This is a genomic window from Arthrobacter sp. NPDC056493 (assembly GCF_042795115.1).
GTDB lineage: Bacteria > Actinomycetota > Actinomycetes > Actinomycetales > Micrococcaceae > Arthrobacter.
Window position 1 is genome coordinate 1 of record NZ_JBHTSL010000015.1, and the last position, 55958, is coordinate 55958.

Annotated in this window: 53 protein-coding genes (1 of these 53 running past the window's edge); 15 read left to right on the top strand and 38 right to left on the bottom strand. The window is 67.5% G+C overall.

All coding sequences use genetic code 11. The features are described 5' to 3' along the window. Positions 1-171: 171 nt before the first annotated feature. Together ACFQ50_RS08700 and ACFQ50_RS08705 are read left to right on the top strand one after the other, a co-directional pair. On the top strand, positions 172-1353 hold the full coding sequence (locus ACFQ50_RS08700; RefSeq protein ID WP_377995125.1) for an LLM class flavin-dependent oxidoreductase: 1182 nt from the start codon (positions 172-174) through the stop codon (positions 1351-1353). A gap of 35 nt (positions 1354-1388) precedes the next feature. Then, a complete protein-coding gene (locus ACFQ50_RS08705) occupies positions 1389-1832 on the top strand; it encodes a MarR family winged helix-turn-helix transcriptional regulator (RefSeq protein ID WP_377995191.1) in 444 nt (147 codons plus the stop codon). Between the two features lie 116 nt (positions 1833-1948). On the opposite strand, the gene ACFQ50_RS08710 is transcribed toward ACFQ50_RS08705, so the two are convergent. Together ACFQ50_RS08710 and ACFQ50_RS08715 are read right to left on the bottom strand one after the other, a co-directional pair. Beyond that, positions 1949-2755, bottom strand: a complete 807-nt coding sequence (locus ACFQ50_RS08710) for a transglutaminase family protein (RefSeq protein WP_377995126.1) — start codon at positions 2753-2755, stop codon at positions 1949-1951. Positions 2756-2830: 75 nt separating this feature from the next. Then, a complete protein-coding gene (locus tag ACFQ50_RS08715; RefSeq protein ID WP_377995127.1) occupies positions 2831-3619 on the bottom strand; it encodes a hypothetical protein in 789 nt (262 codons plus the stop codon). Positions 3620-3701: 82 nt separating this feature from the next. Between ACFQ50_RS08715 and ACFQ50_RS08720 the strand changes: the two genes are divergently transcribed. Beyond that, positions 3702-4367 (top strand): DUF1684 domain-containing protein, encoded by a 666-nt coding sequence (locus ACFQ50_RS08720; RefSeq protein WP_377995128.1) that lies wholly within the window; start codon positions 3702-3704, stop codon positions 4365-4367. Between the two features lie 46 nt (positions 4368-4413). Beyond that, positions 4414-5313, top strand: a complete 900-nt coding sequence (locus tag ACFQ50_RS08725; protein WP_377995129.1) for a fumarylacetoacetate hydrolase family protein — start codon at positions 4414-4416, stop codon at positions 5311-5313. A gap of 6 nt (positions 5314-5319) precedes the next feature. On the opposite strand, the gene ACFQ50_RS08730 is transcribed toward ACFQ50_RS08725, so the two are convergent. From ACFQ50_RS08730 to ACFQ50_RS08750, 5 genes are read right to left on the bottom strand one after another with little or no spacing between them, the layout of a single operon-like run. Next, a complete protein-coding gene (locus ACFQ50_RS08730) occupies positions 5320-6483 on the bottom strand; it encodes a cysteine desulfurase family protein (RefSeq protein ID WP_377995130.1) in 1164 nt (387 codons plus the stop codon). Between the two features lie 7 nt (positions 6484-6490). After that, entirely contained in the window at positions 6491-7363 is an 873-nt protein-coding gene (nadC, locus tag ACFQ50_RS08735; RefSeq protein ID WP_377995131.1) for a carboxylating nicotinate-nucleotide diphosphorylase, read from the bottom strand. Next, positions 7356-9161, bottom strand: a complete 1806-nt coding sequence (gene nadB / locus ACFQ50_RS08740; protein ID WP_377995132.1) for an L-aspartate oxidase — start codon at positions 9159-9161, stop codon at positions 7356-7358. Before nadB ends, nadC begins: the two co-directional genes overlap by 8 nt. A gap of 13 nt (positions 9162-9174) precedes the next feature. Continuing rightward, complete coding sequence (nadA, locus tag ACFQ50_RS08745) at positions 9175-10482, bottom strand: quinolinate synthase NadA (protein WP_377995133.1); 1308 nt, start codon at positions 10480-10482, stop codon at positions 9175-9177. Beyond that, entirely contained in the window at positions 10479-11189 is a 711-nt protein-coding gene (locus ACFQ50_RS08750) for an NUDIX domain-containing protein (RefSeq protein WP_377995134.1), read from the bottom strand. Before ACFQ50_RS08750 ends, nadA begins: the two co-directional genes overlap by 4 nt. A 183-nt stretch (positions 11190-11372) precedes the next feature. On the opposite strand from ACFQ50_RS08750, the gene ACFQ50_RS08755 reads away from it, so the two are divergent. From ACFQ50_RS08755 to ACFQ50_RS08765, 3 genes are all read left to right on the top strand, one after another. Beyond that, positions 11373-12773: an amino acid permease gene (locus ACFQ50_RS08755; protein WP_377995135.1), complete on the top strand. Its 1401-nt coding sequence runs from the start codon at positions 11373-11375 to the stop codon at positions 12771-12773. Positions 12774-12972: 199 nt separating this feature from the next. Continuing rightward, positions 12973-13800, top strand: a complete 828-nt coding sequence (locus ACFQ50_RS08760) for an alpha/beta fold hydrolase (RefSeq protein ID WP_377995136.1) — start codon at positions 12973-12975, stop codon at positions 13798-13800. Between the two features lie 148 nt (positions 13801-13948). Continuing rightward, on the top strand, positions 13949-14602 hold the full coding sequence (locus ACFQ50_RS08765; RefSeq protein ID WP_377995137.1) for a phosphoribosyltransferase: 654 nt from the start codon (positions 13949-13951) through the stop codon (positions 14600-14602). A gap of 30 nt (positions 14603-14632) precedes the next feature. Here the strand turns inward: ACFQ50_RS08765 and ACFQ50_RS08770 are convergent, their stop codons facing one another. From ACFQ50_RS08770 to ACFQ50_RS08780, 3 genes are all read right to left on the bottom strand, one after another. Beyond that, positions 14633-15964: an MFS transporter gene (locus tag ACFQ50_RS08770; protein ID WP_377995138.1), complete on the bottom strand. Its 1332-nt coding sequence runs from the start codon at positions 15962-15964 to the stop codon at positions 14633-14635. 113 nt (positions 15965-16077) lie between these two features. Beyond that, positions 16078-17532 (bottom strand): 4-hydroxyphenylacetate 3-monooxygenase, oxygenase component, encoded by a 1455-nt coding sequence (hpaB, locus tag ACFQ50_RS08775; protein ID WP_377995139.1) that lies wholly within the window; start codon positions 17530-17532, stop codon positions 16078-16080. A gap of 51 nt (positions 17533-17583) precedes the next feature. Further along, positions 17584-18114 (bottom strand): flavin reductase family protein, encoded by a 531-nt coding sequence (locus ACFQ50_RS08780; RefSeq protein WP_377995140.1) that lies wholly within the window; start codon positions 18112-18114, stop codon positions 17584-17586. 185 nt (positions 18115-18299) lie between these two features. Here ACFQ50_RS08780 and ACFQ50_RS08785 point away from each other — a divergent pair, with 185 nt between their 5' ends. Then, positions 18300-19034, top strand: coding sequence for an IclR family transcriptional regulator (locus tag ACFQ50_RS08785; RefSeq protein WP_377995141.1), 735 nt, complete (start codon positions 18300-18302; stop codon positions 19032-19034). On the opposite strand, the gene ACFQ50_RS08790 is transcribed toward ACFQ50_RS08785, so the two are convergent. The 4 genes from ACFQ50_RS08790 to ACFQ50_RS08805 form a co-directional block, all read right to left on the bottom strand. Then, positions 19022-20392: an MFS transporter gene (locus tag ACFQ50_RS08790; RefSeq protein ID WP_377995142.1), complete on the bottom strand. Its 1371-nt coding sequence runs from the start codon at positions 20390-20392 to the stop codon at positions 19022-19024. The two genes, ACFQ50_RS08785 and ACFQ50_RS08790, sit on opposite strands and share 13 nt — an antisense overlap. A gap of 157 nt (positions 20393-20549) precedes the next feature. Beyond that, positions 20550-23765 (bottom strand): AAA family ATPase, encoded by a 3216-nt coding sequence (locus ACFQ50_RS08795; protein WP_377995143.1) that lies wholly within the window; start codon positions 23763-23765, stop codon positions 20550-20552. Next, the gene (locus tag ACFQ50_RS08800; RefSeq protein ID WP_377995144.1) at positions 23762-24949 is read right to left on the bottom strand and encodes an exonuclease SbcCD subunit D; all 1188 of its coding nucleotides are present in this window, start codon (positions 24947-24949) and stop codon (positions 23762-23764) included. The genes ACFQ50_RS08795 and ACFQ50_RS08800 overlap by 4 nt, the downstream gene beginning before the upstream one ends. A gap of 55 nt (positions 24950-25004) precedes the next feature. Next, the gene (locus tag ACFQ50_RS08805) at positions 25005-25982 is read right to left on the bottom strand and encodes an MIP/aquaporin family protein (protein WP_377995145.1); all 978 of its coding nucleotides are present in this window, start codon (positions 25980-25982) and stop codon (positions 25005-25007) included. Between the two features lie 238 nt (positions 25983-26220). On the opposite strand from ACFQ50_RS08805, the gene ACFQ50_RS08810 reads away from it, so the two are divergent. Then, positions 26221-27321: an ADP-ribosylglycohydrolase family protein gene (locus ACFQ50_RS08810; protein ID WP_377995146.1), complete on the top strand. Its 1101-nt coding sequence runs from the start codon at positions 26221-26223 to the stop codon at positions 27319-27321. Here ACFQ50_RS08810 and ACFQ50_RS08815 read toward each other — a convergent pair. Both ACFQ50_RS08815 and ACFQ50_RS08820 read right to left on the bottom strand, forming a co-directional pair. After that, positions 27308-27823 carry a DUF4395 domain-containing protein gene (locus ACFQ50_RS08815; protein WP_377995147.1) on the bottom strand — a complete coding sequence of 172 codons (516 nt, stop codon included), beginning with the start codon at positions 27821-27823 and terminating at the stop codon, positions 27308-27310. The genes ACFQ50_RS08810 and ACFQ50_RS08815 overlap by 14 nt on opposite strands. 245 nt (positions 27824-28068) lie before the next feature. Then, the gene (locus ACFQ50_RS08820) at positions 28069-29106 is read right to left on the bottom strand and encodes an exonuclease domain-containing protein (RefSeq protein WP_377995148.1); all 1038 of its coding nucleotides are present in this window, start codon (positions 29104-29106) and stop codon (positions 28069-28071) included. A 68-nt stretch (positions 29107-29174) separates the two neighbouring features. On the opposite strand from ACFQ50_RS08820, the gene ACFQ50_RS08825 reads away from it, so the two are divergent. Next, positions 29175-29948: a VTT domain-containing protein gene (locus tag ACFQ50_RS08825; protein WP_377995192.1), complete on the top strand. Its 774-nt coding sequence runs from the start codon at positions 29175-29177 to the stop codon at positions 29946-29948. An 89-nt stretch (positions 29949-30037) separates the two neighbouring features. On the opposite strand, the gene rdgB is transcribed toward ACFQ50_RS08825, so the two are convergent. From rdgB to clpS, 6 genes are all read right to left on the bottom strand, one after another. After that, positions 30038-30715: an RdgB/HAM1 family non-canonical purine NTP pyrophosphatase gene (gene rdgB / locus ACFQ50_RS08830; protein WP_377995149.1), complete on the bottom strand. Its 678-nt coding sequence runs from the start codon at positions 30713-30715 to the stop codon at positions 30038-30040. A gap of 14 nt (positions 30716-30729) precedes the next feature. Continuing rightward, positions 30730-31488, bottom strand: coding sequence for a ribonuclease PH (gene rph, locus ACFQ50_RS08835; RefSeq protein ID WP_003805875.1), 759 nt, complete (start codon positions 31486-31488; stop codon positions 30730-30732). Between the two features lie 69 nt (positions 31489-31557). Then, the gene (locus ACFQ50_RS08840) at positions 31558-32355 is read right to left on the bottom strand and encodes an MBL fold metallo-hydrolase (RefSeq protein ID WP_377995150.1); all 798 of its coding nucleotides are present in this window, start codon (positions 32353-32355) and stop codon (positions 31558-31560) included. After that, positions 32352-33377 carry a glutamate racemase gene (gene murI, locus ACFQ50_RS08845; protein ID WP_377995151.1) on the bottom strand — a complete coding sequence of 342 codons (1026 nt, stop codon included), beginning with the start codon at positions 33375-33377 and terminating at the stop codon, positions 32352-32354. Before murI ends, ACFQ50_RS08840 begins: the two co-directional genes overlap by 4 nt. A gap of 130 nt (positions 33378-33507) precedes the next feature. After that, positions 33508-34074 (bottom strand): DUF2017 domain-containing protein, encoded by a 567-nt coding sequence (locus tag ACFQ50_RS08850; protein ID WP_377995152.1) that lies wholly within the window; start codon positions 34072-34074, stop codon positions 33508-33510. Beyond that, positions 34067-34447, bottom strand: a complete 381-nt coding sequence (gene clpS / locus ACFQ50_RS08855) for an ATP-dependent Clp protease adapter ClpS (protein ID WP_214848029.1) — start codon at positions 34445-34447, stop codon at positions 34067-34069. Before clpS ends, ACFQ50_RS08850 begins: the two co-directional genes overlap by 8 nt. 155 nt (positions 34448-34602) lie before the next feature. On the opposite strand from clpS, the gene ACFQ50_RS08860 reads away from it, so the two are divergent. After that, positions 34603-35931, top strand: coding sequence for a nicotinate phosphoribosyltransferase (locus tag ACFQ50_RS08860; protein ID WP_377995153.1), 1329 nt, complete (start codon positions 34603-34605; stop codon positions 35929-35931). A 9-nt stretch (positions 35932-35940) separates the two neighbouring features. Further along, the gene (locus ACFQ50_RS08865) at positions 35941-36576 is read left to right on the top strand and encodes an isochorismatase family protein (RefSeq protein ID WP_377995154.1); all 636 of its coding nucleotides are present in this window, start codon (positions 35941-35943) and stop codon (positions 36574-36576) included. A 29-nt stretch (positions 36577-36605) separates the two neighbouring features. On the opposite strand, the gene ACFQ50_RS08870 is transcribed toward ACFQ50_RS08865, so the two are convergent. The 8 genes from ACFQ50_RS08870 to ACFQ50_RS08905 all read right to left on the bottom strand — a co-directional run bounded on the left by ACFQ50_RS08870 (position 36606) and on the right by ACFQ50_RS08905 (position 46002). Then, positions 36606-38384 (bottom strand): DEAD/DEAH box helicase, encoded by a 1779-nt coding sequence (locus ACFQ50_RS08870; RefSeq protein WP_377995155.1) that lies wholly within the window; start codon positions 38382-38384, stop codon positions 36606-36608. Continuing rightward, a complete protein-coding gene (locus ACFQ50_RS08875; protein ID WP_377995156.1) occupies positions 38384-38725 on the bottom strand; it encodes a DUF3039 domain-containing protein in 342 nt (113 codons plus the stop codon). The genes ACFQ50_RS08870 and ACFQ50_RS08875 overlap by 1 nt, the downstream gene beginning before the upstream one ends. Before the next feature lie 64 nt (positions 38726-38789). Beyond that, positions 38790-39572, bottom strand: coding sequence for a glucosamine-6-phosphate deaminase (gene nagB / locus ACFQ50_RS08880; protein ID WP_377995157.1), 783 nt, complete (start codon positions 39570-39572; stop codon positions 38790-38792). An 80-nt stretch (positions 39573-39652) separates the two neighbouring features. Beyond that, positions 39653-41224 (bottom strand): transporter, encoded by a 1572-nt coding sequence (locus ACFQ50_RS08885; protein ID WP_377995158.1) that lies wholly within the window; start codon positions 41222-41224, stop codon positions 39653-39655. Next, positions 41206-41970 carry an ABC transporter ATP-binding protein gene (locus ACFQ50_RS08890; protein ID WP_377995159.1) on the bottom strand — a complete coding sequence of 255 codons (765 nt, stop codon included), beginning with the start codon at positions 41968-41970 and terminating at the stop codon, positions 41206-41208. The genes ACFQ50_RS08885 and ACFQ50_RS08890 overlap by 19 nt, the downstream gene beginning before the upstream one ends. Positions 41971-42053: 83 nt before the next feature. After that, on the bottom strand, positions 42054-43151 hold the full coding sequence (locus ACFQ50_RS08895) for an NADH:flavin oxidoreductase/NADH oxidase (RefSeq protein WP_377995193.1): 1098 nt from the start codon (positions 43149-43151) through the stop codon (positions 42054-42056). 5 nt (positions 43152-43156) lie between these two features. Next, positions 43157-44149, bottom strand: a complete 993-nt coding sequence (locus ACFQ50_RS08900) for a co-chaperone YbbN (protein ID WP_377995160.1) — start codon at positions 44147-44149, stop codon at positions 43157-43159. Between the two features lie 80 nt (positions 44150-44229). Next, a complete protein-coding gene (locus tag ACFQ50_RS08905; protein ID WP_377995161.1) occupies positions 44230-46002 on the bottom strand; it encodes a hypothetical protein in 1773 nt (590 codons plus the stop codon). A gap of 193 nt (positions 46003-46195) precedes the next feature. Here ACFQ50_RS08905 and ACFQ50_RS08910 point away from each other — a divergent pair, with 193 nt between their 5' ends. Then, on the top strand, positions 46196-47563 hold the full coding sequence (locus tag ACFQ50_RS08910; RefSeq protein ID WP_377995162.1) for an AI-2E family transporter: 1368 nt from the start codon (positions 46196-46198) through the stop codon (positions 47561-47563). On the opposite strand, the gene ACFQ50_RS08915 is transcribed toward ACFQ50_RS08910, so the two are convergent. After that, positions 47560-48360 (bottom strand): alpha/beta hydrolase, encoded by an 801-nt coding sequence (locus ACFQ50_RS08915; RefSeq protein ID WP_377995163.1) that lies wholly within the window; start codon positions 48358-48360, stop codon positions 47560-47562. The genes ACFQ50_RS08910 and ACFQ50_RS08915 overlap by 4 nt on opposite strands. A 52-nt stretch (positions 48361-48412) precedes the next feature. Further along, entirely contained in the window at positions 48413-48769 is a 357-nt protein-coding gene (locus tag ACFQ50_RS08920) for an ATP/GTP-binding protein (protein WP_377995164.1), read from the bottom strand. Between the two features lie 153 nt (positions 48770-48922). Here ACFQ50_RS08920 and nucS point away from each other — a divergent pair, with 153 nt between their 5' ends. Then, the gene (nucS, locus tag ACFQ50_RS08925; RefSeq protein ID WP_377995165.1) at positions 48923-49618 is read left to right on the top strand and encodes an endonuclease NucS; all 696 of its coding nucleotides are present in this window, start codon (positions 48923-48925) and stop codon (positions 49616-49618) included. Positions 49619-49912: 294 nt separating this feature from the next. Continuing rightward, a complete protein-coding gene (locus ACFQ50_RS08930; protein ID WP_003804766.1) occupies positions 49913-50116 on the top strand; it encodes a cold-shock protein in 204 nt (67 codons plus the stop codon). A gap of 133 nt (positions 50117-50249) precedes the next feature. Here the strand turns inward: ACFQ50_RS08930 and ACFQ50_RS08935 are convergent, their stop codons facing one another. The 6 genes from ACFQ50_RS08935 to ACFQ50_RS08960 form a co-directional block, all read right to left on the bottom strand. Further along, positions 50250-50681, bottom strand: coding sequence for a DUF2550 domain-containing protein (locus ACFQ50_RS08935; RefSeq protein WP_377995166.1), 432 nt, complete (start codon positions 50679-50681; stop codon positions 50250-50252). A gap of 10 nt (positions 50682-50691) precedes the next feature. Further along, positions 50692-50976 (bottom strand): F0F1 ATP synthase subunit epsilon, encoded by a 285-nt coding sequence (locus tag ACFQ50_RS08940; RefSeq protein ID WP_306924356.1) that lies wholly within the window; start codon positions 50974-50976, stop codon positions 50692-50694. 1 nt (position 50977) lies between these two features. After that, positions 50978-52432 (bottom strand): F0F1 ATP synthase subunit beta, encoded by a 1455-nt coding sequence (gene atpD, locus ACFQ50_RS08945; RefSeq protein WP_377995167.1) that lies wholly within the window; start codon positions 52430-52432, stop codon positions 50978-50980. Positions 52433-52512: 80 nt separating this feature from the next. Beyond that, a complete protein-coding gene (locus ACFQ50_RS08950) occupies positions 52513-53403 on the bottom strand; it encodes a F0F1 ATP synthase subunit gamma (protein WP_377995168.1) in 891 nt (296 codons plus the stop codon). A gap of 76 nt (positions 53404-53479) precedes the next feature. Next, a complete protein-coding gene (gene atpA / locus ACFQ50_RS08955) occupies positions 53480-55117 on the bottom strand; it encodes a F0F1 ATP synthase subunit alpha (RefSeq protein WP_377995194.1) in 1638 nt (545 codons plus the stop codon). An 83-nt stretch (positions 55118-55200) separates the two neighbouring features. Further along, positions 55201-55958: the 3' portion of a F0F1 ATP synthase subunit delta gene (locus tag ACFQ50_RS08960; RefSeq protein ID WP_377995169.1), read on the bottom strand. It continues 70 nt past the right edge of the window; the window shows 758 of its 828 coding nt (coding positions 71-828); its start codon lies off the right edge, out of view — the gene reads right to left on this strand; it ends in the stop codon at positions 55201-55203.

The window sequence follows — 55958 nt, forward strand, 5'->3', positions numbered from 1 at the left end:
TAGCTGTTCAGGGCGTTCCCGGCGCTGGGAACGCCCTGAACTGCTACCCAGTTGGGAGGGGCGGGAATATCCCGGCGCCGGGGACGTTGAGGGCAGTACATGCAAATGCATGTAAATCAGGTACACTGTTTAGTGCAGGCCCGAACAACTTCGGCGAACGGAAGGCTCATCATGCAGATCGGCGTATTCAGCGTCAGCGACATCACCCAGGACCCCACCACGGGCCGGACCCCCACCGAGCACGAGCGCATCAAGGCCTCCGTGGCGATCGCCAAGAAGGTCGAAGAGATCGGCATGGACGTCTACGCCATCGGTGAGCACCACAACCGGCCGTTCTTCTCCTCCTCCCCCACCACCACGCTCGCGTACATCGCCGCCCAGACCGAGCGCATCACGCTGTCCACGGCCACCACACTGATCACCACGAACGATCCGGTCAAGATCGCCGAGGACTTCGCCATGCTGCAGCACCTCGCCGACGGCCGCGTGGACCTGGTGCTGGGACGCGGCAACACTGCTCCGGTCTACCCCTGGTTCGGCAAGAACATCCAGGACGGGATCGAGCTCGCCATCGAGAACTACAGCCTGCTGCGCAAGCTGTGGGATGAGGACACCGTCAACTGGTCAGGTAAGTTCCGCACGCCGCTGCAGAACTTCACCTCAACCCCGCGCCCGCTCGACGGCGTGGCCCCCTTTGTATGGCACGGCTCCATCCGCACGCCTCAGATCGCCGAGGTGGCGGCGTACTACGGCGACGGTTTCTTCGCAAACAACATCTTCTGGCCGAAGGAGCACTATCAGCAGCTGATCAGCCTGTACCGCGAGCGCTACGAGCACTACGGCCACGGCAAGGCCGACCAGGCGATAGTGGGGCTGGGCGGACAGTTCTTCATGCGGAAGAACTCCCAGGATGCCGTCAGGGAATTCCGGCCGTACTTCGACAACGCCCCCGTCTACGGCCACGGCCCGTCGCTGGAGGACTTCACGTCCCAGACCCCGCTGACCGTCGGCAGCCCGCAGGAGGTCATCGAGAAGACCCTCACGTTCCGCGAGTTCTTCGGCGACTACCAGCGCCAGCTGTTCCTGATCGACCACGCAGGCCTGCCGCTGAAGACCGTCCTGGAGCAGCTGGACCTGTTCGGCGAGGAGGTCCTGCCGGTGTTGCGCAAGGAGTACGCGGACCGCACGCCCGCCCACATCCCGGCTCCGCCCACGCACGCCGGACGCGTTGCCGCACGGATCGCGGCCGACGGCGCCGCAGGTGAGGGCGCTGCCTCAGGTGCGGCGATCGGTCAGGACACTGCAGGCCAGGACACAGCCGCTGCCGAGTCCTCCCCGGCGGAGTCGCGGTGACACCCCGGGCCGCCCCGGCGGCGTCCGGGCCGTCGATGTCTACAGTCCGGCTGGCGGCCGAAACCTGGGAGTCCCTGTTCCGCGCCCAGGTGGCAGTGATGCGCAGGCTGCAGTCCGGCCCCGCTTTCCGGAACCTGGCGGTCAACGAGTACGACGTGCTGTTCACCCTGTCGCGGTGCCCGTCCGGGTGGCTGCGCCTGAACGAACTGAACGACAACGTGCTCCTGAGCCAGTCCAGCCTGAGCAGGCTGGTGGACCGGCTGGAGAAACGCGGCCTCGTGGAGCGCATGCCGTCCCCGGACGACGGCCGGGGCGTGCTGCTGAAGCTGACGGAAGAGGGCGCGGCACTGCAGAAGGAAATCGGCCGGGAGCACGTGCGGGACATCGCCGAGCTTGTTGCCCCGGCCCTGACGGCGGCGGAGCAGCGGGAACTGCTGCGGCTTACGGAGAAGCTGCGCGCGTCCCTGCCGTCCCGTTAGCGGGAAGTCCCGTTAGTCGCTGCCGTCCCCTTAGCGGACGGCGGTGACGGCACCGCCGTCGGACGACCGACGGCGGGAGGCCGGGGCCGCCGTCGTTCGCGCCGCCCGCGCTGCGCTCAGCGGATGACGGCCGGCTTGTCCGGATCCTCCACCGGCAGCTCGCCGTCGACCGTGGCGGAGACCCGGATCTCCCGGAGGGACAGGCTGCCGCCCACGGTGGACAGGAAGGCTGTATCCGAAGAGTCGCGGCCGGCGGTGATGCGCAGCATGGCGTCCCTGGGCGCCAGGCCGGTGGGGTCGATCACGTGCCATGCCCCGTTGACATGGGCCTCGGCCACGGCATGGAAGTCCATCGGGGAAAGGCCGGGCGCATACACGGCCGCCAGCCGTGCCGGCACGTTCTTGGCACGCAGCAGCGAGATCGCCAGGTGCGCATAGTCCCGGCACACGCCCCGCCGGTTCAGGAGGGTTTCCACAGCGCCGTCCGTTCCGCGGGAGGAACCGCTGACATAGCGCAGTTCGTTGAAGACCCACTTCCGCACGGCCTGCAGGAGCTCCCCGCCCTGTAGCCCGCCAAACTCCGCATAGGACGTGGGAAGCAGCCGGTCCGACTCCGCGTAGCGGCTGGGCCGGACGTAGCGGATCAGCTCCATCAGCGAGGCATCCTCGGGTTCGGCACGGCCGCCGACGGTCGCGGAGTAGTCAACCGTCACCTCCGTGGGGTCGGCAAACTCCATGTAGTGGAACCTGCCGCCATGATGGTCCGAAAGCTCGGTCAGCGGAACCTGTTCCCCTCCCGCCGTCACGCTGAGGTCCTCCTCAAAGGACGTGTAACCGGCGTTCCTCGCCACGGAGATGGCCATCGCCACCTTGGTGTCGGCCACAGTCTTGAATACCAGGCGGGCAGCAACAGTTCGTTCCATGGGTCTCCGGGGTGTGAGGCGGCGGCGTCGGTCAGTCGCGGCTGCGGGCTGGGGTGTGCCGGAGACGCAGCGGGACTAGCTCTTGATCTCCAGAGACATTAGCATCCGCTGGACGTTGGCGAACTCGGAGCCCTTGTTGACGTAGCCGGCGGCCTGGTCCAGGGTGTCGAAGGCTTTGGCCGGAGCCACTTTTTCATCCGGCGCGAACGCCTTGAGCGAGCGCACGTCGCTGAACGAGTAGTTCCCCTTGCCCGCGAGGCCCTGCACCACGTTCTGCAGCTGGCACGCCTTGGAGTCGGCGCCGCCTACCAGATTGGTGATGCCGTAGGAGCCAAAGTAGCGGTAGCCCTGGATCACCCTGAACACCACGTGCGGATCGATGGTCCCCTGCCCGCCGCTGTGCGGCAGCTCCACGGGGACACTGCTGACGACGACGTAGGGCTTGCGGGCGGATGCGGCGCAGGTCGCCGCGTTGGTGTTGGGAAGGCCCGTCTGGAGGGTGGCCAGATACGTGCCTTCCTTGTCCTTGACTTCGATCTTCACGGCGCCGGGAAGGGTTCCCTTCTCAGGTTCCACCGACTGGGCAATCCAGTCCTGCGGAAGCTCGAAACTCACGGTCTTGGCAGGATCGGTGAAGATCTTCCATGCCGCTGCCGTGGCACCGGGCGAGGCTGTGGCACCGTCCGGCGCGGTGGAGGAGGGGTTCGCGGTCCCGGAGCCCGCACCGCTCGCCGGGCTGGTGCCCGGCTCCGCCGTCCAGGCCGGCGCACCTTTGCCGTCGCTGCTGCAGCCGGCCAACAGTCCCGCCGTCAGCAGCATGACGGCGGCGATGCCCGTACGTCCAGAGGCCGTGATCCCTGTCATGGCTCCAGCCTAGCCGGGACCCCGGACACCACCGGGTTGCCGGTCAGCGTTTCGACCATGAATTAGCAACTAGGCTGAGGTCATGGACGAACATGAGCTGGATGCAGCCGAGCAGACCCTGGCGAACATGTCCGCCCTCGACATTGCCGACTGGCGGTTGCGCACCTTCGCCCTCTACGACACGGTGCGCAAGATCGCCGCGGACAGCCCTGCCGAAGCCCACGCCTACTGGCGCCAGGAGCGCGACCGCATGTTCGGAACACACGCAGCGTCGGCACTGACGGCCGAGGCCAAAGCGTCCTTCTACGGACTCAAGACGGCAGACTACGATCCCATCTACCGCTTCTACGTCCCCCTGACCAAGGAGGGCGCCGGGCGGGAAATGACCGTGGAAACTGGAACAGACGGCCAGGTGCGGTTTGTCCGGCTGGGTACGTTCGACCTTCCAGAGATGGGTCAGCTGGCGGTGTGGAAGCTGGCGGGCTACGGCGGCGGGATCTTCGTTCCGTTCCGCGACGCCACCGCCGGGAAGCCTGACGGAAGCTATGGTGCCGGCCGCTACCTCCTGGACACCATCAAGGGCGCATTCCATGGCATCATCCGCGGTCCGGGACAGGAGACCCAATACGTGCTGGATTTCAACTTCGCGTACAACCCCTCCTGCGCCTACAACGAGGCCTGGGCCTGTCCGCTCGCCGGACCCGCCAACCGGCTGGCCGTGGAGATCCCCGTCGGCGAGCTGTACTGACGCCAGGCGGTTCGTGGCAGCTTCGGCCGGCACATACGATGGCTGAATGACCACCCCACCTGCCCAGCGGATCGCCCGGGTCCGCCCCCGCACTCCTGCCCCGTCGTCCTCGGCCCGGTCCTGGGCCCCGGACTGGGCCCCGGACTCAAACCCAAACTCAGGCACAGCACAGCTTCCCGAGCAGTTCTTCGTGGCGAACGGCGCCGCGGACTTCGCGAGCCCGGCGGGACGGACCTGGACCGTGGTGGAGTCCCCGTTCCCGGGCTCGAGGGCGAACGCCGCCAGTAACCACCGTCAGGGGTGGGAACCCGGGGCCGAGGTTTCGGAGGACAGCTTCACCTTCCTGGCGCCGAGCGTGCCGGCCAATGTCCTGGGGATGGCCCACAACACCGGGCAAGCCGGCCGGGACCTTCCCGCGCAGGCCTTCCACAAGGCGGCCACCAGCGTGATCGGGCCGGGTGAGGCGATTGAACTGCCGGCCGGCATCGGACTGGTGGAGCCGGAGGCGGAACTGGCCGTCGTCGTCGGCCGGACAGCGAAAAACCTGACCCTCGACAACGCACGGACGGCGGTTCTGGGGTACACCATCGGCAATGACGTGACTGCCCGCAGGCTGCAAAAGTCCGATGAGCTGTGGCTGAGCGCCAAGAGCCAGGACACGTTCACGCCGGCGGGCCCGTGGATCGTCACCGGTCTGGATCCCGCGGACCTGCCGGTCGGCGTCGTCCACAACGGGACCGAACTGGCGGCGGCCAGCACCGCGGACCTGGGCTGGAAGGTGGACGAGGTCCTCGTCTACCTGACGTCGTTCATGACCCTGCACCCCGGCGATCTGGTGCTCACCGGGTTTCCGGCGGCGAGCGCCGGCATCCGTCCGGGCGACACCGTCACCTGCCGGGTGGGCGGAATCGGCGAGCTCTCCAATCCCGTCGCAGCCGCTGGCTGACCGGCCCTAACCCGGGATCAGGCCCAGGTTCCGGACGCTTCCGACGGCGGCCGTCACCGCGGCCGCGGCAGCCTCCAGATCGGTGGCGGTCACCGACGAATCAACGCTGAACCGCACGGCGGTCTGCGCCACCTCCGCTTCGATGCCGAGCGCCACCAGCACCGGTGACGGCGCATCGGATCCGGCCGCGCAGGCCGAGCCGCTGGAGCAGACCACGCCCTGGCGTTCGAGTTCCAGGAGCACGGACTCCCCGCTGGTGCCCGGGAAGCAGAACGACGCCACGGAGGGCAGCCGTTCGGAGGGATGGCCGGTCAGCAATGCCCCGGGAACGCTTCCCAATACCGCGGCGACAAAGCGGTCGCGGAGGTCCGTGACGCGGGCCGCGAGCGCGGGCTGGTCGGCGTGCGCCAGGGTGAGTGCCGTGGCCAGGGCCACGGCGCCCGCAACGTTTTCGGTGCCGGAACGCCGGCCCCGTTCCTGGCCGCCGCCGTGCACCAGTGGCTCGACGCGGGTCCGGCCGCGGACGAACAGAACCCCGTTGCCCTTGGGCGCCCCGAGCTTGTGCCCGGAGATGCTCAGTGCGTCCACGCCGAGCGTCCTCACGTCCAGCGGCAGCCAGCCGGCTGCCTGCACGGCGTCGGTGTGGAAGGGGATTCCCCGCCCCTTCGCCAGTGCCGCCAGTTCGGCCACCGGCTGGACGGTCCCTACCTCGTTGTTGGCGTACATGATGCTGACCAGCGCGGTTTCATTCCGCAGCAGCGTGGCGAGTGCCTCCGGGGTTACCCTACCGTTCCGGTCCACCGGCACCACGTCAACGCTGAAGCCGTGGAAGCGCTCAAGGTACCGTGCGGACTCCTCAACGGCGGGATGCTCGACGGCGCTGATCACCACCCGGTTCAGCGCCGGGTCCGCGGCCTGCCGCGCCAGGGCAACCCCCTTGACGGCGAGGTTGTCCGCCTCCGTGCCGCCCGACGTGAACGTGATCTCCCCCGGCCGGCAGCCCAGCACCGCGGCCACGGTCTTGCGGGCATCCGTGAGCGCCCGCGCGGCGGAGTCACCGAGCGAGTGGTGGCTTGACGGGTTGCCGAATTCGCCGGTGAGGTAAGGCCACATGGCCTCCAGCACCTCCCGCCGGACCGGTGTTGTGGCTGCTGCGTCCAGGAAGATCATCGTGTGTTCACCCCACTGTCAGTTCGACGTCCAGGCCGAGGTCCAGGGCCGTGACGCTGTGCGTCAGGGATCCGACGGAGATGACGTCCACGCCGGCGGCCGCGATATCCGCCACCGTGCGCAGGTTGACGTTGCCGCTGGCCTCCACCACGGCCCGCCCGGCGACCTGGCGGACACCGGCACGCAGGTCCTCAAGGCTGAAGTTGTCCAGCATGATGGTGTCCACCCCGGCGGCCAGGACGGGCTCGATCTGGTCGGCGCTGTCCACCTCCACTTCGAAGTGCGTGGTGTGCCCCAGCTGGGCCTTCGCGCCGGCGAGCAGCGCGGTCAGCCGCGCCGGGTCTCCCCCGGTCATGACGGCAAGGTGGTTGTCCTTGGCCAGCACGGCATCCGACAGGCTGTAGCGGTGGTTGGCGCCGCCGCCGCAGCGGACGGCGTAGCGTTCCAGGACGCGCAGGCCGGGGGTGGTTTTGCGGGTGTCCGTGATGCGCGCCTTGGTGCCGGCAGCCAGCGCCACGAATTCCGCCGTCCTGGTTGCGATCGCGCTCATCCGCTGGGCCAGGTTCAGGCCGACCCGCTCGGCAAGCAGCACGCTGCGCGCCCGGCCCGTGACCCGCGCGAGCTTTGTTCCGGCCGCGAACGTCTCGCCGTCGGCCACGAGCAGCTCCACCTGCGTGTCCGGGTCCACCATCAGCATCGCGTCGCGGAACACGCTGCCGCCGCTGAAGACCCCCGGGACGCGGGCATTGAGCACGGCGGTGGCGCGGGCTTCGGCGGGGATCAGCAGCTGTGAGGTGATGTCCCCGCTGGGCGCATCCTCCGCGAAGGCCCGCTCCAGGATGTCGCGGACGGGTGCTGCAGGGAGGGTCAGGCTAGTCATGGACAAGGCTCGCTTTCGGGCTCATTCTGAATTCTTCGTCTAGGGCGTCAGCCATCGCGATCTCCGGCAGGCTGTCGTCCCGGCAGTGCGCGCCAAGGGAACCGGTTCGTTCGCGGGCGGCGTGGACCAGCAGCTGCGCGGCAAGCAGCAGGTTGGCGTCCTCGTGGGTCCGCGGGTCCGCCGAATGCGGCGCGACTTCCGGACACACGTCTTCGAACCACCGGGCAATCTCAGCCCCCGCCTCCCGCAACAGCTCGCCGCTGCGAAGCACCCCGGCCTTGGCAGTCATCAGCCGCCGCAAAGCTTCCCGAGAGAACGCCCCGGGTGCGCTGCAATCCCCGAAAACATCCTCGGCGCGGGTCCCAGCATTGTCCGCCGACCTCTCCTCGGAGTCGACTAACGGTGCCCCGGAAGCGTGCGTCAAGGGGAGGCCGCTCGCGGCCGAGGGCCCACGCGATCCGGGTTCCCTGGCCGAGCTTGCGAGGTTAGGGAGGTCGTGGGGACGCGGAGTAGTGCTGTCTTGCGACGGTTCAGGCGACAGATCCAGAAACGCTTCAACAGCCCGCCGCCCGAACACCAGTCCTTCGAGGAGCGAGTTGCTGGCCAGCCGGTTGGCGCCCTGGACTCCGGTGCAGGCGACTTCGCCGGCCGCGAAGAGCCCGGGGACCGTGGTGCGGCCGTGCAGGTCGGTGGAAACGCCGCCCATCCAGTAATGCGCGGCCGGCGCGACGGGGACGAGTTCCCGCGTCCAGTCAATTCCGGCTTCGCGGGTACGGCGGGTGATGGTGGGGAAGCGGCGCTCCAGGTACCCCGCTCCCCGGGACTCCTCGAGGCTCCGGGCGTCGAGGAAGACGTGGCCGTTGGGGTCGCCGAGCGCGGACAGGTGCAGGGCAATGCTGCGGGAAACGACGTCGCGCGGGGCCAGTTCGGCGTCGGGGTGGTAGCCGTGCAGGAAGCGGCTGCCCCGGGCGTCAACGAGGATGGCACCCTCGCCCCGCACTGCCTCGGAGATCAGCAGCGGGTCCTGGCCGCCGTCGGACTTCGCTCCCGCGTCCTGGCGGACCAGGCACGTGGGGTGGAACTGGAAGAATTCCAGGTCCGCGACGGCGGCACCGGCGCGCCAGGCGAGGGCCAGGCCGTCGGCGGTGGCAACGGAAGGGTTGGTGGTCTGCGCGAACAGCTGCCCTGCCCCGCCGGTGGCCAGCAGCACGGCGTCGGCCTGGATGCTGCCCGGCCGGCCGTCCTGCAGGAACTGAACGCCCGTGACCCGCCGGCCCTGCTGCACGAGGGCTGTGACGCTGGTGTGGCCCAGCAGCCGGATCCTGCCCGTGGCCTGGGCGGCCAGCACGGCGCAGATCAGGGCGTTGGCGATGCCGGCGCCGGTGGCGTCGCCGCCGGCGTGCAGGATCCGCGGCGCGGAGTGGGCGGCTTCGAGACCCAGGGCGGGATCGCCGTCGTCGTCCAGGTCAAAGCGGACGCCGAAGCGGCCGAGCCCGGCGATGTCCCGGCGCGCCTCGGTGCACAGCACCCGGACGGCCGCAGGGTTGCAGTGCCCGGCGCCGGCCTTCAGGGTGTCGGCGATGTGGGCGGCCACGGTGTCGCCGGGCGACGGCTCGTCGAGGACGGCGGAAATGCCGCCCTGGGCAAAGTACGTGTTGCTGTCCGCGAGCGCGCCCTTGGTCAGCAGCACCACATCGGCGCCTGCCTCCGCCGCGAGCAGCGCGGCGTAGAGGCCGGCGATGCCGCTGCCGACGACGGCGAGCCGCCCGCGGCCGGCCGTTCCGTTTTCGCTGGTCATGGTGGGCTCTCTATTAGGGCTTGGCGGCGAGCATGCGCTCGAGTGCTGTCCTGGCGTCCTGCTGCACGTCGTCGTCCACGGTGATGCGGTTGACCACGCGGCCGGCGACGAGCTCTTCGAGCACCCACGCCAGGTAGCCGGGGTGGATGCGGTACATGGTGCTGCAGGGGCAGATGACCGGGTCCAGGCAGAAGATGGTGTGCTGCGGGTACTGGGCCGCTAGCCGGTTCACCATGTTGATCTCGGTGCCGATCGCGAAGACCGTGGGCTCGGCGGCCGCGGCGATGGCCTTCTGGATGAAGTCCGTGGACCCGGCGGAGTCAGCCGCGTCCACCACTTCCATGGGGCATTCGGGGTGCACAATGACGTTGACCCCCGGGAAGTCGGCGCGGGCCTTCTCGATCTGGGCCACGCTGAAGCGCTTGTGGACCGAGCAGAAGCCGTGCCAGAGGATGACGCGCGAGTCCAGCAGGGCCTGTTCGTCGTTGCCGCCAAGTTCTTTGCGCGGGTTCCACATGGGCATCTGCTCGAGCGGGACGCCGAGCGCCTTGGCCGTGTTCCGGCCGAGGTGCTGGTCCGGGAAGAACAGGACGCGCTGGCCGCGCTCGAAGGCCCACTCGAGGACCGTCTTGGCGTTCGAGGAGGTGCACACGATGCCGCCGTTCCGGCCGCAGAAGGCCTTCAGCGCCGCGGAGGAATTCATGTAGGTGACGGGGATGACCGGAACACGGCCTTCGGCGTCGGGCCCGGTGCCGAAGATCTCCTCGAGCTGCTCCCAGCAGTCCTCCACGGAATCGGCGTCGGCCATGTCCGCCATCGAGCATCCGGCAGCGAGGTTGGGCAGGATGACAGCCTGCTCCGGCGTGGAGAGGGTGTCGGCGGTTTCGGCCATGAAGTGCACGCCGCAGAACACGATCGCTTCGGCGTCGGGCCGGGTCAGGGCGGCGTTGGCCAGCTGGAAGGAGTCACCGACAAAGTCGGCGTACTGGACAACCTCGTCACGCTGGTAGAAGTGGCCCAGGATGACGGCACGGTTGCCCAGGACCGCCTTGGCAGCACGGATCCGGGCATCGAGTTCCGCTTCGCCGGCACGCTTGTACTCCTCGGGAAGCTGGCCCTGGCGCGGCGTCGAGGCGGGTGCGGTGTCCGCGCTGGAAGCCCCGGGACCGTAGGCCGGAACACCGGCGAGCGTTTCCGCGAGGTCGTACTCCCAGGGCCCCTTGGCGAGCGCAGGGCTGCAGGTGGCGCCGGTGCCGGCTGCCGTGGCCTTCTCGGCCTGTTCACGCGTGATCAGCTGGATGGCAGTGTTGACGCTGCTCATGGGGTGCTCCTGTTATCTGGGTCGAGGCCGGGGCGGCCGGTAAATCGGTAAAGACGCGGCGGGCGGTGCTTGCCGCCCTGAAGGTATTCACCGGTTTCTTCGATTTCCGGCGTCGACTTGATCTGCCGGCGGAAGTTGGCGGGATCCAGTTGCGTGTCCAGCACGGCTTCGTAGACCTCGCGGACCTGGGCGAGGGTGAAGTACTCCCCCAGGAAGTGGTAAGCGATGGCGCCGTAGGCCAGCTTGTTCCGCAGGCGCCAGAGGGCGTAGTCCACAATCGCGTCGTGGTCGAAGGCCAGGCTGCCGAGCTTGTCGGCGCGGAACCACCGGACATTCTCGGATTCGTCAGCGAGGGCAGCTTCGGTGGGCTGGACCAGCGCCCAGTAGACGATGGACACCACGCGTTGGGTGGGTGAGCGGTGCAGGCCGCCGAAGGCGTAGAGCTGCTCCAGGTAGCTCGGTGCCAGCCCCGTGGTTTCCCGCAGGTTCCGCGAGGCGGCATCCTGCAGGGATTCAACGTGTGTCAGCGGGCCGCCGGGCAGGGCCCACTGGCCTTTGAACGGTTCCCGGATCCGCCGGACCAGCGGGATCCAAAGCGTGGGGCGGCCGGATGACTCGCTGGGCCGGAGCGCGAAAATCACCGTGGAAATGGCGAGCGACGGCGGCGCGGACTGCCGCTCGGCCACGTTGGCTGAGGTGGTGTACACGGTAATCACCCGCTTCGCTGCGATCGGCCGGCCCTGCGGGCCCGCCTGGATTAGTTATAGTCAAATTGACCTGAACTGATTCTAAGGGCAGCGGCCCGGGATGCAAAATGTTTCGCGAAAGTTGGGTGTAAATTCGAAAGGTCCCAAAAGGACCAGTTCCCCAACCCCAAGAAGGTACGCAGCATGACGATGAAGTCCACGGCAGAGCGACCCGCTGTGCAGCTCCGCCACACTATGAAGCCTCGCCAGCTCACCATGATGGGCCTGGGCAGCGCCATTGGCGCCGGGCTCTTCCTCGGCTCCGGCGCCGGCGTCCAGGCGGCCGGCCCCGCAGTCCTGGTTTCCTACCTTGTGGCGGGCACGCTCATCATCCTGGTCATGTGGGCTCTCGGCGAAATGGCAGCAGCCAACCCCAACAGCGGCGCCTTCTCCGTGTACGCCGAACGCGCCATGGGCAGGACCGCCGGGGCAACCGTGGGCTGGCTCTGGTGGCTGCAGCTGGTGGTGGTCATCGCCGCCGAAGCACTCGGCGCCGCGGGGCTGCTGTTTTCAGTCTGGCCCGTGATTCCGGTGTGGGCGCTCTCCCTGGTGTTCATGGTGGTGTTCACTGGCATCAACCTCGCCGGCGTGAAGAACTTCGGCGAGTTCGAATTCTGGTTTGCCATCCTCAAGGTGACCGCCATCGTCCTGTTCCTCGGCATCGGCGCCGCCCTGATCCTCGGGCTCCTGCCGGATGCGGCGTCCCCGGGATTGGCCAACATCACAGGAGACTTCGCGCCCTCGGGCCTCGGCGGTGTTGCCACGGCCCTCTTCGTGGTGATTTTCGCGTTTGGCGGCACGGAGATCGTGAGCGTCGCAGCCGCTGAGACCGAAGACCCCGAGCACAGTGTCACCAAGGCCATCCGCACCGTGGTGTGGCGGATCCTGGTCTTCTACATCGGCTCCGTCTTCGTGATCGCCGCCGTTCTCCCTGCCACCTCAGAGGCGCTCTCCTCGCCGTTCGCGGGCGTCCTGGATGCAGCCCGCATCCCGGGTGCCGCCACCGCCATCACCCTCGTGGCCGTCGTCGCCCTGCTGTCCGCCCTGAACGCCAACCTCTACGGGGCCTCCCGCATGGTGTTCTCGCTCGCAGAGCGCGGCGAGGCTCCCGGCTTCCTGTCCCGGCTCAGCGGCGCCGGGGTGCCGGTGGTCGCCGTCGGCGTCTCCGTCGCGTTCGGTTTCATCGCCACGGTCCTGGAACTGCTGTTCCCCGGGCGCATCCTGCCTGCCCTGTTCCAGCTGGTCGGGTCCACGTGCCTCGTGGTGTGGGGTTCGGCCCTGGTCTCCCAGCTCATCCTGCGCCGGCGGGCGGACCGCGACGGCACTCCCCTGCCGCTGCGGATGAAGGGCTTCCCCGGGCTCACAGTGTTCGGCCTCGTGCTGCTTGCGATGGTGTTTGCCGTGGGCTTCAGCGCCGAGAGCAGCCGCGTCCAGCTGATCAGCACGCTGCTTCTGATTGCCGGTATCGCCGCGGCCTGCTGGGCGGGGGCCCGGTTCGCGGCATCCCGGCGCGCCCGCGGACACCGGACCGCACCGCCCAAGTAAGCTGCGCCGCCCAAGTAAGTAGCACCTGAGGGGCTTCGCGGGGCTGGGAACCCCCTCAGCTGCTGTCCAGTTGGGAAGCAGTCGATTTGCCCGGTCCGCAGGCAGGTAGAGTGGTGCCCATCCACGGCGGACCGGCGACGAAGCAGTCCCGGCCAGCCCTGCACCTGACAAGGATTGAGACTTGACGAGGACTGAGGCGATGAGCGGCAGACACACCGGCGAACAGCACTCCCACACGGTCGAGGGCACCGACCCGCAGCTCTACGTCGAGGTGCATGACCCCAAGAACGACGCCGGCCTCCGCCCCATCCTCCTCATTCACGGTTTCTCCGCGTCCAGCAAGCTGAATTGGGAGGACACCGGCTGGATTCCGGCGCTCCTGGAGGCCGGCCGCCGCGTCATCGCCGTCGATCTTCCCGGCCACGGCCGGAGCGGCGCGCCGGAGGACATGGACTCCTACTCCCCCAGCAGGATCAGGGCGGACCTCCTGCAGGTCGCGTTCGACGCCGGCGCCCGGCCTCTGCGCGACGGTGACCCCGCCAGCGGGCTGGATGTGATCGGTTATTCCCTCGGCTCCCGGCTCGCCTGGGAATTCGGCGCAACCCAGCCGGAGCTGGTCCACCGGCTGGTGCTGGGCGGCCCGAACGTGGCCGACCCCCTGGCAGCTTTCGACCTTGTGGCCGCCCAGCGGTACCTGGCAGATGGCACGCCCATTGCGGACGCGTCCACGGCCGGGCTCCTGAGCATGGCGCAGTCGCTGCCGAGCAACAACATCTTCGCCCTGCTGTCCCTGATTGAAGCGATCAAGGGTGAACCGTACGACCCTGCGGAGGCCGTGCCCCACATGCCCGTGCTGCTGGTGGCCGGCGAAAACGATGAACGCGCCGCATCCATGCCCCAGCTGGCCGAACTGGCACAGAGCGCCGGCTCGATGGCCGAGCAGCTGGTGCTTCCCGGACGCACGCACACCAACGCCATCACCAGCCGAGCCTTCAAGCAGGCGGCAGTCGCGTTCCTCGGCAGTTAGATAGCCCGGCTCCCGCCCTGCTCCTGGACCTGAACCTCCTGGACCCGAACGCCGTCGACCCGAACGCCGTCGTCGAATACCCCGGCTCCCGCCGGAGCCGACCGGCGTAGGCTGGACCTTGGGGGCGGAGACACCGGAAGAGGAACCCATGGCCATGGTTTTTGAGGACCGGGAAGACGCAGGACGGCAGCTTGCGGCCGCCCTTCCGCAATTCCGCGAGCGCCCGGATACCGTTGTGCTGGGCCTGGCCCGCGGCGGTATCCCGGTGGCGGCCGCCGCGGCTGAGGTACTGCACCTGCCGTTCGGCGCCCTGCTGGTCCGCAAACTCGGCATCCCTGGCCATGACGAGACCGCATTCGGCGCGCTGGCATATTCGGGCGGCAGAATCGTCCGCCTCCTCAACAGGCCGCTCGTGGAGCGGATTCTTGGGGACAGCGTGCGGCAGGAGTGGCTCGACCAGGTGGAGCGCCGGGAGCGGAACGAACTGATGCGCCGCGCCGACAGCTACCCGGCCGTGGACCCCGACGTCCACGGCAAGACGGCCCTGCTCGTGGACGACGGCCTGGCGACGGGGGCCACCATGCGGGCAGCCGTCGAAGCGGTACGCACGGCCGGCGCAGCAACCGTGGTGGCTGCCGCGCCCGTCGGTTCGATCGAGGCGGAGAAGTCACTGTCCCGCGTCTGCAACGTCCTGTGCCTCCACTTGCCGGGAAGGTTCCGGGCCGTCGGAGCTTTTTACCGGCACTTCGACCAGCTCAGCGACGAAGACGCCATAGCCCTGCTGCACGGCGCCCGCATTTAGTGCCGGCTGACCGCTCTAGTGCCGGCTGATTTAGTGCCGGCTGACGCCGAGCGGGCGGCCCCGCGTCTCCTTCGCCAGGATGACGCCGATGGCCGAGATGACGCACAGGATCATGATGTAGATGCCGATGGAACCGGTCCACTTGGTGCTCTGCAGGAGCGACTCGGCGATGGTGGCGGCGAACGCACCGCCCAGGATGGCGCCGAAGGCATAGCCGATCGAGATGCCCGAGTAGCGCACGTTGGCCGGGAACATCTCCGCGTACATGGCGGACATGGGGCCGTAGGACAGCCCCAGGCCCACCGTGAGGACGAACAGCGCCACGCCGTAGAGCATGATGTCCTTCGTGTCGATGAGGGCGAACATGGGGATCATCCAGGCGAAGACGATCGCGTAGCCGGTCAGGAAGGTCTTGACCCGGCCGATCCGGTCCGAGAGCCAGCCGCCCACCAGGGTGAAGATCAGCCAGCCGAAGGATGCCAGCGTGGTGGCCAGCAGGATCTGCGGGGTGGGCATCTTCAGGGTCCTGGTGGCGTAGGCGATGAAGAAGGCAATCAGGAGGTAGCCGGCGGCGTTGTTGCCGATGAAGATCATGGTGGAGTAGAGGACGGCCTTCTTGTGGCTGCGAATGAGCTCACCGAGCGGGGCCTTGCTTTCTTCCTTGCGGGCAGTCATTTCCTTGAAGACGGGGCTTTCACCCACGGCGCGGCGGATCAGGTAGCCCACCACGATCAGCACGATGGAGAGCAGGAACGGAACGCGCCAGCCCCACGAGGCGAAGTCTTCCTTGGACATGCCCGTGTTGAGGAAGAACAGCAGCCCGGTGGCCAGGATCATGCCCACCGGGACGCCGATCTGCGGGTAGGCTCCGAACAGGCCGCGCCTGCTCTTGGGTGCGTGCTCCACCGCCATCAGCGCCGCACCGCCCCATTCACCGCCGGCGGAGAAACCCTGGATGACTCGGAGGGTGATCAGCAGCACCGGCGCCCAGAAGCCGATCTGGCCATAGGTGGGCAGCATGCCGATCAGCGCCGTGGCCGCACCCATCATGATGAGGGTGAACACCAGCATGGCCTTGCGTCCCAGGCGGTCACCCAGATGCCCGGCAACGATGGCGCCAAGAGGCCGGAACAGGAAGCTGATGCCGATCAGGGCGAAGGAGAGGATCTGCGCCAGGCCCGGGTTGGACTCGTTCAGCGGGGCCAGGAACAGCGGTGACAGCAGCGTTGCCGTCAGCTGGGCGAAGATGAAGAAGTCGTACCACTCGATGGTTGTGCCCACCAGCGTGCCGGCAAGGACTTTGCGTTCCTCACGCTTGCTGCTGGGACCAGTCTCTGAATCGACGTGTGAAGTTGCGGTCATTGAAACTCCGTGGGTGGGGGCAGAGCTACTGCCGAAGGTGAGAGCTGTCCGATTTACTGATCGAACGGTCAGTTAGTGTGAGGATACTACGAAAGTGTGATCTGGCGCACCCCTCAGTCCGTCCGGTGCAGGAACTCACGAAGCCGCGCCCTGGCCGGCCCGCGGTCATAGGTGTTGACCAGCGCCCCGGCCATCCGGACCGGATCCCCGAAGAAGAAGTACTCGTACAGGGACTGCCGGCCGGAGAAACCTGAGATCGAGGCGTCGAACGCAAGCTTGAACAGCCGGACCCGCTCGGGCCCGGTCAGCGTCTTCCCCTGCAGGTAGAGGTCGATGTCCGCCCTGGCATCACTCTTGACGTCCGCTTCGCCGGGCAGGGCCATCAGTCCCGACGCGGAGAACTTCCGGATGATCTGCGGGAAGCGCTGGGCCACCTTCGGATACCAGTTGCGGGCCGCGTTGAGGGTGGTCCACTTGGGCAGCATCATGCCGGCCTCGTTGAGTCCGGCGTCGGCCTCCGACGCGCGGACCAGCGCCTTGCCGATTTCGACGTCGATGATTAGCTCGGCGATGTCCTCCTGGATGTGCTGGAACCCGTCGATGCCGATCGAGTCGGCGAGTTCGGAGGCCAGGCCCAGGAAGAACTCGCTCTTGGCGATGGTCCGCGTGACCACCTGGTGGGTCATGAGGGCGCCGGCGCCGGTCTCGGCGTAGAACGAGTTGCAGAGCTGGGGATTGCCGAGCATGAAGATGCGGTCACTTGGAACAAAGACGTCGTCAAAGACGGCCACGGCATCCATTTCCTCATAGCGGGACGCCAGCGGTTCATCATGGATGCTGCCGCCGTTGTACAGCGAGGTCCGGCAGAGGTACCGGAGCCCCGGCGTGTCATTCGGGATGGCGAAGGCAAAGGAATAAGGGGCATCTTCCGGGGTCCCGCGGAGCACAGTGGACGGGAAAACCAGCAGCTCATCGGCGATGGGTGCGATCGTGGCGAGCATGCGCGCGCCGCGGACCACAATGCCATCGCTGCGCTCCGCCACGATGTGGGCCGTGAGCTGTCCGCCCAGCTGCTCGGAGCCGGACACCGAGCGGTTCACCTGCGGCGGGATCAGCGTATGGGTTGCCAGCATGTCGTTTTCGCGCGCCCACTCGTAGTACTTGCCGATGTTCTCGGCAAACTTGGGATCCGCCTGGGCGAACCACTTCCCCGCCGTGCCCAGGGCAGTGAGGGCGGAATTCATGTAGTCTCCCGTGCGGCCGAGGAATCCGTTGGTGGCCTCGGCCCATGTGGAGGTCGCCCGGCGCCGGTGCTGCAGGTCCTCGATGGTCCGGGGCACCAGGAAGGATGCGCCGACAAGGTCGCCCGTGGTGGGTGACTCATAGGTCAGCGCCTCCTGGTACCGCTGGTCGTGCTGCATGTCGAACAGCTTCGCGTACTGCCGGGCAACGCTACGGAAGGCCGGGTGATCGGCAACTTTTTCACTGACCACCTCACCGTCGATCATGATGTGCGGGGTCATCGCATTGAGTTTGTCCAGATACTGCTGGCCGGTCCTGATGCCCATCGCTGCCTCCAGTCGTCGTTGAACTGTCATTTCGTAGTGAAGGTGTGGCGCCTACAGCAGGTCCTCTATCCCCAACTGGCTCTCGGGGATGGTGGTGAAGGCGCTGTTGGCGAATGCCAGGGCGTCGCCGCTGCGGTGGTCGAAGTCAACCACCTCGCCGAGATACAGGGTGTGGTCGCCGCCGTCGTACGCCGCCCACGGCCGGCACTCGAAATAGGCAAGCACGCCGGCGAGGCGGGGCGCCGTTGCACCTTCCACCCACCTCGGCTCCGGCCCAGGACGCCCCGCGAAGTGCGTGGCCAGCTGCCGCTGCTCGGCCCCCAGGATGTTGACGGTGAAGGGCCGGCCGGCCAGCTCATCGTGGGCTCTGGCGGGGCGGGCGATGCTGGCCAGGACCAGCGGCGGGTCCATGGAGACGGCGGTGAAGGAGTTGACGGTGATGCCGTGCCGCTTGGTGACGCCGTCGAAAGTGACGATGGCAACCCCGGTGGCGAACCGGCCCAGGCTGCCGCGGAAGCGATGGGCACGGGGAACCGAGGTCCTGCCCGGAACCCCGGGGCCCGCTGCTGGATTGGCCGTCATCATTGATCCCCTGGGTGCGCGGTTTCCCGTCTCTGGCGCACCGTGCCGCAGTCGTTCTAAACTGTTCCCTAGTGAATTGTTCTATAGTTGAACAGGCAATTCCTATATGGAACGGTAGCCCAACGTGACGGGCCACACAAGCCCTTTTGGCTGGCGGTCCCGTTTACATGCCTAGGATGGACAGCATGACTCCCAACGCCGGTGCCGCAGCGCAGGTTGCGCCCGCCCAGGCTTCCCCATCGCAGACTCTTTCGCGGGGCATCCGCGCATTGGAAATCCTTGCCGAAGCCGACCGTCCGCTGACCATCGCCGAGCTTTCGGAGGCCATGGGCGTCCACCGCTCCGTCGCCTACCGGATTCTGCGGACCCTCGAGGACCATTCCCTGTTGGTGCGTGACGACGCCGGCCGGGTCCAGCCCGGCCCCGGCCTCGCGGTGCTGGCGCGCGGCGTATCGCGGAACCTGCAGACCGCTGCCCTTCCGGAACTGACCCAGCTGGCCAACACACTCAACATGACGGCCTTCGTGGCTGTGTGGGACCATCAGGACTGCGTAACGCTTGTGACGGTGGAGCCGCGGCATTCGGCGGCCACCGTCGTGCAGCATCCGGGGTCCCGCCATCCGATCAGCTCCGGCGCGCCCGGCATCGCCATCCAGTCAGCACTGACGGAGCATGAGTGGAGCCAGCTGGCTCCCGCGGTGCCCTACCGCCCGGAAGCTGCCGAGGCACGGACGCGCGGTTACGCGGCAAGCCATGACGAGGTTATCGCCGGGGTTTCTTCACTTGCCGCACCTGTCCGTGTGCCCGGCGGGCGCCCGGCAGCGGTCGCCGTCGTCTATATCCGCTCGTCGCAGGATCCGGCAGAGGTGGCCGCGGCCCTTAAGGCCAGCGCGGCGCGGATCGAAGGTCAGCTCGCCTGAGCTGTTCGTTTCCGGGAACGGACGACGACGGCGGCCACGGCCCCGAGAGCGAACAGTCCCGCCGCGGCGGCCGCCGTGACGAGGAAGGCGGCCTGGTGGCCCCCTTCCTGCGCCAATTGGCCGCCCATGGACGATCCAATCGCGGTGCCCGCGACGATGCCGCTGGCGAGCGCCGTCATCACTGTGGCCAGCCGGCCCGGTGGTGCCACCAGCCCGCCGATGGCAAAGACCGTGACCATGACCGGACCCACCGGAAGGCCCAGCGCCAGCAGTACCAGCACCATGCCCCAGCCGTCGGTTGGCAGGAACAGCAGGGCAGACAGCCCGGCCATGGCCGCCGCCCCGGTTACCCAGCGGGCAGCCACCGGGAAACCGGCCGGCCAGTAGGCCACAGAGATCGCGGCGGCAGCCGAGCTGATTCCCATGACGGCGTAAAGCAGTCCGGCCACCTCTGACGTCGCGAACCCGGCGGCAAACGCACTCAAAGCTGCCTGCGTGGAGCCGAAAAACGTGCCCATGCAGACCATCGCCAGGACAGGAAGTGCCACAGTGGCCACGCCGGCAAGCCGGCCGCCGGACCTGGCTTGTCCCGCACTGCTCTGTCCCGTACTGCCGTCTCCCGCGCGGGTGCCGATGGGGGCCCGCCGCGGAACAGCGGCGTGGGTACGGTGAACGGCGAAGGCGGGAACGAGCGTCAGCGTGAGCGCCGCGGCCAGCGCCAGCGGCAGCCATGGTGCAACCAGGCTGGCCAGGACGCCCACGAGGGCCGGACCGAGCACGAAGGTCAGTTCGTCGGCCGTGCTCTCATAGGACAGCGCGACATCCAGATCGGTGCTGCCCCCTGCGCTCCGGCCGTCGGCCGTGAGGGCCATCCACCGGACACGGGCCAGCGGCCCGACCTGGGGGCAGCTGATGCCCGCCGCCAGCGCGGCCGCTATGACGCCCCACGCCGCGCCGGCGTCGTGCACGCCGGGAATCAAGTACGCGGTGGCGATGACGGCAAGCACGGCCACAGCATTCAAGACGGCCGAGACCAGGAGTACCGGGCGCTGGCCGAACCGGTCGGCGAGCCAGCCGAGGATGGGCGCGCCGACGGCCGAGCCGATACCGACGGCACCGGCAGCCGCCCCGCCAACGGCATACGAGCCGGTGACCGACGTGGCGAGGGTAAGGGTTCCCAGGGTCAGCATCGCAAGGGGCAGCCTGGCAAACAGGCCGACGGGCAGGAATCCCCAGCCCGCCAGCGCCGGCAGGCGCGCGAAACGGCCGCCCAGCTGCGGGGCTGGCGCGTCAGTTCTGGCGGAGGGGATGAGAGGACGGGGGTCGGCGGGTGGCTGGGGCGCCGTTGAAGTGCTCATGTATGCGGGCTCGTTCAGTCGTGCGCATCGTCCCTCCTCCCGATGCGCTGAACCCGGTAACAGTCCCATGATAGTGGCCCGAGGTACCGGACGCGTAAGTCCCCGTGGCGGGCTGCCGCCCGGCGGGATGCCCGACCTGCGGCGGGCATCGCCGGATTCAGGCCGTTACGAGTGCATCAACGATGTGCACCGTGGAGCCGTTGCGCTGCTTCACCACCTGAAGCTGGCTGCCGATGCGCTGCTTCATCTCCCCCACGTGGCTCACCAGGCCGACCACGCGGCCGCCGTCCCGCAGGCCCTCCAGCGCGTCCATGACCTGTTCCAGTGCCTGATCGTCGAGGCTGCCGAAGCCCTCGTCGACGAACAGCGTCTCAATGTCGACGCCGCCGGCCTCCTGCTGCACAACGTCCGCGAGGCCCAGGGCCAGGGCCAGCGAGGCCATGAAGGACTCCCCGCCGGAAAGTGTCGAGGTGTCGCGGCGGCGGCCGGTCCATTCGTCCACGACTTCCAGCCCCAGCCCGGACTTCGCGTTCCGGGCTGCCCTCGCGTCCGAGTGCTGGAGGGTGTAGCGGCCATCGCTCATGGCCACCAGCCTTTCGGACGCGGCGATGGCAACCTGCTCGAGCCGTGCCGCCAGGACGTACGCGTTCAGGCTCATGCGGTAGCTGTTGTCGCCGGAACCGCGGGCAGCCTCGGCCAGGCCCTTCAGGACTTCAGCGCGTTCCCGGGGCTCCCGGCCGGACTCAGCGAGTTCCCCGTACTCGGCTTGCAGGCACCCCAGGGCCTTGGCGGCCTGCCGGGCAAGGCCAGCCGCCAGCTCCGCGTTCTTTGCGACCTGGGCAGCCCGTCCGGCTTCGGTACGCAGCGCGTTCAGGTCCACCGCGGTCGCCGCCGAGCCGGCACCGTGTTCGCCGGCGCCGTGGTCTCCGGCACCGTGTTCGCCGGCTGCCTGTTCCTGTGCCGCCTGTTCTTGCGCCGCGACAACGAGTTCCTCGCTGGCGAACAGCTCCTGGAGCCGCATCTCCTCGTCCCGTCCGGCTTGGACGGCCGACTCCAGCCTCGCCGCGTCGGGCCCCGGCAGCAAGGCATCGCGGGCCTCATCGGCCGCTGCAAATCCGGCCTCGGGAAGAGCGTGGTCTAGCTGGGTCCGCGCGTCCGTCAGGCGGGCCGCAGCCTGGTCCCGCTGAGTCCGGGCAGCGTCAGCCTGTTCAAGAACGCTGACAACCTGGCCGATGGCGTCGCTTCGAAGTCCGAGGCTGGCGTGGCCGGCACGAAGCGTTTCGAGCGAGGATTCCAGATCGGCGGACTGCCCTTCAATTTCGGCCAGGGCGGATTCCGTCTGGGCCAGCTGCGACAGCCCGTCCACCCGCACATTTTCCGTGGCGTCGATGCGTTCGGCCAGTTCCTCCTGCCGGCTCCTGCTGATTGCCAGCTCCGCTGCGGCGGCGGCTGCCTCGGCAGCGGCTTCCCGGGCTGTCCGGGCGGCTTCCTCCGCTTCAGCAGGATCGGTGTCGCCACCCTGGCCGGCGAGAACGGCGACTTGCTGCCTCGCCTCGGAGAGCTCGGCTTCCAGTGCGGACAGCGCGCGCTCGGCCGCCTCGCTGCGCTCCCTGGCGCGTTCCTCTTTCTCGGCGAGTCCAAGGACGGAGTCCCCGGCCGGAACCGGTTCGGGGTGCTCCGGGCTGCCGCAGACAGGGCAGGGCGCGCCGTGTTCCAGGCGCGAAGCCAATTCAGCCGCCGCGTTGGCCAGGCGTTCCTCCCGGATGTCCAGCCACTGCCCGCGCAGTTCCTGGTGGCGTTCCCTGCCTTTGAGATGCCGTTCGGTGACGGCGGCACGCTCTGCTGCCGCGGTTCCATAGCGCCTGACAACGTCCACCAGCTCGTCGGCGGCTGCCGCCTCCTTGGTGCGCAACACGGATTCCCCTGCCAGCTGCTCGAGCGGCTGCAGGGCAGAACGCAGAGCCTCCATCTCGGCGCGGAGGGAAAGCAGCCGGGCGGCGTGGTCGTCGCCGGCACGGGTGAGTTCCTGCCGCCGCTGGACAAGCCCGGCGGCCCGTGCGTGCAGGCCACCCAGCCGGTTCTCATCGGCCAGACGTTCGCCGATCACGGCGGCCAGCGACCGCAGGCGCGACAGCTCCGCGGCGACGTCGACGACACCGTGCCTTGTGATGGCAGCGTGCTGTGTGATGGCAGCGTGTTCCACAACGCCGCTGTGTTTCATAGCGCCGCCGTCATCCACAACGCCGCTGTGTTCCATAGCGCCGCCGTGATCCACAACGACGCTGTGTTCCATGCCGGCCAGTTCGGAGCTGGACCTCGCTGCCTCCTGCACACTGGCGGAGGCAAGGTCCAAGGCCCTTTCGGCCCGGGCAAACAAGGCCTCGGCGGCGGACACGGCCTTGAGCTGTCCACCGAGGAGCCCTGCCTTCCGGTGCAGGTCCAGCGCGGCCCCGGCGCTGCTCAGTCCGGGAGCGGCGGCCTCTGCCTCTGCCCTCCGGCGCAGGGCGGCCGCAAGCTTGACTCGTCTCCCCTCCCTGGCCAGCTCCGTTTCGAGCCGCTCCGCGCACCCGCGGCGCTGCTCCTCACAGGATTCTGCCTCCCCGGCCAGTGCCGAGGCGCGCTCCGAGGCTGCAGCCTCCAGCCAAGACAGCAGTTCCAGACCGCCGGCGGATTCCGGTGCTGCGGCGGAATCCACTTCGAGGGCCGCAGCCTCCGTCCTGGCCCTCGCCACGAGCAGGCCCAGGCTGCCTTCAAGATCGACCACCTCCCGGGCGGCCACGGCGGCCTGCAACGCCAGTTCCCGTTCCACTGCCTCGAAACGCTCGGTTCCGAAGAGCTTTTGCAGCAGTTCGAGGCGGTCAGAGGCCTTGGACCGGAGGAACGCGGCGAAGTCCCCCTGGGGCAGCAGGACAACGCGGGTGAACTGCTCGCGGTCCATGCCAAGGAGCGCGGTGATCTCCGCCCCGGCTTCGTCGTTCCGGCCGGACTTTTCCACCCACGCACCCGCGACCCGTTCACGCAGGAGGGTCTTGGCCTGCTGGGTGGTGAACCCGTTCCGTCCACGGGCACTGGGCTTGTCCCAGGCCGGTGACCGGGAGACTTCAAAACGCCTGCCACGGGCGGTGAATTCGCAGGTCACGCTGGGTTCGGCAGCCGTGTCGGCGTGGTCGCTTCGTAGCCTCTTGCCGTCCTGCCGTGCACCGGGCACGGAGCCGTAGAGGGCGTAGCAGATGGCGTCCAGCACGCTGGTCTTGCCGGCGCCGGTAGGGCCATTGAGCAGGAACAGGCCGTGGGCGCTCAGCCGGTCAAAATCGATTTCTTCGGTTCCGGCAAACGGCCCGAACGCGGAGATTTCCAGACGGTGGATCCTCACAGTGATGCCTCCTGCAGACGCACGTTCTCCAACGCTTCGGTGAGGGCGGCCTGTTCCGCCGTATCCGGTTCCCGGCCGCGGACGTGTTCCAGGAATCCGCAGCAGACGGCGAGGTCGTCCTCTGCGTTCGCCAGCCGGCTGCTGTAGCTCGCCGCCGCGGCGGCGGGTGCGCCCTCCGGCTCGAAACCGAGGACGAGCGTGTCCGGGAACCTGGCGCGCAGCCGCTCCATGGCCTGGGACGGCCGCTGGGCGTCCGTCAGGGTCACCTGGCAGTAGGCGTGCTCGGCCCAGGCGTGCTCGCGTGACTCCAGCAGGCCGTCGAGCGTGCCCCGGAGGACGGCAAGTTTCCGCGGGGCGTGCCAGAGGATTTCCTCGACTGCGGTGATGCCGGACCCGTCAACGTCCACGAGCCAGCCGCCCTTCCGATGTTTCGCTTCCGAGAACGAGTAGGCAAGCGGCGAGCCCGAGTACCGCACCTCCGTGGAGAGGGACTGCCGGCCGTGCAGATGGCCGAGCGCCGTATAACTGAAGCCATCAAACAGGTCCAGCGGGACGGCCCCCACTCCCCCGATGCTCAGGTCGCGTTCGCTGTCCGAGCTGATGCCCCCGCTGGCGAAGGTGTGTGCCAGCACAACGGAATGGACCGTCCGGGATTCGCTGCGCGCGGCGACGTCGGCCCTGATGAGTTCCGTGGCAGCACGGGTGACCTCGAAGTGGCTGGCAGTGTCCACGCCGAGCTGCTCGGCGACCAGCCGGGGTTCGAGCCACGGGATGCCATAGATCGCCAGCACCGGACCCTTTTCACCCTGTTCGGTGCCCGCGCCGCCGAACGGCAGCAGGACCGGGACATCCAGTTCCTGAAGGCGGGTGCGCAGGTGAACGCCGCCCTTCTCCAGCAGCCGGGAGGCGAATCCGAGCCGGATGGCGGAGTCGTGGTTTCCGCTGGTGAGCACCACTTGGGCGCCTGCCCCGGTGATCCGGACCAGGGCATCATCCAGGAGGTCGACGACGTCGACGCCCGGCAGTGCCCTGTCGTAGACGTCGCCGGCGATCAGCACCACGTCAATGGAGAGGTCCGTGACCCGGGCAACCAGCTGGTCGACAAAGGAGCGCTGGGCGTCCAGCATGCCGACGCCGTGGAAAGACCGGCCCAAATGCCAGTCGGAAGTGTGCAATAACCGCATATTCATAAGCTAGACGCGGGCACTGACAAAATAGCCGACCCCGCGCTTCGGCGCGTCAGGACTGCTTGCTGCGCGGCCCGTCGAAGAAGTCGCGCGCCTCGTCGCTGCCTGCCTCAGGCGCTGCGGCCCTGCCATCAGCCACGTGTTCGTCTGCCACGCGCGTTTCTGCGGCGGGTTGTTCGTCCACGTCGTCGTCAATGTCATCCACGAGGTCAGACTTGGCGTCCGCCTCGTCGTCGGTGTGGTCAGTGTCCAAGGCGGCGGCACTGCGGTCCCGGGCATCGGCGAACCCACGGAAAACAAGGCCTGCAATGCCGGCACCGACGAGCGGGGCCACCCAGAACAGCCACAGCTGCTCCAGCGCCCAGCTGCTGCTGAAGAGCGCAGAGGCGGTGGCCCGGGCGGGGTTGAAGGGTGCGTTGCCAAGGGCCTGGCCCAGCTGAAGCAGCACGGCAAATGCCAGCCCGACGGCGAACGGGGCGGCGGCCGCATGGATGTTGCGGCGGGCCGTCATGCCGAGGAACACTGCGACCAGGAGGGCTGCCCCCAGAACTTCCACGAGCAGCACGCCGGCCATCGACGTCTGGATCACGGAGTGCTCGCCGAAGCCGGCGGTGACGGTGTCAAACGCCGTGCGGGCGTCCGGAATGTTAGGCACCGTGCGGAGGATGCCGAACAGGGCGAGCGCGCCCGCCGCCGCGCCGACCAGCTGCGCGCCGATGTAGGCCGCGGCTGTGGCGATGCCGATCCTCCCCGCAACGAGGTTGCCCAGCGTGATGGCCGGGTTAAAGTGGCCGCCCGAGATGTACGCAAAGGCCAGCATCGCCGCAGTCACGGCGAGGCCGCCGGCGAGGGCGCCTGGCAGCGGGTTGGACTGCGGCAGGGTGAAGAGCGGCACGCCCAGCCCGGCGACCACCAGAAAGAGCGTTCCGAAGGCCTCCGCTCCGAGCCTGGACAGGAGTCCTGGCCGGAATCCGTTGTCACCGGCGGATTGCCGGTGGTCGGTCGGGGGAACGGACACAGGGGTGGTCATGGCGGGGGGAATCCTTTGTTTCGGTCAGCGGGGGAACGCCGCTCACGTCGGGAGCCGGCCCCAGCAGTCTGGCAGCAAAGTCTGGACGGTTGCTGAATCCGAGCTTATCGTCCGGTGGCTGGCGGCCCGGCATTGAGAGGGCGACATCACAGCGCGGTCCGGGATCGCAGCGGTCCACATCACTGAGTCCGGAACCAGAGGGCCGGGAGAGATCCCGCGGGCAGGTAAATTTGCCTGCATGAGCAATGATCCCGGCACCATTCCGTCCTCCGAGTCCCGCATCCACGGCTGCCTGCTGGGCGGCGCCCTGGGCGACTCGCTCGGCTACGCCGTCGAGTTCGCTCCGATAGACGAGATCCGGGGCCGTTTTGGCGCCGGAGGCCTCCGGGATTTTTCCATGCTCGACGGCGGGACGCATTTCTCGGACGACACGCAGATGACGCTCTACACGGTGGACGGGATCGTCGAGGCCCTGGAGTGGGCCAACTCCGGTGTCGGCGCCGATGCCAACGCCTGCGTGTGGCTTGCGTACCTGCGCTGGCTGGACACGCAGGGCGTGCCCCTTCCCGAATCCGCGCCGCGGCCGCAGTCCCGCTGGATTGACGGCCAGGAGGTGCTGCGGCACCGCCGGGCACCGGGCAATGCCTGCCTGAGCGGGCTGGCCACCGGTGAAATGGGAACGGCCGCCCGTCCGGTCAATCCTGATTCAAAGGGCTGCGGAACGGTGATGCGTTCCGCCCCCTTCGGTCTCGTTCCGCACATTCCGGCGGACTCCGTGTACAAGTTGAGTGCCGACGCGGCGTCACTCACGCATGGGCATCCCTCCGCCCGGCAGAGCGCGGGCTCATTCAGCCTGCTCATCCATTCCCTGGTGCAGGGCAGCAGCCTGGCCGAGGCAGCGCAGGCTGCCCTGGCCCGGGTGCTGGGCGACAACGGGGCGGCGCCCGAACTCCGCGAGCGGCTGGGGGCCGCGGTCCGCCTCGCCGGCGAGGCCACCCTGCTCAGCCCGGAGGACCTGGTCCGTGAACTGGGTGAGGGCTGGGTCGCAGAGGAGGCTCTCGCCGTCGGGCTTTATGCGGTCCTGGCCACGACTCCACGGACGCCCGGACTCAGCGCAGAGCCAGACGGCACGGCGCATCCGGTGGACCATTTCAAGGCGGCCATAGCCGTGGCCATCAACCACAGCGGCGACAGCGATTCCACCGGGTCCATCGCAGGCAACATCCTGGGCGCGTACTACGGCACGGCCTGCCTGCCCACGGACTGGCTGGACGCGCTCGAGGCGCCCGAGGTGATCCGCGGCATGGCCGGGCAGCTGGTTGCCGTCACATCTGGCTGAGCGGAATGTTGTTGCAGGCCTCGCAGACGTCTTCGGGGATGAGCCCCCGGCGCTGCAGCAGGCCGAAGATGGCGCAGCCGAGGCAGTACCCGGCGAAGGCTTCCAGCGAAGCGGCAATAATCAGCACGGCGAGCAGGATCCAGGCGGCAGGCGCGAGGCCGGCGGCCAGCAGGAGGGCGGCCGCCGTGGACATCGCTGCGCCGATGCCCTGTGCGAAACGCTTGGGCGGCCCCGGCACCAGCTTGACCCGCCCCAGCCGCGGGGCGAGGACCTTGACCGAAAGCAGGGCCAGCGGGGAGATCCTCGGGCCGAACAGCACCCGCAGCCAAAAACCGGCGGCAATGAGCGCCAGGCCCCAGCCGAAGCCGGTGAGCAGAGTTGCGGCGGCAAGCAGGACCACCAGCCCGGCAGTGATGCGGGCCGCGTACTCGTTGACCGGGTTGGGAAAGGCGAACACGGTACCCAGTCCGCCTGAATTGCCCAGTGTGCTTAGCTTGCCCATGGGGCAAGGCTAGGAGAAGGCCGACGGCGGAGGGAAGCTTTGTTGCGCCGTGTGTACCGGGCGCCGCCCACCAACCCACGCGTTTTAGGACGCCCCCTCAGATCCTGCCGGTATTCCGCAACGCGTCCTCATGTCCTGCCGGTGGTCTCGTCCGCTCCGGCAGGACCTGACGGAGCGTTCGAAGAAACCCGGCAGGACGTGAGGGAGCGTTTGAAGAAAACCCGCAGGATGTGAGGGAGCGTCAGTTAAAAGGCTGCAGGACCTGCGGAAGCGTCCGCCAGGTATGCCGGTGCGCCGCCCACCATCTGCAGGAACTCCCCCTCGGAAATCACCTCGATGGCCTGGCCGCGGTCGTGCAGCTCCAGCACGCGTTTGGCCTTGCCCGTGAGCCGGCCGGAGCGCAGGTCGCCCGCCACGAAGCCGTCCCCCACCACCAGGACGCTGGTCCGCGCCGTGACCCGGCTTTCCGGGCGCGCCCCCAGTTCAGCGGACCGCGTCTTCGCTTCGGGCCGCGGCATCGCGAGCTGGCCAGTGAAGACGATGGTCTGCCCGAACAGCGGGTTCCCGGGTTCGGCGTCGGGATTGGGCTCTGGATTGGGTCCTTCCTCGGGCCATCCGCTGCGGAACGGCCGGACCACTCGGTCAGCACCGGCGCCGCCCGCGGCGGCGAGTGCCGCAGCAGTGGCTTTCGAAAGCTCACCGGCGGAGGGGTCGAACGCAGCCTGTTGAGGTATGGAAAGCCCCAGTGAAAGGTAGAGCTCGGCAATGCTGCTGGCCCGGTTGCGCCCGGCGATGTCGATGAGGATGCCGGCGCATGCCCTGGCGTCCTCGGCGGCGTCGTGGTGGTTCACGAGGGGCACGCCCGCCTCTTCGGCGGCGAAGGGCAGGGAATTTGAAACCAGGGAGTAGCAGCGCCGGGACAGCATCACAGTGCACACGTAGTCGTAGGCGGGGCCGGGAAGCCCCGAGACCTCAAGCCCGGAACGGATTACCCCGAGGTCGAAGGCGGCATTGTGCGCTGCGAGGATGTCGCCACCGATGAACGCGCCGATCTCCGGAAAAAGCTCACCGAAGCGGGGCTTGCCCGCCACCTGTTCGGGCCTGATGCCGTGGACACGGACGTTGTGATAATCGAATGAATCGTGGTTTTCCGGCGGCCGCATCAGCCACGAGGCCTCCTCGACGATGACGCCGCCACGGACCTTGGTCAGGCCAACGGCGCACGGCGAACCGCGGAAGCCGTTGGCGGTCTCGAAGTCGATCGCCGTAAAGTCCAAACTCACGGGGACAACTGTAGCCCGGCCGGGGCGCTGAACCCGTCAAGTACCCTTGAAACGTGAACTTTAATGCATTGAGCGACTTTGCCGTGCCCGCGCTGGGTGGCGCCGGCCCCGTCCAGCCGCATCTGGCATCATTCCTGCCCGATTGGCTTAACCCCCAGGTGTTCCTCGCCGACCCTGCCCTTGCCCCGTGGGTTGTTCTGCTGGTGTGCGGCATTATCTTCGCCGAAACCGGGCTGCTGATCGGGTTCTTCCTGCCCGGCGATTCCATGCTGTTTACGGCGGGCCTGCTCGTGGCCACGGACACGATCAAATTCAACATTTGGCTCTTCGCCGCACTGATCATCGTGGCCGCCATCCTCGGTAACCAGACCGGCTACCTCATCGGGTCCAAGGCCGGCCCCGCCATCTTCAACAAGCCGGACTCACGGCTCTTCAAGCGCGAGAACGTCGACAGCGCACACAAGTTCTTCGAAAAGCACGGCGGCAAAGCCCTGATCCTGGCCCGCTTTGTGCCCATCATCCGCACGTTTGTTCCCGTCATCGTGGGCGTCGCCGGAATGGACAAGCGGAAGTTCTTCCTGTTCAACGTCATCGGCGCTGTCCTCTGGGGCGGCGGCGTGACCCTTCTCGGCTACCTGCTGGGCGACAAGGTCCCGTGGGTGCGGGACAACCTGGACATCATCTTCATCATCATTGTCCTGCTTTCGGTGATCCCGGTGGGCATTGAAGTGATCCGCGGCATGGCCGCCAAGCGCGAGGCCGCGGCCTTCGGCACGGACCCGGTGGAGGAGTTCATCGAGGAGCACGAGCCCGAGGCAGAACGCAAAACCAACCTCGACTGACCGGCACTCCGGCAAGCTTTCTGCACAGCCGGAACCCCAAACAGGAAAGGCACCTCAGAACTGAGGTGCCTTTCCTGTATGCAGAAGATTTATTGCCGCAGTGCCTCCACGATCGAGGGAAGCAGCGCGCGGAACGCCAGGCCGCGGTGGCTGATGGCGTTTTTCTCCTCCGGGCTGAGCTCTGCGCAGCTGCGGTCCAGGCCCAGGGGTTCCAGGACGGGATCGTAGCCGAACCCGCCTTCACCGCGCGGTTCGCGCAGCAGCGTTCCGGCCAGCTGGCCGTACTCCACCACCTCGCGGGCCCCGTCCCCGGATGCCGGCGCCGGCACCGCGAGGGCCGCCGCGCACACGAAGGCGGCACCGCGGTGCCCGTCCGGCACGTCCGCCAACTGGGCCAGCAGCAGGTGCAGATTGGCGTCGTCGTCACCGTGGCGGCCAGCCCACCGCGCCGAGAAAATCCCCGGCGCACCACCGAGGACATCCACTGCCAGCCCGGAGTCGTCAGCGATGGCCACCAGTCCCGTGGCCTCAGCCACCGCCCGCGCCTTCAGCAGGGAATTTTCCGCAAAGGTCACCCCTGTTTCCGCGACGTCCGGGGCTCCGACGGCGGCCGCGTCCACTACCTGCGTGTCGACGTCGAGGCCCGGGATCTGCCCGCGCAGCAGCTCACGCAGCTCCCGCAGTTTGCCGGCGTTGCGGGTGGCCAGCACCAGCCGGGGAGAAGCCCCCGGTGCAGTTCCGGCATTCACGGCGCTGTTCCCACTCACGGCGCTGTTCCCATTCACGGCGCTTCGGCCAGGGTTTCGCGCTGGATGGCGGCCAGCTGTTCTGTCCCCAGCAGGGCCAGGTCCAGCAGCTTGTTGAGCTCGTCGCGGTCAAAGGGTGCGCCCTCGGCGGTGCCCTGGACCTCGACGAACTTGCCGGAGCCGGTCACCACGACGTTCATGTCGGTTTCGGCGCGCACATCCTCGATGTACGGCAGGTCCAGCATCGGGATGCCGTCGATGATCCCCACCGACACAGCAGCGATGGTGTCGATCAGGGGCTGGGCGTTGCGGGCGATCATCTTGTTCTCGCGGGCAAAGCGGATGGCCTCGGCGAGCGCCACATAGGCGCCGGTGATTGCCGCTGTCCGGGTGCCGCCGTCGGCCTGCAGGACATCGCAGTCCAGCACGATGGTGTTCTCCCCCAGGGCCTTGGTGTCGATGATCGAACGCAGCGAGCGCCCGATGAGGCGGGAAATCTCGTGGGTGCGGCCGCCGATCTTGCCCTTGACGGACTCGCGGTCCGAGCGGGTGTTCGTGGCACGCGGGAGCATGGCGTATTCGGCGGTCACCCAGCCGCGGCCTTCGCCCTTGAGCCAGCGCGGAACGCCTTCAGTGAGGGAAGCGGTGCACAGGACCCGGGTGTTGCCGAACTCGATGAGGGCCGACCCCTCGGCCTGCTTGGACCAGCCGCGGGTGATGCTGATGGGCCTGAGCTGGTCCGGGGTGCGGCCGTCGGCACGGATGACGGGGGCAGTGGTTGCTTCGGAAGTCATGCCTTTAGCTTATCGAGGCTACAGGCGGGACGTGTCACGTCAGCCGGCGCCGGGTTGGTAGCTGCCGGCTCAGACGGTGTAGTGCACGCCCGCCACGGCCACGGCGACGTCACCGGCAAACGCGGGACGCGCCTCGGCCATGACCTTGGTCTGCGAAGTCCACACCGGAATGTGGGTGAGGAGCAGCCGGCGGGCACCCGCGGCGGTGGCTGCCTCGGCGGCCCGTTTGCCGGTCAGGTGGACGTCCTTGATGCCGTCGTCGCGGCCTTCCTCGAACGCCGCTTCGCAGAGGAAGAGGTGGGCGTCCTTGGCCGCCTCCTCCAGCCCGCGGCACGAGTCCGTGTCCCCTGAATAGGTCAGTACGCGGGTCACGGCATTCCCGGCGGCGTCCGGCTCGGTCACCTCCACGCGCAGCGCATAGGCCTCCTCCACCGGGTGGTTCACGGCGAACGGCGTCACGGTGAAGGGGCCGACGGTGACCGACTGGCGCTCGGTCCAGTTGGTGAAGTCGAACTCCTCGTGCATCCCGGGGTCCAGGTCCAGGCCGTAGGCAGTTGCCATCCTGTCTGCGGTGGCGGCGGGGCCCCAGACGGGGATCCTGCCCCGGTCCCAGCCGCCCGGCTTCCAGCGCACGGCCACGTGCAGGCCGCACAGGTCCATGCAGTGGTCGGGGTGCAGGTGTGTGAGGAAGATCGCGTCGATGTCCTCGAGGTCGGTGTACCGCTGGATGGCGCCCAGGGCACCGCTGCCGAGGTCCATGACCACCTTCCACACCCGTTCGCCGTCGCTGGCGGTCAGGAGGTAGCAGGAGGCGGGTGATCCGGGGCCGGGAAATGAGCCCGTGCAGCCGACGATGGTGAGCTTCACAGGAAGGACCCCCCGGGGGCAGCCCCGCTGCCGGCGGTCTGCCCGACGAAGTTGGAGATGCGCGGGCGTGCCGCCGCGTTCCGCGCGGCCTCGATCATTTCAGGGGTGATCCTCGCCAAGCTGCCGGTGGGGTACTGCGCCGCGACGTGGTCCACATGTTTGACGCTGAGCACCTCCGGCCCGAGGAACCTTCGGGCCAGGGCCTCGAACTGGCCGGGATCGCCGGTGGCGATGAAGCTGTGCTCGGGCCGCGCCGGGTCCGTCCTTTCGAGGCCGTTGCTGGCCAGCGCCCGGTAGACGTCCTTGGCGGTTTCCTCGGCGCTGGAGACCAGGGTGACGTCCTCGCCCATGACGTAGGAGATCACGCCGGTCAGCAGCGGGTAGTGCGTGCAGCCCAGCACCACGGTGTCCACGCCGGCTGCCTTCAGCGGCTCCAGGTACTCCCGGGCGACGTCGAGCAGTTCAGGTCCGGTGGTGATGCCGGCCTCCACATAGGGCACGAAAGCCGGGCAGGCCACGGAGGTGATCTCCAGGTCAGGCGCCGCGGCGAACGTGTCCTCGTAGGCCCGGGACCCCACGGTGGCGGAGGTGCCGATCACGCCCACCCGGCCGGTGCGGGTGGCCGCCACGGCGCGGCGTACCGCCGGCTGGATCACCTCGATGACGGGGATTCCGTAGCGCGCGGTGTAGCGCTCACGGGCGTCCCGGAGCACAGCGGCCGACGCCGAGTTGCAGGCGATGGTGAGCAGCTTGACGCCGGAGTCCACGAGTTCGTCCATGACGCCCAGGGCGTTGGCGCGCACCTCCGCAATGGGCAGCGGTCCGTACGGTCCGTGCGCGGTGTCGCCGACGTAGAGGATGGACTCGTTGGGCAGCTGGTCGATGATCGACCGCGCCACCGTGAGGCCGCCGACCCCGGAGTCGAAGACGCCGATCGGCAGCGATCCCACATTTATGCCGTCGGCCGTTGCGGACTCCGCTGCAGCTCCCGCTGCCGGATCCATGCTCGATGCTGAAGTCATGATTATTTGAGGATAGGTCTTCCCGTGAGGTGCGGCCATCACTTGTGGCGGGCGACTCATGTCGAATTTGTCACATTCGGCGCAGCCCTAACCGCTCAGGGCCGAAGGAGCTGCCCACCCCGGAAACCCCTCAGGGCCGCGTGTCCAGTGACTGCAGCATCGCCTGGACAAGCGACTCCTGCAGCCACGTGGTGAAGTTGTACACCAGGGCGAGGTAGCTTTCCACGTCCTCGGCCTGGGACCAGTCCTGCATCTGGTGGACGTGGTCGGCGTCCGCTTCGTCCCGGATGTCGAGCCGCTCGGCGAGCACCAGACGCACGTCGTTGAGCGCCGTGGACCAGTGCCGGGCATCAGACGGGGTCAGGACGAGCTCATCCTTGTCCAGGCCCAGCGCGGCGGCGCGCAGCGCGCCGATCTTGCTTTCCCGCAGGGAGCGTTCGGTGAGCTGGCGAAACTCAAGCGAGGCGGCGGCGTCGTCCTTCACTGCGTTGGGCAGCAGCCGCCGGAGGGCGCGGTCCTGGGGTTCGCGGACCTCCATGTCCAGTCCGATCAGCGCGGCCAGCGGATCCTCGGAGCCGCGGTCGGCCGGCTCCAGCATGGAGATGACGTCGGCGAACAGGCTGCGCAGCAGTTCCCGCTCGGCCGGTTCGAGGAATCCGGTGATGCCCTTGAGTCCGTACTTGAAAGCCTTAGCCACGTTTTCCCTTGCCCTTGCCCGGTCCGCCGCGTTTGCCGCCCCCGCTGTCTCCGCCGGTGGCCTTTTCCACGGTGGCCCACAGGCCAAACCCGTGCATCGCGACCGCGTGCTGCTCCACCTGTTCCTTGCTGCCGTGGGCAACGATGGACCGGCCCTTCCTGTGGACCTCGAGCATCAGCTTGTTGGCCTTGGTTTCCGAGTAGCCGAAATAGCTCTGGAAAACATAGCTGACGTAGCTCATCAGATTGACGGGGTCATTCCAGATGACAAGGTTCCAAGGGACGTCCGGGGCGGTCAGGGTATCGGTGGACACCGCCGTTCCGGTCTGGATGCTCTCCTGGGTGTCAGGGCCGAGCGCAACGCTTAAGGTCATCTGTCCATTCTATGGCGATGGTGGGCCCACGCCGGCGAGGGCCCCACGGCGAAGCGAAGCGAGACGTGGGAGCCGGTGGGTGGGCCCACGCCGGCGAGGGCCCCGCGGCGAAGCGAAGCGAGACGTGGGAGCCGGTGGGGACTAGAGTGATTTTTGTGAATAACTCCGCCGGCTGGGAGCAGCCCCGCACGTCCCTGTTCACCGACCATTACGAGCTGACCATGCTGCAGGGGGCCCTCCACTCCGGCGCCGCGCACCGCAAGGCCGTTTTCGAGGCGTTCGCACGCAGGCTCCCGGACGGCCGCCGCTACGGGGTTGTGGGCGGTACGGGCAGACTGCTGGAAGGCATCATGGCGTTCCGGTTCGGCGAGGCGGAGCTGGGATTCCTGGCGCGCACCGGCGTCGTCAATAAGGAGACCCTCGACTACCTGGCAGACTTCCGCTTCACGGGCGACATCTGGGGTTATGCCGAGGGCGAAGCGTACTTCCCCAACTCCCCCATCCTGATCGTCGAATCAACGTTCGCAGAGGCGTGCATCCTGGAGACGTACGTGCTGTCCGTCCTCAACCACGACAGCGCCATCGCCTCGGCGGCGTCGCGCATGGTGATGGCGGCGGGTCAGCGCCCCTGCATCGAGATGGGGTCCCGGCGGACGCAGGAGGAATCGGCCACGGCTGCCGCCCGCGCCGCCGTCATCGCCGGGTTCGACAGCACCTCAAACCTCGAGGCCGGGCTGCGGTACGGCCTCAAGACGGTGGGCACCGCCGCCCACTCCTTCACGCTCCTCCATGACACCGAGCGGGACGCGTTTGAGGCGCAGGTCGCCTCCCTGGGGGCCGGCACCTCGCTGCTCGTGGACACGTACGACGTCGAGACGGCCGTCCGTACGGCCGTGGACATCGCCGGGGACAAGTTGGGCGCCGTGCGGCTGGACTCCGGCGACCTGGTGGAACAGGCGCAGTGGGTCCGGCACCTGCTGGATGAGCTGGGCAACGAACATACCCGCATCACGGTGACCTCGGACCTGGACGAATACGCGATTGCGGCGCTGCAGTCCGCCCCCGTTGACTCCTACGGGGTGGGCACGTCCCTGGTGACCGGCTCCGGCGCGCCCACCGCCAGCATGGTCTACAAGCTGGTCAGCCGGACCAACGACGCCGGGGAGTTCGTCCCGGTGGCGAAGGCCGCCAAGAACAAGACGAGCAAGGGCGGCCGGAAGTACGCCCTCCGCCGGCTCAACGACAACGGCACGGCCACCCAGGAGCTCATCGGCGTGGGCCACCGGCCAGCGGACGACGGCAACGACCGCACGCTGCTGCAGCAGTTCATCAAGAACGGCGAACTCCTGCCGGGCTGGACCGGCCACGAAGGAGTCCTGCGAGCCCGGCGGCGCCACGCTGATTCGCTGGCCGAGCTGCCGGCAGTGGTCCACCGCCTGCACCGCGGCGAGCCGGCCATCCCGACAATCTACGAAGAGAACTGAGGAGAACCGATGGCACGGGCACTCATCATCGTCGATGTCCAGAACGATTTCTGCGAGGGCGGCGCACTGCCGGTGGAGGGCGGGGCCGCCGTGGCCGGGGCCATCAGCGAGTACGTCGAGAACCACCACGGCCAGTTCGACCACATCGTGGCCACGCAGGACTGGCACATCGATCCGGGCGCCCATTTCTCGGAAGCCCCGGACTTCAAGGACACCTGGCCGCCGCACTGCGTGGCGGGGACCCAGGGTGCCGAGCTTCACCCGGAGCTCGACACCGAACACATCCAGGCGTACTTCCACAAGGGCCTCTACACCGCGGCCTACTCCGGGTTCGAGGGCCTGCTGGCACCAGAGGACGCCGTCCCCACCGGGGAGCGGCAGCCCGGGTCCATGCCCGGTGCAGCGGATCCCGCCTATGCGCCGGAGGAAGATGCGATCGGCCTCGATGACTGGCTCCAGAGCCACGACGTGGAGGACGTCGTGGTGGTGGGCCTCACCACCGACTACTGCGTGATGGCCACGTCCCTGGATGCGGTCCAGGCCGGCTACTCCGTCACCGTGATCAAGCGGCTGACGGCGGGCATCGCCGATGACCTCGACGACGCCTACGCCGAAATGGAACTGGGCGGAGTGGACCTCGAGTAGGTCCCTGCTCCCCGTTCTTCCCCGCCCTGCTACTTCCGGCCGATGAACCAGTCCTGGAGCTTTTTCAGCCTGGACTGGAGCTGCTCCTCGTTCGCCTGGGCAACCGGAGGGCCGCCGCAGACGGTCCGGAGTTTCGTGTGCACCACGCCGTGCGGGGTGCCCGTCCGCGCAGACCAGGCCGCCACGTTCTTCGCCAGCTCGTTCCGCAGGTCCACCAGCATCCGGTGGTCCGGTACTGCGGGGGCAGCGGGAGCGGCCGCGGGGCTCTGGCGTTTCTTCCGGCCCTGCTGCTCATGCTGGCGCTGGCGGAGCAGCATGCCCACCTGTTCGGCGTCCAGCAGGCCCGGGATGCCGAGGAAGTCCAGTTCGTCCTCGGAGCCGATGTCGCCGCCCGTGCCGAACTCGCCGCCGTCGAACAGCACGCGGTCGAAGGACGCCTGCGAGTCCAGCGCCTCGAACTTGCCCTTGGTCAGGCTGTCCGAGGCCTTCTCCTCACGGTTCGCCTCGTCCATCAGGGACTCTTCGAGGTCCATCAGGCCGTCCGGGTCGTCGTTCTGCGGCCGGTCCAGGGCATGGTCACGTTCGGCTTCCATGCTGTTGGCGAGCGCCATCAGCTGGGGAACGGACGGCAGGAAAACCGAGGCCGTCTCGCCCCGCTTCCGGGAACGCACAAAGCGCCCCACGGCCTGCGCGAAGAACAAGGGGGTGGAGGTGGAGGTGGCGTAGACGCCCACCGACAGGCGCGGAACGTCCACGCCTTCGGACACCATGCGCACGGCAACCATCCAGCGCTTGTCGCTGGCCGTGAATTCCTCGATCTTGTCTGAGGCCTTCGCGTCGTCGGACAGAATCACCGTCGGCGACTCGCCCGTGATCTTCTTGAGCTGGCCGGCGTATGCCCGGGCGTCGTCGTGGTCGGTGGCGATCACCAGGCCGCCGGCGTCGGGAACGGACCGCCGGACCTCGCTGAGCCGTTTGTCCGCTCCTGCCAGGACGGCGGGGATCCACTCCCCCGCCGGGTTCAGGGCGGTCCGCCAGGCCTGTGACGTGATGTCCTTGGTGACCGCGGCCTCGCCAAGGGACGCGGCCATCTCGTCACCCGCGCTGGTGCGCCAACGCATCTGTCCCGAATACGCCATGAAAATAACCGGGCGCACCACGTGGTCACGCAGCGCGTTGCCGTAGCCGTAGGTGTAGTCCGACTTCGAGCGCCGGATGCCCTCGCGGTCCTCGGTGTACTCCACGAACGGAATGGGCGAGGTGTCCGACCGGAACGGCGTACCGGTCAGGGACAGCCGCCGGGCTGCGGGGTCGAAGGCCTCGCGCAGCCCGTCGCCCCAGGACAGCGCCTCGCCGCCGTGGTGGATTTCATCAAGAATCACCAGGGTGCGGGCGGCCTCGGTTTTGGCCCGGTGCAGCATGGGTTTGCTGGCCACCTGCGCGTAGGTCACGGCCACGCCGATGAACCCGCGGCCGTGCTGGCCGTCCGAGTTCTTGAAGTTCGGGTCAATGGCGATGCCGACGCGCGCGGCAGCGTCTGCCCACTGCCGCTTCAGGTGGTCGGTGGGCGCGACGATCGTCACGCGGTTCACCGTGCCGGCCTCGATGAGCATGGAGGCCACCCTGAGCGCGAAGGTGGTCTTACCGGCGCCGGGGGTGGCCACGGCCATGAAATCGCGCGGAGCCCTGCTGAAGTAAAGATCCAGGGCTTCCTGCTGCCAGGCACGGAGCTTCGGGGCGGTTCCCCAGGCTGCACGTTCCGGGTAGGCCGGGGGCAGGGTGGGTCCGCCGAAGAGTGTCTCCGTCACTATTTGTTGTTGCCTGAGTCTCCGCCGGACCCACTGCCGCCGTCGTTGCCCGGGCGGAGCCCGTCATAGACCTCTTTGCACATCGGGCAGACCGGGAACTTCTGCGGATCCCGTCCGGGCGTCCAGACCTTGCCGCACAGCGCGATGACCGGTTCGCCCGTCATGGCGGACTCCATGATCTTTTCCTTGCGCACGTAGTGCGAAAAGCGCTCACGGTCGCCGGGCTCCACTTCCTGGCGCAGTTCCTCGCGCTCAATGGTTGCGGTGGACGATCCGGAGCCGGAAAGCTCACGCATGGGGTCGTTGTCGAGAGGATCCGTCATGCTACTCATGGCATCCATCTTAGCCGTTCCGAAGGTGCAGCCGCGGGAGGTCCCGGGCGCAGGTCCCGGGCGCAGGTTCCGGTCAGAGACCCTGCCACGCCGGTTTGTGGTCAAAGGTGTGCCGGTAGTAGTCCGCGAGCTTCAGTGACGACGCGGCGGCCTCGTCCACCAGGACCGAGGCGTGCGGGTGCAACTGCAGCACCGAGGCGGGGCAGATCGCGGCGAGGGGTCCCTCCACCAGGTCATGGACCGCCTGCGCCTTCTGTGCTCCCGTGGCAATCAGGATGGCGTGGCGCGACTCGAGGATGGTGCCCAGCCCCTGGGTCACCACGTGGTGCGGAACCTCGTCAAGGCTGCGGAAGAAGCGGGCGTTGTCGCGCCGGGTCTGCTCGATGAGCGACTTGATCCGGGTGCGGGATGCCAGGGACGACCCCGGCTCGTTGAAACCGATGTGCCCGTCGGTGCCGAGGCCCAGAAGCTGCACGTCGATGCCGCCGCGCTCCCTGATCCGGTCTTCGTAAGCCCGGCATGCCGCCGGAATGTCCGGGGCGCTTCCGTCCGGTCCGAGGACGTTCACCGGGTCGATGTCGACCCGGTTCGCGAAGTCGCGGCGGATGACCTCCCGGTAGGACTCGGGGTGGCCGGGTTCCAGCCCGACGTACTCATCCAGGGTGAATCCGTACGCACGGCTGAAGTCCAGGCCGGCCTGATCGTGGCGCCGGGCGAGTTCGTCGTAGACCGGGAGCGGCGAGGATCCCGTGGCAAGCCCCAGCACGGCGTCGGGCTTGTCACGCAGCAGGCGTTCCACCGCATCCGCCACGAGGGAGGCAATCTGCCTGGCGCCCGGAAGTATGACGACCTCCATTTTCGGCCTTTCTCTCTCAGCTGTCCTGCTAGTCAACCACGGCGGGTCCCCGCCCGGCAGATGCATTCAGGGTTGGGGTTTCAGCGATTGACGGCGACCTGGGCGAGGAGCTCCGGGCCGCGGGCATCGAGCCAGCGCCCGCCCACCCGGACCCCGACTATGAACAGTGCCGTGCCAAGGACGGGACCAAGTGCCAGATTGATCCAGCCAAACAGCTGGTCTCCGGTGAGAACCTGTGCGAGCACCAGGCCGGCCTCCGGGAGGACCAGCAGCAGGAGGACACCCATCCCGCCAAACTGGACGGCGAGGGTCTGACCCACATTTCCCGGGGGCTTCTTGAACGGGCTGTCGCCGGGCAGCGGCACGGCAATGGTGTAGCGGGCGGACACCACGGAGGAGAGGCCCAGTCCGGTCAGTAACACCCCCACGGATATCCCGACGATGGAGGGCCACCATGCCCAGTCCCCCGTGATGAAGAACGGCACGGTGGCCAGGACCAGTACCGCAGGCAACGCAAACGCCAGGCAGGCCAGCGCGCGCCCCAGCCGGTCATGGACTCCCCGCACGCCGGCGGCGACGTGCAGGGCAAACGCGGTGTTGTCGTAGGACACATCCCCCGAAATTGACCATGCCAGCAGGAACGCAGTGAGCGGTCCGGTGATCATCAGTACGCCATAGTCGTTGGTCTGGCTGCCCTGGAAAGCCAGCACCACCGGCAGCAGCGGAACAACCACCAGGGAACCTGAATACCGGGGATCACGGAACCAGTAGGTCAGCGCCCGAGCCGTGACGGCACCGGCCGGCGTCGCGGGCAGGAGGGCGAACAGCCCCAGGCGTCCGCCCTTCCGGCGGCTGCTTCCGCTGTAGGACGGCGTGACCAGCGCCCGTTCCAGCAGCAGCTTCCAGCACCAGGAAAGCCCCGCCAGCGTAGCCGCGGCAATGAGCAGCTTGAGTCCGGCCGGGCCTGCCCGTCCCGCTGCGAGATCGCCGCCCAGCGACCAGGCCGCCCCCAGCGGCGTCCAGGAAATCCTGCCGGCCAGGCCGGAAAGGAAGGCCCCGGAACCCGCCATTCCCTGGAAGATGCCTGCGGTGATCGGGCCCAGGAGGACCAGGGGAACCATGAAGGCGATACCGCTGACGTCCTTGAACCGGCGTGACGCCGCCAGGCTCGCCGTGGCGGTGGTGACGACGCGGCAGAACACCACGCAGGTGAGCACGCCCAGGACTGCGCCGAGCAGCGCACCCGCAGCGGGCACTACACCGCGGGACCAGGTGACCACGGTGCCCAGGGCGACGAGCAGGGTGGCCAGCCCCGGAATCCCGATGAGGCCGCCGAGCGCGAGGCCGGCCAGAAGCTGCGGCATGGGCACGGCCGATGTGGTGAACCGGGCAGGGTCCAGCGTCATGTCCACGGCGGAGGCAATCACCGGGACAATTCCCCAGCCCAGCAGGGCCGCCGAGCCGCCAAGCACCACCACGGTCTGGGCCAGGTCCGGGTCCTCCTGCCGCAGCAGGACGAGCAGCACCACGCACATGCCGACGAAAACGAGCGCATACAGTCCGCCGAACGCCAGCCCCACCAGCTGCCACGGGCTCCGCCTGAGGCCGTTCCGCAGCAGTGTGAGCTTCAGCCTCAGGAGGTGCGCAACCATTCGAGCCCCTTCGTCTGGCTCCTGCCGCCCACGAGCTGCACGAACCGTTCTTCCAGGGTGGCTCCGGCACGCACCTGGTCGATGGTGCCGGCGGCCAGGATCCGGCCGCCGGCGATCACGGCCACGTGGTCGCACATCCGCTGTACGAGGTCCATCACATGGCTGGACACGATCACGGTGCCGCCCGAGCCCACATACCTGTCCAGGATGTCTTTGATGTTGGCGGCGGAGACGGGATCCACGGATTCGAAGGGCTCATCCAGCACGAGGACCTTCGGAGCGTGGATCAGCGCGGAGGCGAGCGCGATCTTCTTAGTCATGCCGGCGGAGTAATCCACCACCAGGGTGCCCGCGTCCTGGCTGAGGTCCAGGGCTGCGAGCAACTCACCCACCCGGGAGGCCACCACGTCCCTGTCCATGCCCCGCAGCAGCCCGGCGTACGTGACCAGCTGCTCACCGCTGAGCCGGTCAAAGAGCCGCACCCCGTCGGGCAGGATGCCCATCAGCTTCTTGGCTTCCAGCGGTTGCGCCCAGACGTCCACCCCGTGGACCACGGCCGTTCCGAAGTCCGGGCGGAGAAGGCCCGTAGCCATGGACAGGATGGTGGTCTTGCCGGCACCGTTGGGTCCGACAATGCCGAAGAACGAACCCGCGGGAACGTCGAGGCTGATGCCGTCCACCGCGATCTTGGTGCCGAAGCGCTTGGCAAGCCCCCTGATCGAGAGTGCTGTTATGGGAGTGCTCATGCACTCACCCTAGCCGCGGCCTGCGGCCAGGGGGATCCTCCGGGAGGAGTAGAAAACCGGGAAGGTCCCGCCCTCCACAAGCGTCAGAACGTGCGTCTCGGCACGGCCCGTTCATACTGCGGCGCCCAGCGCAGGTCGTGGCCAAGTTCAAAGGCGGCGCGGAGCCACCAGTGCGGATCCCGCAGTGCCGCCCGGGCGATAAAGACGCCGTCAGCCTGGCCGGTGGCCACCACATGCTCTGCCTGGTCCGGGGACGTCAGCAGCCCCACGGTGCCGGTGGCGACTCCTGTTTCGCGGCGGATCCGGGCTGCGAATTCCGTTTGGTAGCCCGGTCCCGGCTGGATCTGCTGGTGTGCCACGGCCCCGCCGCTGGACACATCCACAAGGTCGACGCCCCGCTCGGCGGCCTGCGCGGCCAGGCTGACCGAGTTCTCGACGCTGATCCCGCCCTCTGCCCAGTCGGTTGCCGAGATGCGAAGCAGCAGCGGCATGGAGTCCGGGATGACGTTGCGAACAGCATCGATGACGGCCAATGTCAGCCGGTTCCGCCCGGCTGCATCGCCGCCCCAGGCGTCCGTGCGGTCGTTGATCAGCGGGCTTTGGAACTCGTGGAGGAGGTAGCCGTGGGCGCCGTGCAGTTCGATTGTGTCGAAGCCTATGTCGACGGCACGGGCCGCCGCGGCCGCAAAATCGGCGATGACGCGCCGGATGTCATCCTCGGTCATGGCCGCGGGCGGCATGTAGCCGTCGAAGGCCTGGGCGCCCGGACCCACTGTCTCCCAGCCGCCGTCGGACGCCGGCACCGATCCGGCCCGCCCGGAAAACGGCCAGTACGTGGACGCCTTGCGTCCTGCATGGGCGAGCTGGACGCCGATCTTGGTGTCGGCCACGCCGTGGCGGTGCACGAAGCGGACGATCCGCTCCCAGCCCAGCGCCTGCTCGTCGTTGTACAGCCCCGCGTCGCGCGGGCTGATGCGCCCTTCGGCGTTGACTGCAGCAGCCTCGGTCAGGATGAGGGCGGCTCCCCCGGCGGCGAACGATCCGAGGTGCATGAGGTGCCAGTCGTTGGGCACCCCGGGGGCCGCGTCAGGTTCGCAGCTGTACTGGCACATCGGCGAAACCCAGCCCCGGTGCTGCAGGTCCAGGGAGCGCAGCGTCAGGGGCCGGAACAGCGCGGGCACCCCCACTAAAACAGCACCCGCGCCAGAGCCTGGCGGGCCTTGCCCACACGGTCGTCTGTGGTTCCGACTACTTCGAACAGCTCAAGCAGGCGAACGCGGGCGGATTCGCGTTCCGGCCCGAAGTTCCTGCCGATGAACGCGACCACGCGGGCCAAGGCATCCTCCACGTGGCCGCCCGCAAGATCGAGGTCCGCCACACCCAGCTGGGCCGTCAGGTTGTCCGGTTCATCCGCGGCGAGCTGGCGCAGGGCCTCACCCTCGGGTCCTGAAAGGGTCTGCAGGCGTTCCATGAGTTCCACCTGCGCCAGGCCGGCCTTGGCCTCCGCGTCCGCCGGCATCTCGGCAAGCGCCTGCCGGTAGGCAGCGGCCGCTCCGGCATAGTCACCCACTTCAATGGCGTCGAAGGCCTTCTGGTGAAGCGGGGGCAGGGGGGCAGGGCCGGGTTCTTCAGAGGTACCGGTGCCACCTCCGACGTTGCCGGTGACCCCGTTGGCGGCGGCAACCGTAAGAAGTTCGTCCAGCAGGGGGCGGATCTGCTCCTCGTCCGCGCCGCCCTGGAAAAGCGGAACCGGCTGCCCCTTGAGAACGGCGACGGCGGTGGGGACGGCCTGCACCTGGAAGGCCTGGGCCAGCTGGGGGAACGCTTCGACGTCGGCAGCGGCGAGGACCAGCCTGCCGCCGTAGCTCTGGACGTTCCGGTCAAGCGCATCGAGCACGCCTGCCGATTCGGGCGAATAGGCGGCCCAGAGGACAAACACCACGGGCACCTGGGCGGACAGCTCGATAAGGCTCTGGAAGTTTGCCTCAGTGACGTCCACGCGGAGGGCGGGTCCGCCGTCGGCCTGCTGGGCCTGCTGGGCCGGTATGTCGCCGGCCGCGGGGCCATCGTTCGGCGCCGGCGGCGCTGGCCGCTGCTTGAGCGCGGAGAGATCGACGGCGCCGCGAAGGTTAAGCTGGCTCGCGGCCGAAGGGACAGGGCGGGAAGCTGGCGAACTCATAGCTCCCACTCTAGCCACAAGAGCGGCCGCGGTAAGCACCGCGGCCGCTCCAGTGACGGCAGGTTTAGGGAAGCCGTTCCCTACTTGAAGCTGGCGCCAACCAGTCCGCGCGTGGCGGCCACGAGCTTCATCGGATCCTTCGAGTCGGCCGGCGGCACGTACACGGCCACAGATTCGGCGAACTTCAGCACCATGCCGGTGTTGGTCTCCTTGCCACCGGCGAGGACGGCCGCATCGTTGCCGATGGAGAGCTTGTCGCCTTCGGCCTTGGGGGTGCCGTCGAAGTTGAAGGTCAGCCGGCCAAGGACCAGGGCCCCGCCGTCCTCCGTCCGGAACACAACCGTGTTCTCCGGAACAACCTTGTGCGTAAAGGCAAACTTGCCGTCCACGCCGTCCTTCACAATGTCGGCCTGGTAGGACAGCGTGTCCGCGATGTACGGGGACGATTCGCCTTCCACCAGCTTGCTCTTGAACGTGGAATTGGACTTGGTCAGCCGGTCCGCCAGTCCTGCGAGCGCTTCCTGCCCGCTGTAGAGCAGCCCGGACTTGTCGCCTGCGGCCAGCGACTCCGTGCCGCCGCGCACGATCGCCGGGAAGGTGGTGCCGGGCTGCAGCGGCGACGTGCCCACGAGCTTGTAGTTCTCCCGCGGGGACGTCTGCACGAGTGTGAGCAGCTGCGGTACTACATTGCCTTCACCCTGCGTGACGGCCAGGACGGAGCGCGGCCACTCGCGCTTGTCCGTGACCACCGTGGTCAGGAGCTTGGTGGACCGCACGGGCATGCGGGCGTCGTAGGAGGCCACCCGCGACCTGATCTTGTAGTTCTGGGTGCGGACCTCAAGCTCCGTCCCGGCAACGCGGGCGGCAAGCTTCTTGGCGTCCTTCGCGGCGTCGCCGGCGTCGGTGGCGCTGGCCACCTGTTCCAGGATGCGGCGGAACTGGGCATCAAGAACCACCGGCGTGCCGCCGGCCCCGGACGATGCGCTGGCCGTGGGGGCGGCGGACGTCGACGCCGGGGCAGACGAAGTGCTGGCCTGCGCGGCCGCTGCGGTGCCGGCGAGGACAACAGCCGTGGTGGCCGCAACCACCACGCTGAGCCGTGCGGAGGAGGACCGTTCAGCGGCCTTGGCTGCCGCCTTGGCGCGGGCCCGCCGCGCGAACGCGCTGCCCAGCTTGCCGTTGCCCTTGCCCGCGGATCCATTGTCGCCGGACCCGTTGCCGGAAGTCCCGCCGTCGCGGGGCGCCCCGCGCTTGGGCTTGAGGACCAGCAATGCCCCGCCGGCAAGGATCAGGAGCCCGCCGAGGACCATCAGCGGCACGGCCCACGGCATGGAGGTGTCATTGGGGAACGTCATGGAAATGGACGACGGCGCGGGCTTCTTTCCGTCCGCTGCGAGCAGAAGGGACCAGTCGCCGTCGGCCGGGGCGGACCACGTGTAGTCCAGCTCGCCACTGGCGTTCTCGGTGCTGACCCAGAGGTCGGATCCGGCCGGCGAAGGCGCGCTTGCTTCGCCGTCGGTGTGTTTCACCTGCAGCGACTTCTTGTCGTCGGAAACTCCGGTGACCGTGTTGTGTGCGGTCTTGCCCACCCAGGCGTCGACGTCATCCGGGCGTCCTGCCGCGAGCAGGAAGCTGCCCTCGCCCTTCACCTTGATGGTGACCGTCCCACCTTCGACGGTGCGCAGCTTCTGGTCGATCACGGTCAGGGGCGCGGCTTCGGCGGCGGAAGCCGTTGCCGTCACTGTCTCGGCAGGGGCCCAGAAGGTCTTCTGCCCGATGCCGGCCAGCAGTGTCAGGAGGCCGAGCAGCACAAGTGCAACTGCAGTCTTGAAACGCAAAGGAATACCTATCATCAGCGGGGGGTTCAACTTCAATAGTAACCGTTTTGTTACCAATAGGCCGGATCGAGGGGTTCAGGGGCCCGGCTGCCACTCCGGTTAAACGCCGGCCGCCCGGCTATTCACAAGGCTGCTGATAGTGTTTGCGATGATCATCACACCCGGCCCGCAGCCGCGGCGCCACGGACGGTAAAGGCATCAAAAAGCAGTGACTGAACACACGGATCCGTCCATGCGCGGCCCCGAAGATCTGCCCGACGCCGACTCCCCCCAGGGCCTGCCGGCACCAGCGGACACTGCTGCACGGAACGCGGCAGGACACGGCGCCGCGGCGCAGTCCACGCCGCCGCAGAAGCCCGGCAAGACGAAGGGCCGTCCCGCAGCCCTGGGCGCGGTGTTGAGGCGGCTGCGCCAGCCAATCCCCGGCGCCCAGCCCAGGCTCCGGTTCGAGTTCCCGCCGGAGCACCCGGACAGCGGCGGGGCAGAAGATGCCGGTGAAACCGCGGACAGCACACGTTTCGGTTCCCCCGGTCCCCGTATCTCGGCCCAGCACCCGCTGTATCTGGGGTTCATGGGCACCGTCGGTGTGGGCCTGGCCCTGCTCGTCTACTGGATCGGGTCCCACACCACCCAGCTCCTGCTCTGGATCGTTGCTGCGCTGTTCATCGCCCTCGGCCTGGACCCGGTGGTGAGGTGGCTGGAAGGCCGGAAGATACCCCGGCCCGCGGGCATCCTCGTGTCGGTGTCCGTCCTGATGATCGCGGTGGTCGGGTTCTTCGCCACCCTCATCCCCACGATCGTGGAACAGGTGACCGAGCTTGTGCAGCAGGCACCCGTGTGGGTGCGGGACTTCATCAACTCGGATTTCTTCCGGACCCTCGACAACCAGTTCGGCGTCCGCGACCGCATCACCGAGGAGCTGGACAAGTTCGTCAAGAACCCCGAGGCCATGAGCGGCATCTTCGGCGGCGTGCTTGGCTTCGGATCAACGGTGGCCAACGGCCTCTTCGGCACGCTGATCGTGCTGGTGCTCAGCCTGTACTTCCTCGCCGCGCTGCCCGCAATGAAGAGGTGGGGCTACCGGCTGGCGCCGCGGTCCCGCCGGCACCGCGTCGAGGCGCTGTCCGAGGAAATCACCCGTTCGGTGGGCAACTACGTCATCGGCCAGGCAGTGGTCGCCCTCCTGAATGCCACCTTCGCCTTCATCGTCATGTCCATCATCGGCGTGCCGTTCGCCGTGCTGCTGACCTTCATCGTGGCGCTGCTGGCCTTCATTCCGCTCGTTGGCGGGCTGATCGCCGGCGTGGTGGTCATCCTGATCACCCTGACGCTCGGCTGGCAGTCCGCCCTGGCCTACGCCATCTGCTACTTCGCCTACCTGCAGTTCGAGGCGTACTTCATCTCGCCGCGCATCATGCAGAAGGCTGTTGCGGTGCCGGGCGCCGTCGCCGTCATTTCGGTGATCGCGGGAGGCAGCCTGCTCGGCGTCCTCGGGGCACTCATTGCCATCCCGACGGCCGCCGCCACCCTCCTGCTCATCAAGGAGATCTACATCGTCCGCCAGGATAAGCACTAGACGCTTGCGGTGGCCACCGGTCCGTCCCACTCCAGCGGGAGGCCCGCGGTCCCTGAGCCGTCGCGCGTGACGTCGTCCACGATCTCGTTCAGCACCCGCGCGGCCTGCTTCTCCCCCACCCAGAGGTGCTTGGCGCCGTCGACCCCCACCACCCTGGCCTGAGGCACAAGGCTGAACCGCGCCTCCGCGGCGGCGGGCCTGAGGTAATCGTCGTGCTCCGGCACCAGGACGGTCAGCGGCTTGCCGGCGTCCGCCCACAGCAACAGGTGCTCGTCAGTGGCGCGGTGCAGCGGCGGGGACAGCAGAACGGCGCCCTCCACCTGGGAGACCACCGGTTCCACGGCGCCGTACATCAGCGCGAGCTCGGTTCCGAAGGACCAGCCCACGAGCCAGCGGTTGGGCAGCCCGCGCTCGACGGCGAAGCGCACCGCCGCCTCCACGTCGTACCGCTCGCCGACGCCTTCCTCGAACGTTCCGTCGCTGGTTCCGCGGGGCGAGGATGTTCCCCGGGTGTTGAAGCGCAGCACGGCCACCCCGGCCAGCGCCGGCAGCCGGTAGGAGGCCTTGCGGTACACGTGGGAATCCATGAATCCGCCGTGCGTGGGCAGCGGGTGCAGAGTGATCAGCGTCGCGGTGACCGGACCCGATTCCGGCAGGGCCAGTTCGCCCACCAGCGTGTGGCCGTCCTCAGTGCGGATTTCGACGTTTTCGCGCCGGGCGGGAAGCACCGTGGAGGCGCGGATCGCGGTGGCTGCTGAAGGCTGGCTGAAAACGTACGACGCCGGGTCAAAAGTCATGCGCACCAGCTTATCTTCCGGCCGGGTTGGCCCCGACACGGGTCACCTTGCGTTACCGGTACCGGAAGTTGCGGGACGTCCAGCAGTTGGTGTGCCAGTGGCGCCGTTCGGCCAGACCCGCGGCAGCTCCGAACAGGTGGTCATCCGCCCAGACCACAAGGTGGGCGATTCCGGGCAATACCGCCGTGGAGCAACCCGGGCAGATGTAGGTCTTTTCGGCGTTGCGGGCTGTCATGGTCCGTACCATCCAGTCGCCGTCCGGCGCACTTTCCCGGCGGGCTATCCCGGCGCGGGCCCGCTCCAGGTCCAGTTCCGGGGCGGGACCTGCGCCGTGCTTTCCTCCGCCCGGGGCGCTGCCGGCCGCGCCGCGCCCGGTCTTGGGTTTGCGGGGACGGTTGGAGCGGGGCATGCCTCCATTCTGCCCTAGCCGGTGCCCCTGCCCGGCCCAGCATGACACCGTGCCACGCCAGGTCTGCTGCAGGCGGCCGGCAGACACTGCTTGGCAGACACTGCCTGGCGGGCACTGCAGGGAAGGCGCTGCGGAGAAGGTATGGTGTAGGGCGTGCGTCTCGTCATAGCCCGTTGCTCCGTTGATTATGTTGGCCGGCTCAAAGCCCATCTCCCCCTCGCCACCCGGCTCCTGCTGGTGAAGGCCGACGGTTCCGTGCTGGTGCACTCCGACGGCGGCTCCTACAAGCCCCTGAACTGGATGAGCCCGCCCGCCGTTCTCCGCGTTACCTCCCCGGAAGAGGCCGACGTCGAAGTGGGCGTCGTCGAACAGTGGACCGTGCAGTCGGCCAAGACGGACGACAGGCTCATCATCAACATCCATGAACAGATCCACGACAGCTCCCACGAACTGGGCCAGGACCCCGGCCTGATCAAGGACGGCGTCGAGGCCGACCTGCAGCGCCTCCTCGCCGACCAGATCGAAACCCTCGGCGAGGGGTTCTCGCTGATCCGGCGGGAGTACTTCACAGCCATCGGTCCCGTGGACATCCTGGCCCGTGACGCCGGCGGTGCAACGGTGGCCATCGAACTGAAGCGCCGCGGGGACATCGACGGCGTGGAGCAGCTGACGCGGTACCTTGAGCTGCTCAACCGGGATCCTCTGCTGGCACCGGTGCGGGGCATCTTCGCCGCCCAGCAGATCAAACCGCAGGCCAGGGTGCTGGCAACGGACCGCGGCATTGACTGCGTGACCCTGGATTACGACGCCATGCGGGGCGTCGACGACATCGAATCCCGGCTTTTCTGACCGTCACCTTCTGCCTGCCGCAGCCGTGGCCAAGGGGTGATCAGGCGTTTACTCCGGATTTGCCCAAAATTTGCCGGAATTCGCGTTTTGCCCGTTGACCAGACGGTTTGCCCATGAAATTCTTGTATCAGTCTTTGTGTAGGTGTTTTCATGCTCGCAAGACATGTTGCGAGCGCGAAGCTCCTGCAAAGCAATTCCGGTTGTCGGGGGTGCAGGCCAGGATTCTTCTCGCGGAGTAACCAAGACCAGTACGAGGTGTGCTGGCCTTAAAAGTTCCATACTGAGGAGAAATAAATGGCACAGGGAACCGTCAAGTGGTTCAACGCTGAAAAGGGCTTCGGCTTCATCACCCCGGACGACTCCGATGGCGATGTCTTCGTTCACTACTCCGAGATCCAGACCGGCGGCTTCAAGACCCTCGACGAGAACCAGCGCGTTCAGTTCGAAATCGGCCAGGGTGCCAAGGGCCCCCAGGCTACGGGCGTAACCGTCGTCTAATTAGTCTCAAAGCAAATGATCCTCGGCATTCGTGCCGGGGATCATTTTTTGTCACTAATATTTTCAGATCTTGAAACATTCACGGTAGGCGCCGGATCGTTGCCCAGCGGGACCTGGACTTACAGCGCAAACTTCAGCGCCAGGTCCCCACACCGATGACCGGCCCGGCTTCGAGCCACGAGGACAAACCGGTGTAGGCATCGAACTTCATGGCCAGGAAGACGTCCTGGCCCTCGTAGCGAAGCTCCACGATCACGACGTCGGGCTGCACCTTGACCAGCTCCGCCTCCGTGGGCTGGCGCCGGCCAAGCAGCTCCAGCGAGCTCCGCTTGAAGCGGTGGCGGGGCCGGACGCTCAGCGACAGGAGTTTGAACCACTCAAGCTCATTGTCCTGATAACGACAAACCCCCATCCGCCAGCTCTTTCCAGCCGTACAAATGGAGGCGTCAACCGTGCCCAGGGCGCGCCGCAGGTTGAAGCGGCGCACCCCAAACAGGCACAGCGTAAAAATCAGCACCGCAAACACGGTTGCTATGGCGATGAACGGAAAAGAAGTAACGTCCATCAGGGTTGTGCTATCGGATCCCCGCAGTGGCCGCGTCACCCAGCTGGGCGTTGTCAGCAACAATTACCACCCGGTTGTTGTCGACGGAGAAGAACCCGCCGTCAACGTCTACGGCAATGCGGTCGCCGGAAACCGGCTCGATCGCCAGCTGACCCTCGGCCAAAATCGCCAGCACGGGCGAGTGGCCGGGCAGGATTCCGATTTCACCATCGCTGGTGCGGGCCTTGACCATCTTGGCCGCCCCGGACCACACGAAGTGGTCCGCTGCGACAATCTCAACCTCAAGCTCAGCCATACTACTTGGTCTGTTCCTGAATCTTGGCCCACTGGCGCTCGACGTCGTCCAGGCCGCCGACGTTGAAGAACGCCTGCTCTGCAACGTGGTCAAGTTCGCCGTCGCAGATGGCCGAGAAGCCTTCCACGGTGTCCTTGATGGAAACGGTGGAACCCTCAACGCCGGTGAACTGCTTGGCCGTGTAGGTGTTCTGGGAGAGGAACTGCTGGATGCGGCGTGCACGCGACACGACGATCTTGTCCTCTTCAGACAGTTCGTCAACGCCGAGGATGGCGATGATGTCCTGGAGTTCCTTGTTCTTCTGCAGGATCTGCTTCACACGGACAGCCGTGTTGTAGTGGTCCTTGCCGATGTACTGCGGGTCCAGGATTCGGGACGTCGACGTCAGCGGGTCCACGGCCGGGTACAGGCCACGGGAGGCGATTTCACGGGAGAGTTCCGTGGTCGCATCCAGGTGCGCGAAGGTCGTGGCCGGTGCCGGGTCGGTGTAGTCATCTGCGGGGACGTAGATGGCCTGCATCGAGGTGATGGAGTGGCCCTTGGTGGACGTGATGCGCTCCTGCAGGAGGCCCATCTCGTCGGCAAGGTTCGGCTGGTAACCCACGGCCGAAGGCATGCGGCCGAGGAGGGTGGAAACCTCGGACCCTGCCTGCGTGAAACGGAAGATGTTGTCGATGAAGAGCAGCACGTCCTGGTTCTGCACATCGCGGAAGTACTCCGCCATGGTCAGAGCGGACAGGGCCACGCGCAGACGCGTTCCCGGCGGCTCATCCATCTGGCCGAACACAAGGGCGGTGTCCTTGAGGACGCCTGCCTCTTCCATTTCAACCCAGAGGTCGTTGCCCTCACGGGTACGCTCGCCGACACCGGCGAACACGGAAGTACCACCGAAGTTGCGGGCAACACGGGTGATCATTTCCTGGATCAGAACGGTCTTGCCCACGCCGGCGCCGCCGAACAGGCCGATCTTTCCACCCTTGATGTACGGGGTGAGGAGGTCGATGACCTTGATGCCCGTTTCGAGCATTTCGGTGGAACCCTCGAGGGACGCGAAGGCCGGGGCCTTGCGGTGGATCGGCCAGTAGTCCGAAGCCTGGATTTCGGACTCGTCGACGTCCAGCGGCTTGCCGAGAACGTTGAAGATGTGGCCCTTGACGCCGTCGCCAACAGGCACGGAGATCGGGGAACCGCTGTCCACCACGGACGTGCCGCGGACCAGGCCGTCGGTTGCCTGCAGGGAGATAGCGCGGACGAGGTTGTCACCCAGGTGCTGGGAGGTCTCGAACGTGATGGTCTTGGTCTCACCGTTGAGAGTGATCTCGGTGGTGAGTGCGTTGTAAATCGAGGGGATTGCGTCAGCCGGGAATTCGACGTCGACAACCGGGCCAATGACACGTGCGATACGGCCGGTGGCACCGGACGTTGCGGCTACGTGTTCGGTAGCGGTGGCAGTCATCTCTCTCACTTCACTCGTAGATGGCGTGGGGTTAAGTTTATCTGGTGGTGCAGGTCTGGCTGATCCGAGACCCCGACCGGTTAGGACGCGAGTGCGTCGGCGCCGGCCACGATTTCGGACAGCTCCTGCGTAATCTCTGCCTGGCGGGCGGTGTTGCGCAGACGCGTGTACTTCTTGATGAGATCCGTGGCGTTGTCGCCGGCGGATTTCATCGCCCGCTGGCGTGCAGCAAGCTCAGAAGCCGCTGCCTGCAGCATGGCCGCGAAAATGCGGGATTCGATGTAGCGCGGCAGCAGTGCGTTGAGCACCTGTTCCGGCTCCGGTTCGAACTCGTACAGCGGCAACAGTTCAGCTTCGGAAGTCGCCTGCTCTTCCACAACTTCGAGCGGAAGCAGGCGGATGACGGTCGGCTCCTGGGTCACCATGGACTTGAAGCGGGTGTACACAACGTGGATCTCGTCCACGCCACCCTCTTCGAAATCGACAGCGAAGTCCTCAAGCAGAGCCGCGCCGATTTCCTGTGCCGTGGCGAACTCAGGTGCGTCGGTGTTGCCGGTCCAGACGCGCCCGTAGGGGCGGTTCCGGAAATCGAAGTAAGCCTGCGCCTTGCGGCCCACCAGGTACGTCTTGACATCCTTGCCTTCGGCACGGAGCAGTTCGTTCAGGCCTTCGGCCTGCTTGAGCACGCTGGCGGAGTACGAGCCTGCGAGGCCGCGGTCCGAGGTGATCACCAGGACAGCGGCCCGGCGAATGCTCGTCGGCTCGGTAGTCAGGGGGTGGTCGATTTCGCTCTGGCTTGCGACGGCAGAAACGGCACGCGTGATCGCGTTCGCGTAAGGCAGTGAAGCTGCTACGCGTGCGCGGGCCTTGCCGATGCGCGAGGTAGCGATCAGTTCCATCGCCTTGAAGATCTTGCGCATCGACGTCGTCGAGCTGATCTTCTGACGGTAGACCCGAATCTGGGCTCCCATACTTATCCTTTCCTAAGATCCCGATGGCCGGGACTGCCGGACCCGCGAGGGGTTCCGGCAGTCCCTGCCAGCGAAACTAGCGCTTCTGCCTGACGATTTTTTCCTGGTCGACCTGGCCCTCGGAGATGGCTTCATGCTCCTCGTGGCCGGCGCCTACCAGTTGGTTGTCGCCTTCGCCGAAGAAGCCCTTCTTGAAGTTGACAATCGCGTCCTTCAGCGCTGCTGCGGTGTCATCATCCAGGACGTTGGTCTGAGCCAGCGTGGTGAGGATGGAGGACTTGTGCTTCAGGTGCTCAAGGAACTCGCCCTCGAAGCGGCGGATGTCCTCGACGGGAACGTCGTCCAGGTGACCCTGGGTTCCTGCCCAGATGGACACGACCTGGTCCTCGACCGGGAACGGCGAGTACTGGCCCTGCTTCAGCAGTTCCATCAGGCGTGCGCCACGGGTCAGCTGCTGGCGGGAAGCCGCATCCAGGTCAGATGCGAACATCGCGAACGCCTGCATGTCGCGGTACTGGGCAAGGTCCAGCTTCAAAGTACCGGAGACCTTCTTCATGGACTTGACCTGTGCGGCACCGCCAACGCGGGACACCGAGACACCCACGTCAACAGCGGGGCGCTGGTTGGCGTTGAAGAGGTCCGACTGCAGGAAGATCTGGCCATCGGTAATGGAGATCACGTTGGTCGGGATGTAGGCGGAAACGTCGTTTGCCTTGGTTTCGATGAGCGGCAGGCCGGTCATCGAGCCGGCACCGAGCTCGTCGGAGAGCTTGGCGCAACGCTCCAGGAGGCGGGAGTGCAGGTAGAACACGTCGCCCGGGTAGGCTTCGCGTCCCGGCGGGCGGCGGAGCAGCAGCGAAACTGCACGGTAGGCCTCGGCCTGCTTGGAGAGGTCATCGAACACGATGAGGACGTGCTTGCCGCCGTACATCCAGTGCTGGCCAATGGCGGACCCGGCGTAGGGAGCCAGGTACTTGAAGCCGGCGGGGTCGGAAGCCGGGGAGGCAACGATCGTGGTGTATTCCAGTGCGCCGTTGTCTTCCAGCGTCTGGCGGATTGCCGCGATGGTGGACGCCTTCTGGCCAATTGCCACATACACGCAGCGGACCTGCTTGGTCACGTCGCCGGAAGCCCAGTTGGCCTTCTGGTTGATGATCGTGTCGATGGCAATGGCGGACTTGCCGGTCTGGCGGTCGCCGATGATCAGCTGGCGCTGGCCACGGCCGATCGGAATCATGGCGTCGATGGCCTTGAGACCGGTCTGCATCGGCTCGTGGACCGACTTGCGCTGGGTCACGCCGGGAGCCTGGAGCTCCAGTGCGCGGGTGGTTTCGGCCTTGATCTCGCCGAGGTCATCGATGGGCACGCCCAGCGGGTCAACGACGCGGCCGAGGAAGGCATCGCCGACCGGTACGGACAGCACCTGTCCGGTGCGGTGCACTTCCTGGCCTTCTTCGATTCCGGTGAAGTCACCGAGGACGATGACACCGATCTCGCGGACGTCGAGGTTCTGGGCCAGGCCCAGGGTGCCGTCTTCGAAGCGAAGCAGCTCGTTCGCCATGACCGAGGGAAGGCCCTCAACACGGGCGATGCCGTCGCTTGCGGTGGTCACACGGCCGACCTCTACGCGCTCTGCGTTTCCGGGTTCGTAGGACGCCGCGAATTCGTTCAACGCATTACGGACGTCGTCGGCGTTGATGGTCAATTCGGCCATCTGCAGTCCCTGCTCTCCTGTATTCGTGATCATCGTTGCTCACGATGACCGGGGTTTCTATCAGTTGTGTTGTGCTTGTCCGGCTAGCCGGCCAGCTGGCGCTGGAGATCGTTCAGGCGGGTGAAGACCGAAGCGTCAAGCACTTCGTCCCCCACCTGCACCCGGATGCCGCCGATCAGCGTGGGGTCAGCCTTGACGTTGACCTTCAGTTCCCGTCCGTAGAGGGAGTTCAGTCCCTGCTGCAGACGGTTTGCCTGCGCCTCCGTCAGGGGACGCGTAACGCTGACCGTCGCGATCCAGCGCTGCTGGCGCTTGGCGGCGAGCTCGGCGAAACGGCTCACGAGCCTGGTTGCCTTGATGCCACGGGGCTGCGTGACTGCCTGTCCGACGAGGACCTTTGCTTCCTCACTTGCGGAAGGAACCAGCCTTTCGGCAAGGACAGTCTTTGCTGCCGCGCTGGCCTGCGGTTCAGACAGGGCGCGCTGCACGTCGTGGTTGGCAGCCACGGCCTGGTTGAAGGAGAAAAGATCGTTCTCCAGCTCCTCCAGGCCGGTGATACCGGAGGCAGAAACGGCCGACTTGTTTTCAGCAACGGCGATGACCACCGTTGCGGCAAGCGTCTCGAGTGCATCGCCGATGTCTCGCGCCGATGCCCAGCGTGAGCTGGCCAGACCGGCTGCGATGTCCACGGCTTCGGCGGAAGCTTTTCCGCCGAAGAGCTGCTTGATCAACGCCGACTTTTCCTCACCGCTGCGGGAGGGGTCAGTCAGGGCGCGGCGCAAGCCGGCCGAGCTGTCTACCGCTCCCAGGATCCCGAAAAGTTCCTTTGCCAACTGCAGCG

Bases quoted from the DNA above. Each gene is read 5' to 3' on its own strand.
- ACFQ50_RS08700 (WP_377995125.1), top strand. From the start codon at position 172: ATGCAGATCGGCGTATTCAGCGTCAGCGACATCACCCAGGACCCCACC.
- ACFQ50_RS08705 (WP_377995191.1), top strand. From the start codon at position 1,389: ATGTCTACAGTCCGGCTGGCGGCCGAAACCTGGGAGTCCCTGTTCCGC.
- ACFQ50_RS08710 (WP_377995126.1), bottom strand. From the start codon at position 2,755: ATGGAACGAACTGTTGCTGCCCGCCTGGTATTCAAGACTGTGGCCGAC.
- ACFQ50_RS08715 (WP_377995127.1), bottom strand. From the start codon at position 3,619: ATGACAGGGATCACGGCCTCTGGACGTACGGGCATCGCCGCCGTCATG.
- ACFQ50_RS08720 (WP_377995128.1), top strand. From the start codon at position 3,702: ATGGACGAACATGAGCTGGATGCAGCCGAGCAGACCCTGGCGAACATG.
- ACFQ50_RS08725 (WP_377995129.1), top strand. From the start codon at position 4,414: ATGACCACCCCACCTGCCCAGCGGATCGCCCGGGTCCGCCCCCGCACT.
- ACFQ50_RS08730 (WP_377995130.1), bottom strand. From the start codon at position 6,483: ATGATCTTCCTGGACGCAGCAGCCACAACACCGGTCCGGCGGGAGGTG.
- nadC (WP_377995131.1), bottom strand. From the start codon at position 7,363: ATGACTAGCCTGACCCTCCCTGCAGCACCCGTCCGCGACATCCTGGAG.
- nadB (WP_377995132.1), bottom strand. From the start codon at position 9,161: ATGACCAGCGAAAACGGAACGGCCGGCCGCGGGCGGCTCGCCGTCGTC.
- nadA (WP_377995133.1), bottom strand. From the start codon at position 10,482: ATGAGCAGCGTCAACACTGCCATCCAGCTGATCACGCGTGAACAGGCC.
- ACFQ50_RS08755 (WP_377995135.1), top strand. From the start codon at position 11,373: ATGACGATGAAGTCCACGGCAGAGCGACCCGCTGTGCAGCTCCGCCAC.
- ACFQ50_RS08760 (WP_377995136.1), top strand. From the start codon at position 12,973: ATGAGCGGCAGACACACCGGCGAACAGCACTCCCACACGGTCGAGGGC.
- ACFQ50_RS08765 (WP_377995137.1), top strand. From the start codon at position 13,949: ATGGCCATGGTTTTTGAGGACCGGGAAGACGCAGGACGGCAGCTTGCG.
- ACFQ50_RS08770 (WP_377995138.1), bottom strand. From the start codon at position 15,964: ATGACCGCAACTTCACACGTCGATTCAGAGACTGGTCCCAGCAGCAAG.
- hpaB (WP_377995139.1), bottom strand. From the start codon at position 17,532: ATGGGCATCAGGACCGGCCAGCAGTATCTGGACAAACTCAATGCGATG.
- ACFQ50_RS08780 (WP_377995140.1), bottom strand. From the start codon at position 18,114: ATGACGGCCAATCCAGCAGCGGGCCCCGGGGTTCCGGGCAGGACCTCG.
- ACFQ50_RS08785 (WP_377995141.1), top strand. From the start codon at position 18,300: ATGACTCCCAACGCCGGTGCCGCAGCGCAGGTTGCGCCCGCCCAGGCT.
- ACFQ50_RS08790 (WP_377995142.1), bottom strand. From the start codon at position 20,392: ATGAGCACTTCAACGGCGCCCCAGCCACCCGCCGACCCCCGTCCTCTC.
- ACFQ50_RS08800 (WP_377995144.1), bottom strand. From the start codon at position 24,949: ATGCGGTTATTGCACACTTCCGACTGGCATTTGGGCCGGTCTTTCCAC.
- ACFQ50_RS08805 (WP_377995145.1), bottom strand. From the start codon at position 25,982: ATGACCACCCCTGTGTCCGTTCCCCCGACCGACCACCGGCAATCCGCC.
- ACFQ50_RS08810 (WP_377995146.1), top strand. From the start codon at position 26,221: ATGAGCAATGATCCCGGCACCATTCCGTCCTCCGAGTCCCGCATCCAC.
- ACFQ50_RS08815 (WP_377995147.1), bottom strand. From the start codon at position 27,823: ATGGGCAAGCTAAGCACACTGGGCAATTCAGGCGGACTGGGTACCGTG.
- rph (WP_003805875.1), bottom strand. From the start codon at position 31,488: ATGACTTCCGAAGCAACCACTGCCCCCGTCATCCGTGCCGACGGCCGC.
- murI (WP_377995151.1), bottom strand. From the start codon at position 33,377: ATGACTTCAGCATCGAGCATGGATCCGGCAGCGGGAGCTGCAGCGGAG.
- clpS (WP_214848029.1), bottom strand. From the start codon at position 34,447: ATGACCTTAAGCGTTGCGCTCGGCCCTGACACCCAGGAGAGCATCCAG.
- ACFQ50_RS08865 (WP_377995154.1), top strand. From the start codon at position 35,941: ATGGCACGGGCACTCATCATCGTCGATGTCCAGAACGATTTCTGCGAG.
- ACFQ50_RS08875 (WP_377995156.1), bottom strand. From the start codon at position 38,725: ATGGATGCCATGAGTAGCATGACGGATCCTCTCGACAACGACCCCATG.
- nagB (WP_377995157.1), bottom strand. From the start codon at position 39,572: ATGGAGGTCGTCATACTTCCGGGCGCCAGGCAGATTGCCTCCCTCGTG.
- ACFQ50_RS08885 (WP_377995158.1), bottom strand. From the start codon at position 41,224: ATGGTTGCGCACCTCCTGAGGCTGAAGCTCACACTGCTGCGGAACGGC.
- ACFQ50_RS08890 (WP_377995159.1), bottom strand. From the start codon at position 41,970: ATGAGCACTCCCATAACAGCACTCTCGATCAGGGGGCTTGCCAAGCGC.
- ACFQ50_RS08900 (WP_377995160.1), bottom strand. From the start codon at position 44,149: ATGAGTTCGCCAGCTTCCCGCCCTGTCCCTTCGGCCGCGAGCCAGCTT.
- ACFQ50_RS08905 (WP_377995161.1), bottom strand. From the start codon at position 46,002: ATGATAGGTATTCCTTTGCGTTTCAAGACTGCAGTTGCACTTGTGCTG.
- ACFQ50_RS08915 (WP_377995163.1), bottom strand. From the start codon at position 48,360: ATGACTTTTGACCCGGCGTCGTACGTTTTCAGCCAGCCTTCAGCAGCC.
- ACFQ50_RS08920 (WP_377995164.1), bottom strand. From the start codon at position 48,769: ATGCCCCGCTCCAACCGTCCCCGCAAACCCAAGACCGGGCGCGGCGCG.
- ACFQ50_RS08930 (WP_003804766.1), top strand. From the start codon at position 49,913: ATGGCACAGGGAACCGTCAAGTGGTTCAACGCTGAAAAGGGCTTCGGC.
- ACFQ50_RS08935 (WP_377995166.1), bottom strand. From the start codon at position 50,681: ATGGACGTTACTTCTTTTCCGTTCATCGCCATAGCAACCGTGTTTGCG.
- ACFQ50_RS08940 (WP_306924356.1), bottom strand. From the start codon at position 50,976: ATGGCTGAGCTTGAGGTTGAGATTGTCGCAGCGGACCACTTCGTGTGG.
- atpD (WP_377995167.1), bottom strand. From the start codon at position 52,432: ATGACTGCCACCGCTACCGAACACGTAGCCGCAACGTCCGGTGCCACC.
- ACFQ50_RS08950 (WP_377995168.1), bottom strand. From the start codon at position 53,403: ATGGGAGCCCAGATTCGGGTCTACCGTCAGAAGATCAGCTCGACGACG.
- atpA (WP_377995194.1), bottom strand. From the start codon at position 55,117: ATGGCCGAATTGACCATCAACGCCGACGACGTCCGTAATGCGTTGAAC.